This is a genomic window from Lysinibacillus sp. NPDC093210 (genome assembly GCF_044753985.1).
Classification (GTDB): domain Bacteria; phylum Bacillota; class Bacilli; order Bacillales_A; family Planococcaceae; genus Lysinibacillus.
The window spans coordinates 115,343-172,360 of the sequence record NZ_JBIVOE010000009.1 but is presented as its reverse complement, the minus strand read 5'-3'; the positions used below and the strand labels follow the sequence as shown (position 1 = coordinate 172,360).

General features: G+C 37.5%; 64 protein-coding genes and 2 other annotated features (1 of these 66 running past the window's edge). Of the genes, 49 read left to right on the top strand and 15 right to left on the bottom strand.

Features of this window, described 5'->3' with window-relative positions; all coding sequences use genetic code 11:
• Positions 1–96 precede the first annotated feature (96 nt).
• Positions 97–219: a hypothetical protein gene (locus tag ACIP9C_RS19365; RefSeq protein ID WP_401013313.1), complete on the bottom strand. Its 123-nt coding sequence runs from the start codon at positions 217–219 to the stop codon at positions 97–99.
• A gap of 434 nt (positions 220–653) precedes the next feature.
• Here ACIP9C_RS19365 and ACIP9C_RS19360 point away from each other — a divergent pair, with 434 nt between their 5' ends.
• On the top strand, positions 654–1,325 hold the full coding sequence (locus ACIP9C_RS19360; RefSeq protein ID WP_401013457.1) for a polysaccharide deacetylase family protein: 672 nt from the start codon (positions 654–656) through the stop codon (positions 1,323–1,325).
• A 72-nt stretch (positions 1,326–1,397) separates the two neighbouring features.
• On the opposite strand, the gene ACIP9C_RS19355 is transcribed toward ACIP9C_RS19360, so the two are convergent.
• On the bottom strand, positions 1,398–1,664 hold the full coding sequence (locus ACIP9C_RS19355) for a hypothetical protein (protein ID WP_401013311.1): 267 nt from the start codon (positions 1,662–1,664) through the stop codon (positions 1,398–1,400).
• A gap of 109 nt (positions 1,665–1,773) precedes the next feature.
• On the opposite strand from ACIP9C_RS19355, the gene ACIP9C_RS19350 reads away from it, so the two are divergent.
• Positions 1,774–2,565 (top strand): DUF2268 domain-containing putative Zn-dependent protease, encoded by a 792-nt coding sequence (locus tag ACIP9C_RS19350; RefSeq protein ID WP_401013308.1) that lies wholly within the window; start codon positions 1,774–1,776, stop codon positions 2,563–2,565.
• 49 nt (positions 2,566–2,614) lie between these two features.
• Here ACIP9C_RS19350 and ACIP9C_RS19345 read toward each other — a convergent pair whose 3' ends face one another.
• From ACIP9C_RS19345 to ACIP9C_RS19335, 3 genes are all read right to left on the bottom strand, one after another.
• Complete coding sequence (locus tag ACIP9C_RS19345; RefSeq protein ID WP_401013305.1) at positions 2,615–3,937, bottom strand: CitMHS family transporter; 1,323 nt, start codon at positions 3,935–3,937, stop codon at positions 2,615–2,617.
• Between the two features lie 100 nt (positions 3,938–4,037).
• Complete coding sequence (locus ACIP9C_RS19340; RefSeq protein WP_401013302.1) at positions 4,038–4,745, bottom strand: response regulator; 708 nt, start codon at positions 4,743–4,745, stop codon at positions 4,038–4,040.
• On the bottom strand, positions 4,742–6,334 hold the full coding sequence (locus ACIP9C_RS19335; RefSeq protein WP_401013300.1) for an ATP-binding protein: 1,593 nt from the start codon (positions 6,332–6,334) through the stop codon (positions 4,742–4,744). Before ACIP9C_RS19335 ends, ACIP9C_RS19340 begins: the two co-directional genes overlap by 4 nt.
• A gap of 184 nt (positions 6,335–6,518) precedes the next feature.
• Between ACIP9C_RS19335 and ACIP9C_RS19330 the strand changes: the two genes are divergently transcribed.
• From ACIP9C_RS19330 to ACIP9C_RS19315, 4 genes are all read left to right on the top strand, one after another.
• Complete coding sequence (locus tag ACIP9C_RS19330; protein WP_401013297.1) at positions 6,519–7,034, top strand: DNA-deoxyinosine glycosylase; 516 nt, start codon at positions 6,519–6,521, stop codon at positions 7,032–7,034.
• A gap of 140 nt (positions 7,035–7,174) precedes the next feature.
• Positions 7,175–7,750, top strand: a complete 576-nt coding sequence (locus ACIP9C_RS19325) for a transporter (RefSeq protein WP_401013295.1) — start codon at positions 7,175–7,177, stop codon at positions 7,748–7,750.
• A 485-nt stretch (positions 7,751–8,235) separates the two neighbouring features.
• Positions 8,236–9,867: a ribosomal protection-like ABC-F family protein gene (gene abc-f, locus ACIP9C_RS19320; protein WP_401013292.1), complete on the top strand. Its 1,632-nt coding sequence runs from the start codon at positions 8,236–8,238 to the stop codon at positions 9,865–9,867.
• A 134-nt stretch (positions 9,868–10,001) separates the two neighbouring features.
• Complete coding sequence (locus ACIP9C_RS19315; protein WP_401013290.1) at positions 10,002–10,808, top strand: hypothetical protein; 807 nt, start codon at positions 10,002–10,004, stop codon at positions 10,806–10,808.
• Between the two features lie 47 nt (positions 10,809–10,855).
• Here ACIP9C_RS19315 and ACIP9C_RS19310 read toward each other — a convergent pair whose 3' ends face one another.
• Complete coding sequence (locus ACIP9C_RS19310; RefSeq protein ID WP_401013287.1) at positions 10,856–11,344, bottom strand: SRPBCC family protein; 489 nt, start codon at positions 11,342–11,344, stop codon at positions 10,856–10,858.
• A 129-nt stretch (positions 11,345–11,473) separates the two neighbouring features.
• Between ACIP9C_RS19310 and ACIP9C_RS19305 the strand changes: the two genes are divergently transcribed.
• A complete protein-coding gene (locus tag ACIP9C_RS19305; protein ID WP_401013285.1) occupies positions 11,474–11,833 on the top strand; it encodes a YybH family protein in 360 nt (119 codons plus the stop codon).
• 25 nt (positions 11,834–11,858) lie between these two features.
• On the opposite strand, the gene ACIP9C_RS19300 is transcribed toward ACIP9C_RS19305, so the two are convergent.
• On the bottom strand, positions 11,859–12,314 hold the full coding sequence (locus tag ACIP9C_RS19300; RefSeq protein WP_401013283.1) for a GNAT family N-acetyltransferase: 456 nt from the start codon (positions 12,312–12,314) through the stop codon (positions 11,859–11,861).
• A gap of 290 nt (positions 12,315–12,604) precedes the next feature.
• On the opposite strand from ACIP9C_RS19300, the gene ACIP9C_RS19295 reads away from it, so the two are divergent.
• The 12 genes from ACIP9C_RS19295 (at position 12,605) to ACIP9C_RS19240 (ending at position 21,708) form a co-directional block, all read left to right on the top strand.
• Entirely contained in the window at positions 12,605–12,844 is a 240-nt protein-coding gene (locus ACIP9C_RS19295; protein WP_401013280.1) for a GNAT family N-acetyltransferase, read from the top strand.
• Positions 12,845–12,868: 24 nt separating this feature from the next.
• Complete coding sequence (locus tag ACIP9C_RS19290; RefSeq protein WP_401013277.1) at positions 12,869–13,441, top strand: nucleotidyltransferase family protein; 573 nt, start codon at positions 12,869–12,871, stop codon at positions 13,439–13,441.
• A gap of 18 nt (positions 13,442–13,459) precedes the next feature.
• Positions 13,460–13,936, top strand: a complete 477-nt coding sequence (locus ACIP9C_RS19285; protein ID WP_401013275.1) for a DinB family protein — start codon at positions 13,460–13,462, stop codon at positions 13,934–13,936.
• The gene (locus tag ACIP9C_RS19280; RefSeq protein WP_401013273.1) at positions 13,927–14,754 is read left to right on the top strand and encodes an AraC family transcriptional regulator; all 828 of its coding nucleotides are present in this window, start codon (positions 13,927–13,929) and stop codon (positions 14,752–14,754) included. The genes ACIP9C_RS19285 and ACIP9C_RS19280 overlap by 10 nt, the downstream gene beginning before the upstream one ends.
• Positions 14,755–15,124: 370 nt before the next feature.
• A complete protein-coding gene (locus tag ACIP9C_RS19275; protein WP_401013270.1) occupies positions 15,125–16,105 on the top strand; it encodes an ABC transporter substrate-binding protein in 981 nt (326 codons plus the stop codon).
• Positions 16,106–16,195: 90 nt separating this feature from the next.
• Complete coding sequence (locus tag ACIP9C_RS19270; RefSeq protein WP_401013267.1) at positions 16,196–17,203, top strand: FecCD family ABC transporter permease; 1,008 nt, start codon at positions 16,196–16,198, stop codon at positions 17,201–17,203.
• On the top strand, positions 17,196–18,227 hold the full coding sequence (locus ACIP9C_RS19265; protein ID WP_401013264.1) for a FecCD family ABC transporter permease: 1,032 nt from the start codon (positions 17,196–17,198) through the stop codon (positions 18,225–18,227). The genes ACIP9C_RS19270 and ACIP9C_RS19265 overlap by 8 nt, the downstream gene beginning before the upstream one ends.
• A gap of 29 nt (positions 18,228–18,256) precedes the next feature.
• A complete protein-coding gene (locus tag ACIP9C_RS19260) occupies positions 18,257–19,039 on the top strand; it encodes an ABC transporter ATP-binding protein (RefSeq protein ID WP_401013454.1) in 783 nt (260 codons plus the stop codon).
• 14 nt (positions 19,040–19,053) lie between these two features.
• Positions 19,054–19,815 (top strand): alpha/beta hydrolase, encoded by a 762-nt coding sequence (locus ACIP9C_RS19255; protein ID WP_401013451.1) that lies wholly within the window; start codon positions 19,054–19,056, stop codon positions 19,813–19,815.
• A 90-nt stretch (positions 19,816–19,905) separates the two neighbouring features.
• Positions 19,906–20,373 carry a GNAT family N-acetyltransferase gene (locus ACIP9C_RS19250; protein WP_401013262.1) on the top strand — a complete coding sequence of 156 codons (468 nt, stop codon included), beginning with the start codon at positions 19,906–19,908 and terminating at the stop codon, positions 20,371–20,373.
• A gap of 5 nt (positions 20,374–20,378) precedes the next feature.
• Complete coding sequence (locus tag ACIP9C_RS19245; RefSeq protein WP_401013259.1) at positions 20,379–21,020, top strand: hypothetical protein; 642 nt, start codon at positions 20,379–20,381, stop codon at positions 21,018–21,020.
• Positions 21,021–21,195: 175 nt separating this feature from the next.
• Positions 21,196–21,708: a YfiT family bacillithiol transferase gene (locus ACIP9C_RS19240; protein WP_401013256.1), complete on the top strand. Its 513-nt coding sequence runs from the start codon at positions 21,196–21,198 to the stop codon at positions 21,706–21,708.
• Positions 21,709–21,820: 112 nt separating this feature from the next.
• Here ACIP9C_RS19240 and ACIP9C_RS19235 read toward each other — a convergent pair whose 3' ends face one another.
• Both ACIP9C_RS19235 and ACIP9C_RS19230 read right to left on the bottom strand, forming a co-directional pair.
• Positions 21,821–22,456, bottom strand: coding sequence for an exosporium glycoprotein BclB-related protein (locus ACIP9C_RS19235; RefSeq protein ID WP_401013253.1), 636 nt, complete (start codon positions 22,454–22,456; stop codon positions 21,821–21,823).
• 333 nt (positions 22,457–22,789) lie between these two features.
• On the bottom strand, positions 22,790–24,043 hold the full coding sequence (locus ACIP9C_RS19230) for a hypothetical protein (protein ID WP_401013250.1): 1,254 nt from the start codon (positions 24,041–24,043) through the stop codon (positions 22,790–22,792).
• A 226-nt stretch (positions 24,044–24,269) separates the two neighbouring features.
• Between ACIP9C_RS19230 and ACIP9C_RS19225 the strand changes: the two genes are divergently transcribed.
• The 4 genes from ACIP9C_RS19225 (at position 24,270) to ACIP9C_RS19210 (ending at position 26,698) form a co-directional block, all read left to right on the top strand.
• Positions 24,270–24,908 (top strand): BMQ_0737 family morphogenetic spore coat protein, encoded by a 639-nt coding sequence (locus ACIP9C_RS19225; protein ID WP_401013247.1) that lies wholly within the window; start codon positions 24,270–24,272, stop codon positions 24,906–24,908.
• A 99-nt stretch (positions 24,909–25,007) separates the two neighbouring features.
• Positions 25,008–25,583 carry a hypothetical protein gene (locus ACIP9C_RS19220; RefSeq protein WP_401013245.1) on the top strand — a complete coding sequence of 192 codons (576 nt, stop codon included), beginning with the start codon at positions 25,008–25,010 and terminating at the stop codon, positions 25,581–25,583.
• A complete protein-coding gene (locus tag ACIP9C_RS19215) occupies positions 25,576–25,872 on the top strand; it encodes a hypothetical protein (RefSeq protein WP_401013242.1) in 297 nt (98 codons plus the stop codon). Before ACIP9C_RS19220 ends, ACIP9C_RS19215 begins: the two co-directional genes overlap by 8 nt.
• A gap of 19 nt (positions 25,873–25,891) precedes the next feature.
• Entirely contained in the window at positions 25,892–26,698 is an 807-nt protein-coding gene (locus tag ACIP9C_RS19210) for a coiled-coil domain-containing protein (RefSeq protein WP_401013239.1), read from the top strand.
• A gap of 309 nt (positions 26,699–27,007) precedes the next feature.
• On the opposite strand, the gene rpmG is transcribed toward ACIP9C_RS19210, so the two are convergent.
• Positions 27,008–27,157, bottom strand: a complete 150-nt coding sequence (gene rpmG, locus ACIP9C_RS19205; protein WP_193833306.1) for a 50S ribosomal protein L33 — start codon at positions 27,155–27,157, stop codon at positions 27,008–27,010.
• Between the two features lie 168 nt (positions 27,158–27,325).
• On the opposite strand from rpmG, the gene ACIP9C_RS19200 reads away from it, so the two are divergent.
• Positions 27,326–28,522: a GTP-binding protein gene (locus tag ACIP9C_RS19200; RefSeq protein ID WP_401013235.1), complete on the top strand. Its 1,197-nt coding sequence runs from the start codon at positions 27,326–27,328 to the stop codon at positions 28,520–28,522.
• A 106-nt stretch (positions 28,523–28,628) separates the two neighbouring features.
• Here the strand turns inward: ACIP9C_RS19200 and ACIP9C_RS19195 are convergent, their stop codons facing one another.
• Positions 28,629–29,171, bottom strand: a complete 543-nt coding sequence (locus ACIP9C_RS19195) for an isoprenylcysteine carboxyl methyltransferase family protein (protein ID WP_401013232.1) — start codon at positions 29,169–29,171, stop codon at positions 28,629–28,631.
• 1 nt (position 29,172) lies between these two features.
• A complete protein-coding gene (locus ACIP9C_RS19190) occupies positions 29,173–30,255 on the bottom strand; it encodes a type III polyketide synthase (protein WP_401013229.1) in 1,083 nt (360 codons plus the stop codon).
• A gap of 380 nt (positions 30,256–30,635) precedes the next feature.
• Here ACIP9C_RS19190 and rsgA point away from each other — a divergent pair, with 380 nt between their 5' ends.
• The 4 genes from rsgA (at position 30,636) to metG (ending at position 35,023) form a co-directional block, all read left to right on the top strand.
• The gene (gene rsgA, locus ACIP9C_RS19185) at positions 30,636–31,706 is read left to right on the top strand and encodes a ribosome small subunit-dependent GTPase A (RefSeq protein WP_401013226.1); all 1,071 of its coding nucleotides are present in this window, start codon (positions 30,636–30,638) and stop codon (positions 31,704–31,706) included.
• Positions 31,707–31,790: 84 nt separating this feature from the next.
• Positions 31,791–32,216, top strand: coding sequence for a FosM family fosfomycin resistance protein (gene fosM, locus ACIP9C_RS19180; RefSeq protein ID WP_401013223.1), 426 nt, complete (start codon positions 31,791–31,793; stop codon positions 32,214–32,216).
• 22 nt (positions 32,217–32,238) lie between these two features.
• Positions 32,239–32,898 carry an HAD hydrolase-like protein gene (locus ACIP9C_RS19175; RefSeq protein ID WP_401013220.1) on the top strand — a complete coding sequence of 220 codons (660 nt, stop codon included), beginning with the start codon at positions 32,239–32,241 and terminating at the stop codon, positions 32,896–32,898.
• A 67-nt stretch (positions 32,899–32,965) separates the two neighbouring features.
• Positions 32,966–33,227: a binding site (T-box leader), on the top strand.
• A 161-nt stretch (positions 33,228–33,388) separates the two neighbouring features.
• Complete coding sequence (gene metG / locus ACIP9C_RS19170; RefSeq protein WP_401013218.1) at positions 33,389–35,023, top strand: methionine--tRNA ligase; 1,635 nt, start codon at positions 33,389–33,391, stop codon at positions 35,021–35,023.
• Positions 35,024–35,208: 185 nt separating this feature from the next.
• On the opposite strand, the gene ACIP9C_RS19165 is transcribed toward metG, so the two are convergent.
• Entirely contained in the window at positions 35,209–36,780 is a 1,572-nt protein-coding gene (locus ACIP9C_RS19165; protein ID WP_401013215.1) for a 2-isopropylmalate synthase, read from the bottom strand.
• Between the two features lie 56 nt (positions 36,781–36,836).
• Positions 36,837–37,130: a binding site (T-box leader), on the bottom strand.
• Between the two features lie 199 nt (positions 37,131–37,329).
• Between ACIP9C_RS19165 and ACIP9C_RS19160 the strand changes: the two genes are divergently transcribed.
• Positions 37,330–38,094 (top strand): HAD-IIB family hydrolase, encoded by a 765-nt coding sequence (locus ACIP9C_RS19160; protein WP_401013213.1) that lies wholly within the window; start codon positions 37,330–37,332, stop codon positions 38,092–38,094.
• Between the two features lie 176 nt (positions 38,095–38,270).
• Here the strand turns inward: ACIP9C_RS19160 and ACIP9C_RS19155 are convergent, their stop codons facing one another.
• A complete protein-coding gene (locus ACIP9C_RS19155) occupies positions 38,271–39,965 on the bottom strand; it encodes a methyl-accepting chemotaxis protein (protein WP_401013210.1) in 1,695 nt (564 codons plus the stop codon).
• Positions 39,966–40,280: 315 nt separating this feature from the next.
• Here ACIP9C_RS19155 and ACIP9C_RS19150 point away from each other — a divergent pair, with 315 nt between their 5' ends.
• The 7 genes from ACIP9C_RS19150 to ACIP9C_RS19120 all read left to right on the top strand — a co-directional run bounded on the left by ACIP9C_RS19150 (position 40,281) and on the right by ACIP9C_RS19120 (position 44,569).
• Positions 40,281–40,775: an SdpI family protein gene (locus ACIP9C_RS19150; RefSeq protein ID WP_401013207.1), complete on the top strand. Its 495-nt coding sequence runs from the start codon at positions 40,281–40,283 to the stop codon at positions 40,773–40,775.
• 169 nt (positions 40,776–40,944) lie between these two features.
• Positions 40,945–41,352, top strand: coding sequence for a GNAT family N-acetyltransferase (locus tag ACIP9C_RS19145; protein WP_401013204.1), 408 nt, complete (start codon positions 40,945–40,947; stop codon positions 41,350–41,352).
• 118 nt (positions 41,353–41,470) lie between these two features.
• On the top strand, positions 41,471–42,130 hold the full coding sequence (locus tag ACIP9C_RS19140) for a YdeI/OmpD-associated family protein (protein ID WP_401013201.1): 660 nt from the start codon (positions 41,471–41,473) through the stop codon (positions 42,128–42,130).
• A 155-nt stretch (positions 42,131–42,285) separates the two neighbouring features.
• Positions 42,286–42,720 (top strand): DUF1801 domain-containing protein, encoded by a 435-nt coding sequence (locus ACIP9C_RS19135; RefSeq protein ID WP_401013199.1) that lies wholly within the window; start codon positions 42,286–42,288, stop codon positions 42,718–42,720.
• Positions 42,717–43,094 (top strand): VOC family protein, encoded by a 378-nt coding sequence (locus ACIP9C_RS19130; RefSeq protein WP_340821916.1) that lies wholly within the window; start codon positions 42,717–42,719, stop codon positions 43,092–43,094. Before ACIP9C_RS19135 ends, ACIP9C_RS19130 begins: the two co-directional genes overlap by 4 nt.
• Positions 43,095–43,112: 18 nt before the next feature.
• Complete coding sequence (locus ACIP9C_RS19125) at positions 43,113–43,565, top strand: nucleoside deaminase (RefSeq protein WP_401013195.1); 453 nt, start codon at positions 43,113–43,115, stop codon at positions 43,563–43,565.
• Between the two features lie 23 nt (positions 43,566–43,588).
• Positions 43,589–44,569 carry a GNAT family N-acetyltransferase gene (locus tag ACIP9C_RS19120; RefSeq protein WP_401013193.1) on the top strand — a complete coding sequence of 327 codons (981 nt, stop codon included), beginning with the start codon at positions 43,589–43,591 and terminating at the stop codon, positions 44,567–44,569.
• A 62-nt stretch (positions 44,570–44,631) separates the two neighbouring features.
• On the opposite strand, the gene ACIP9C_RS19115 is transcribed toward ACIP9C_RS19120, so the two are convergent.
• Positions 44,632–45,069 carry an RrF2 family transcriptional regulator gene (locus tag ACIP9C_RS19115; protein WP_069508058.1) on the bottom strand — a complete coding sequence of 146 codons (438 nt, stop codon included), beginning with the start codon at positions 45,067–45,069 and terminating at the stop codon, positions 44,632–44,634.
• 193 nt (positions 45,070–45,262) lie between these two features.
• On the opposite strand from ACIP9C_RS19115, the gene hmpA reads away from it, so the two are divergent.
• From hmpA to ACIP9C_RS19050, 13 genes are all read left to right on the top strand, one after another.
• On the top strand, positions 45,263–46,429 hold the full coding sequence (gene hmpA / locus ACIP9C_RS19110) for an NO-inducible flavohemoprotein (RefSeq protein WP_401013189.1): 1,167 nt from the start codon (positions 45,263–45,265) through the stop codon (positions 46,427–46,429).
• A 180-nt stretch (positions 46,430–46,609) separates the two neighbouring features.
• Positions 46,610–46,870 carry a metal-sensitive transcriptional regulator gene (locus ACIP9C_RS19105; RefSeq protein WP_401013186.1) on the top strand — a complete coding sequence of 87 codons (261 nt, stop codon included), beginning with the start codon at positions 46,610–46,612 and terminating at the stop codon, positions 46,868–46,870.
• A 43-nt stretch (positions 46,871–46,913) separates the two neighbouring features.
• Positions 46,914–47,255: a rhodanese-like domain-containing protein gene (locus tag ACIP9C_RS19100; RefSeq protein WP_401013183.1), complete on the top strand. Its 342-nt coding sequence runs from the start codon at positions 46,914–46,916 to the stop codon at positions 47,253–47,255.
• Between the two features lie 12 nt (positions 47,256–47,267).
• Positions 47,268–47,564 carry a rhodanese-like domain-containing protein gene (locus ACIP9C_RS19095; protein WP_401013180.1) on the top strand — a complete coding sequence of 99 codons (297 nt, stop codon included), beginning with the start codon at positions 47,268–47,270 and terminating at the stop codon, positions 47,562–47,564.
• An 83-nt stretch (positions 47,565–47,647) separates the two neighbouring features.
• The gene (locus ACIP9C_RS19090; RefSeq protein WP_401013178.1) at positions 47,648–48,202 is read left to right on the top strand and encodes a sulfurtransferase TusA family protein; all 555 of its coding nucleotides are present in this window, start codon (positions 47,648–47,650) and stop codon (positions 48,200–48,202) included.
• Between the two features lie 16 nt (positions 48,203–48,218).
• Positions 48,219–48,614: a DsrE/DsrF/DrsH-like family protein gene (locus tag ACIP9C_RS19085; RefSeq protein WP_401013175.1), complete on the top strand. Its 396-nt coding sequence runs from the start codon at positions 48,219–48,221 to the stop codon at positions 48,612–48,614.
• Positions 48,615–48,840: 226 nt separating this feature from the next.
• Positions 48,841–49,968 carry an MBL fold metallo-hydrolase gene (locus ACIP9C_RS19080; RefSeq protein WP_401013172.1) on the top strand — a complete coding sequence of 376 codons (1,128 nt, stop codon included), beginning with the start codon at positions 48,841–48,843 and terminating at the stop codon, positions 49,966–49,968.
• A 53-nt stretch (positions 49,969–50,021) separates the two neighbouring features.
• Positions 50,022–50,249: a sulfurtransferase TusA family protein gene (locus ACIP9C_RS19075; protein ID WP_401013169.1), complete on the top strand. Its 228-nt coding sequence runs from the start codon at positions 50,022–50,024 to the stop codon at positions 50,247–50,249.
• A 133-nt stretch (positions 50,250–50,382) separates the two neighbouring features.
• Positions 50,383–51,159, top strand: coding sequence for a sulfite exporter TauE/SafE family protein (locus ACIP9C_RS19070; RefSeq protein WP_401013166.1), 777 nt, complete (start codon positions 50,383–50,385; stop codon positions 51,157–51,159).
• A 10-nt stretch (positions 51,160–51,169) separates the two neighbouring features.
• On the top strand, positions 51,170–51,820 hold the full coding sequence (locus tag ACIP9C_RS19065) for a DsbA family oxidoreductase (RefSeq protein ID WP_401013163.1): 651 nt from the start codon (positions 51,170–51,172) through the stop codon (positions 51,818–51,820).
• 456 nt (positions 51,821–52,276) lie between these two features.
• Positions 52,277–53,227 carry a c-type cytochrome gene (locus tag ACIP9C_RS19060; RefSeq protein WP_401013160.1) on the top strand — a complete coding sequence of 317 codons (951 nt, stop codon included), beginning with the start codon at positions 52,277–52,279 and terminating at the stop codon, positions 53,225–53,227.
• A gap of 249 nt (positions 53,228–53,476) precedes the next feature.
• On the top strand, positions 53,477–55,462 hold the full coding sequence (locus ACIP9C_RS19055; protein ID WP_401013157.1) for an ABC1 kinase family protein: 1,986 nt from the start codon (positions 53,477–53,479) through the stop codon (positions 55,460–55,462).
• A 470-nt stretch (positions 55,463–55,932) separates the two neighbouring features.
• Positions 55,933–57,018, top strand: the 5' portion of a protein-coding gene (locus ACIP9C_RS19050) for a C40 family peptidase (RefSeq protein ID WP_401013154.1). 72 nt of this gene lie beyond the right edge of the window; 1,086 of the gene's 1,158 nt are visible here — the first part of the coding sequence; the start codon lies at positions 55,933–55,935; its stop codon lies off the right edge, out of view.

Here is a 57,018-nt window from a genome sequence, read left to right as displayed (position 1 = left end):
CTATACATATGGCAATAGATAAAAAGGTGTTCGGTATTTTCACTAAAAAAGTGTGTGTGACGTTAATTGTTTGAGAATTGTTTGAGTGCCTGGCACTTATTTTGTATAAGAAAGCAATGCAGTTTGTTGTATATTTTTTAACGCTAATTTAGCCTCATCTTGCGTAGTGTACTCGAACATACGATATGAATCTTGTTCAAAAACAGTAATAACCCACATTATTAAATCCCCTTTGTAAGTAAATTTGTAGTATAACAGAAATAGAATATATTGCTGTTGTTATATATCAGTTTATGCAACTAATTTTACACCGATTTTTCAAAAAATAAAGTGGTAAATGAAAGGTTTCACATTTCGTTCAAAATTGACGCTACGTTTGTGGGAATTATTTAAAAATAAGGATATTGCAAAAAAGTTTAATTAAACAAGTTATTAAAGTATAGAGAAACAGTTTGTTAAATAGTTTTTCAACATAATTTTATAGAGGGCATAAGTAAAATCAGGTAGTCTTTTTGAAGTATAATTCAACGTGTTTCGTAAATAGTAAGATGAGCTGTAATATGCAATAAAATGCGGGAGGTGATACTGTGATACGTAAAAATGTATTGTTTTTGACGGCTTGCTTTTTATTCATTTCTATATGTTTTACAGAAATGAATACCTCTGCAGAAAAAGGGCGTAGTGAATATGAGGAGACTGGTGAGGTTGTGTGGGATATTAACACAAAGGATAAAATCGTTGCCTTAACCTTTGATGATGGCCCAGATCCGAAGTATACCTCACAGGTGCTAGATATTTTAGCTAAGTATGAAGCAAAGGGGACCTTTTTTATTATTGGTCAAAATGCAGAAAAGTATCCAAATGTTGTTTCAAGAACTTATAAAGAGGGTCATGAGCTAGCCAACCATACTTACACACACCCATTCAAAGTTTCTGTATCTAAATTACAGGAGGAATTACAGCGGACAAACGAAATGATTAATAATATTACTGGTTTTTCACCTGTTTTATTTCGTCCTGTAGGTGGTAATTATAACGATAAAATAATTAATACTGCCGTAAAAAATGGTTATCAGGTCGTAATGTGGTCTTGGCATCAAGACACACAAGATTGGAAAGAACCAGGCGTAAATAAAATTGTCCAAAAGGTGCTCGGTGGGACAAAGCCTGGGGATGTTATTTTGTTTCATGACGGAGGCGGCAACCGCACACAAACAATTAAAGCCCTAGAAGAAATAGTACCTACATTAAAAAAACAGGGCTATACATTTGTAACAGTATCGGAACTAATTGAAAGAAAACAGCAACAAGAGAAAGTCCAATAAAAAAATAAGCCATTTCAATAATGAAATGGCTTATTTTTTTCCTTAAAACAACGGATATTCTACGTATTTAAACTAGAAAAATAATAAAGGCGCTAATGCAATACCGGCAATTGCACCAAATGCGATTCCAATGCCAAGTCCTGCTCCAAATCCTGGTCTAAATCCCCAACCCCAAAAACCTAAACCATATCCTCTGTTTTGTCTATCAGGTAGAATCCATACCTGTCTTCTATCCACTCTAGTTATTTCTCCAAAATGAACATTCCCAGATGTATCAGTAATTTTTACACGTTTACCGTGATATTTACAGCAAAGATTATAGCAATCAGCTGGATTCACAGAAATCTCCTCCTTTCTTAGTCCTTACAAGATAATATATGCCGTTGGATACAACCATCACTAGCCGAATGTCTATTGGAAACATAAGCTATAGCAAGGGGGTGAGCGTATGTCAGTCATATCAACTGATGATTGGCTTTACGAGTTAAAGACTAGTCAAAAGTTAAATGACAGTAGAGATTTTGAAGATTTACAACGTACCATTCTTTGTAGCCGATTAGTAGAACATTTTAATGGTGGAACACCACATGAAATACAGTTTGAATTACAGCAACAAGGGCTATTTCAAGCACATGAAAGCATTGATATTAAAAAGCTACAAAATCAAAATACTTGGGAAATTGTTCAGGAAGAGTATTTTTATTTAAAGAAGCGTTGGGGCGGGCCAGATATACCAATCTATATTTTTCCACTAACACAGGAGCAAAACATTACAAACAAAAATGGTGTTGCATATCCAGATGCTTTATTTTTATTTATAGGAGAGCTAGAAAAGGAAGAACTTAAAGCTTTATTTGCACATGAATACAATCATGTTTGCCGACTGCACTACTTAAACAAATCGTTACGGCAAGTAACGCTATTAGATTCATTAATTTTAGAAGGTTTAGCAGAATGTGCAGTAGAGGAAATTTACGGATCTAAATGGTTAGCACCTTGGCTGGGAGACTATTCTTTGGATAAGATGCTAGCCATTTGGCAGGCTGATTTTTTGCCCAATATTAATGTTCAAGGCTTAAATAATCATGTTGAATTTTTATATGGTGGAAAATTGCCATCGTGGATAGGGTATTGCATTGGTTATGAAATTGTAAGGACATATATTCAAAATTACTCAGCTAAAGAGCTTCTTAAAAAAAGTTCGAAAAATATACTTACGGGCTCTGCATTTCCGTTATAGCTACAAAAAACCAGTTGTCGATATTTGAAATGACAACTGGTTTTGGTCTTTAAATAGAGATTATATCTATTGCTATAGCAATGCCAAGTAAAACAATACTTAACCCCCACATCCAAAAGAAAGAGTACTTTAAGTGTCTCCCCATTTCTAATCCTGATAAGCCTAACGCTAACCAGACAGCTGGGGCAAGTGGCGATACAAAAGTACCTACAATATTACCAATAACCATTGCATAAGCAGTTGAAAGAGAATCAATATTGAAAGATAAGCCAATCTGTTCAACTACAGGGAATAAGGCGAAATAGTAGGCATCAGTACTTAACAACAAATCAAATGGTACGCCTAATAAGCCGATAATAATATGTAAATACGATGATAGGGCTGACGGTAAAATAGTTACGGCATTGTTGGCAATAGCTGTTAACATTCCAGAGCCATTGAGGATGCCTAAAAATAAGCCTGCAGCAATAATAATGGACGCCATCGTTAAAGCACTTGGGGCATGTGTTCGTATCCGCTCAATTTGTTCGTTAGGTGTACGATAGTTAATTGGCAGGGCGATGGCCACGCCGATTAAAAAGGCTAATCCTGCTGGTACAATACCTGCCACTAAAATCCCTATTACTAAAATAGTAATTAACGCATTAACCCACAATAGTTTTGGCCGACGTAAGGAAGTGTCTACTTCTGCTAATCCTACGCCTTGATTTAAAGTAGAATCATCGTGCGTAACATCAAGTGTGCCATACTGTTTCAGAATGCGGTTCTTTTCTCTAAAGCCTAGGTATAGTGCTAAAACTAGCATTAATCCGATACCAATAATTTGAATTGTAATTAACGGATACCATAGTTCAGTAACATCCACTTCCAATACTGAAGCAACACGCCCTAACGGACCGCCCCAAGGTACCATATTTACAACGGCTGCAGCTCCAGCAATTAATAAAAGTAATAAGTATGGATTCATCCGTAATCTTAAATATAAAGGTAACAATGCAGGGATCGTAATTAAAAATGTAGAAGCACCAGAACCATCTAATTGAGCTACTACAGCAATAAGTACTGTAATAACAGCAACGATAACAATATTCCCTTTTGAAAGCGCAATCATTTTGTTGATCAATGGTTCAAATAGTCCAACATCCTGCATAATACCAAAGAAAATAATTGCAAAGATAAACATAACAGCGACACTCATCACAGAGCTTAGTCCGGAATTAAAGAATTCGCCTAGTTCATCAAAATTAAAACCAGCGATTAATGCAGCTATTATCGGTGGAATAACCATTGCTACAAGTGGTGATACACGACCACTTATGAGTAGAGCAATAATAATCATAATGGTGAAAAAGCCAATTACACTTAAGCTCAAAAAAAGCCCCTCCCTTTTAATTGAGTATTCTGACTATTTAAAGTTAGCATGGCGCTGGTGGGAAGGGAATAATATGGCCATATGTTAAATAAGAAACAAACTATTCATTTTGTTCATAAGTTCCATGATAAATATATTTCCTTTCAGGTCTGCCAATCGTTCCGTAAATGGGCTTTATGTGCAAAAACTGTTCGCCAACTAAGTATTCTAAATAGCGGCGAGCTGTTGATCTACTAGAACCGATAAGCTCACTTAATTGTGAAGCAGTAAGCTCCTGAGCTTGAGGATTTTCAAATATACTTTTAACGGTTTGTAACGTATGTAAATCGATTCCTTTTACGACCTTATCTTCTGTAGTAGTTGATTCACGGTAGAGTAAGGAATCAAGCTCATATTGCGTGATGGTCATGCTATTTTGAAATAAATGATGTTCATTCAAATATTTTTTAAATGCTTGTTGAAGTCGTTGTTGTTCAAATGGTTTAATTAAATAATCTAAAATCCCCAAATCTACGACGTCTTTGATTAAACCTCTTTCTGTAGCAGCTGAAATAACAATTATTTTAATAGAAGGATAATGATGACGTATATGGCGTACTAATGAACTGCCTTCAACATCTGGGATATACAAATCCGTTAAAATAATTGCCGGCAAGCTAGAGGTTAGATTTAGTTTTTTTATCGCTTCTTGTCCTGTACGAAAACTTTCAGTTACACTAAAACCTCCTATTGTATTTACATAATCTGCGTGAATGCTTGCTACTCTAAAGTCATCTTCGATAATCCATACACTTTTGCATGCTGTCATACGAGAATACCTCCTTTAGGAACTATAATTAAAAAACATGCTCCTGATAAATCGCCAGAATCTAATAAAATATCTCCATTTATCTTTTCAAGGGCTTTTTTACTTATCGTCAAGCCATGTCCACGATCTAAGCCTTCTTTTGTGGAAACACCCTTTGTAAAAATTTTATCGTACAAATTGTTATCGATACCGGGTCCATTATCTTGAATTTCCAATAAGTAATGATTTTTAAAATCGTTGATGGAAAGTTGAATCATTTTATCGGAGGATGGCCAGTTTTTTAAAGATTCAATGGCATTTTGAAGGACATTACCAAGTGCAGTTAAGATAGCATCTTCCTGAGGTTTAGATAAATGAATAGATGGGGAAATTTCCTTCAGTTCAAGTTTAATGCCAAGCTCAGCTGCTTCTGCCATTTTCCCTTGAATTAATGCTAGTAGTATTGGAGCTGTTACATTACTGTTTAAAAAGGCCTGATTTTTAAGTTGTATGTTTCGCTCTTCTTTAATAAAATCGATTGCTTGATCGTAGTGTTTATGAACAAGCAAACCTAAAATTATATGAAGTTTATTTGCAAATTCGTGTGTATAGGCACGTTGCATATTGGCATATTGCTTTACCTGTTTTAGTTCATCGATAATTTTTTGAATGTCCGTTTTTTTTCTAAATGTATACAATGAACCAATTTTTCTTTTCTTTTCAACTAATGGCGCTTTATTTAAAATGATAATATGTTCAGCTAGTGATAGTTCTAAATTGTGAATGTGTTCTTGTGCAACAATTTTAGGGGTGAAAAGATGCTCAATTTTTGTCCCCATCCATGTGGAAATGGGTTGATTATGAGTAGAATCTAGCATCTCGTATGCACTTTTATTAATAGTAGTGATTTGATTTAAATGATTGACCGCCAGTATACCTTCTTCTGTTGTCTCTAAAATTACTTTGTTTTGCTGATACAACTTGGCGATGTGAATGGGCTCCATATTGAACAATAACGTTTTTATATAAATGGATATAGCGATTGCTCCAAGTATGCCTATGAAGAGAATTATGATTGTATATTGTAGCCATTTGTAAATATGTTCCCTGATAGTTGTATCGATATGAGCCGTTAAAAAACCGACAGAAACAACACCGATAATGTTATCGTCTAAAATAATAGGAGCATTCCCTCGAATTGTTTCACCTAATGACCCTATCGTTTTAGAAGTATAGGCTTGTATATTTTGTAATGCGGCATCATTTTCTCCACCAACCATTTTATGTCCAATTTTATCTTCTGAAGGATGTGAATAACGAACACCTTCAGCATTACCAACGACAATAAACGCTGCATCAATCTCCTGTCTTAACGGTTCAACAATTAGCTGAATCGTTTCACTTGGATGTTCTTCATCGAAGGCTGTAATAATTTCCTCCATTGAAGCAATGGTTTTTGCAATATTTAAAGCTTCTTCGCCTACTTGTTTTTCTGTTGTTTCTTGAATATGTTCTTGCAAAAAATAAATAAACAGCCCACATATGACAAGAATTAGAATAGTCATTAAAAAAATCATTTTAACTGTTAGAGACTGGAACAAATTTTTCATATTTCACCTCTATGTAGTTAGTTTATTTTTTTCGATTGTTTCTAAATTCAAGTGATAAAAACCTCGTGAAAGAGCGTATTTGAAATAGTCTATCATAAATCTTCAACAAAATGAGAGTAGATAAACAAGCTCATCATTATGGGAAACATTCTAAAACTTTACGCTACAATAAAAGAAAGGAGTGATGGCTGTGTCAGATGAAGTGAAAAATGTACTGCCACCTGTTATTGATGTGACAACAAAGGTGCTCATTGTTGGTTCAATGCCAGGAAAGCTATCATTAGAGAAGCAACAATATTATGGCAATCCACGCAATCACTTTTGGGCTATTATTGGGGAAATATTAAAGAGAGAGATACCTGTAGATTATGGTCAGCGAATAGAGTTATTAAAGGAAAACCGCATCGGGCTGTGGGATACAATCGAATCTTGTGAACGGAAGGGCAGTTTAGATGCAGCCATTCGAAATGAAAAACCAAATGACTTTAAAACACTTTTTATACATTACCCAAATATTGAACTTGTGCTTTTTAATGGTGGTAAGGCATTTGAAGTGTTTAAAAAACATATTGGCTTTGATGTTTTAGATGGGCGAACCTATCAAAAGATGCCATCGACTAGCCCGATACCAGGTAGAAATATTAAATCCTTCAATGAAAAGCTGGAGGATTGGCGAGTGATGCAATCGTATTTAGCGTAATAAGACGCAACATTAATGAACTGTACTTTTGTGCGAAACAGTAGTGGACAAGTGAAGATTAAATTGATGAGTAGGCTAATGGCTCAATCAGCTTTCGCCCCCTTTACATATATTGAATTATGTAAAAGGGGGATTTATTATTGAATTTATTTCCAAATGATGACTTAGGAGAAAGACGTCTACCACCTAACTTTGGCCCACCAAACATGGGTCCGCCTAACTTTGGCCCACCAAACATGGGTCCACCTAACTTCGGCCCACCAAACATGGGTCCGCCTAACTTTGGCCCACCAAACATGGGTCCACCTAACTTCGGCCCACCAAACATGGGTCCACCTAACTTCGGCCCACCAAACATGGGTCCGCCTAACTTCGGCCCACCAAACATGGGTCCGCCTAACTTTGGTCCACCTAACTTTGGCCCACCAAACATGGGTCCACCTAATTTCGGTCCGCCATCAACTGGCCAAATGCCGACCAGTGCTCCGCCAAGTTTTTCGCCAGCTATGCCTGCTTGGCATGGAGGATCTAGTGGTATTCAAAGATGTTTATTTAGGAATACATTTATATGGACGACGAACGGAAGAAGTTTTTGGTTTTTCCCGACGGTTATTGGTAGGGACGTTATTGCAGGATTCCGCTGGAGCAGTAGATCTGGCTGGCGTTTCAGTACAATTTTGCGAGATAACATACTCGCATTCGAATGTTTTAGATAAGGGACCATTATTGCGAGGGATTCGTCGATTTACTGCGATGAATCCCCTTTTTATTTTAGTGGACATAGCTCCTTTTCGAAAATATAGAGAGAAATTTATTATAAATATTCTGTTTTCGAGCAATTGATGTTACAATTATTGTAACTAAAGATGAAGGGACGATGGGTGGCTAATGATTAACTAATCTTATTTTTTGCACATGAAATGTATATTTCAATGAACCAAAAATAGGATTAGTCTGCCCATTTTCCATAAGTGCAACGATATAGGTTTAACCGCCGACAATCGTTAAACGCATACTTAAAACGCATATTGCCCCGCTAGAAGTTCTTTAGTGGGATTTAATATAGCATTTTTTAGTATTGGATCATCGTATAATTAAAGCTCTACGTTTGAGCTTTTTTATGTATGATATTTCGCGACTAATCCTTCCAAAATAATTGGAGGGATTTTTTTGTCCCTCTAAACGGAGAGGAACGGATGTAATGAAAGAATTTTTAAAAATACAAAATGTACAGTATGAAGTGAGTGACACACTTATTTTTGATAATGCCACCGCTACAGTAAAACAGGGTGAAGTCATTGGCATAATAGGTAAAAATGGAGCTGGAAAATCGACATTGTTACAGCTAATTCAAGGCATACTAACTCCTACAAAAGGGCAGCTATTGTGGTTACAGCAAATCAAAATTGCTTATGTAGAACAAGAGCAAGCAGCTATTGAAAATTGGGAAGTAAGTGCAGAGGAAGCAGATTTACTAGCTAAATGGCATGTGCCAAACACAGAGTTTGTAGCTTTAAGTGGTGGTGAAAAGCTGAAGAGACGACTAGCACGAGGCTTTTCACAACATGCGCAATTACTATTATTGGATGAACCGACAAATCACTTAGATGAAACAAGTACAGCACTACTAATCGCCCAAGTAAAAAAATATGGCGGTACAATTATTGTAGTGTCCCATGACCGTTATTTTTTAGACGAAGTGGCTACGAAAATATGGTCACTGGAAGACGGAAAACTGATAGAGCATAGTGGTCATTATACAAGTTATATAGCGGCACGAGAGCAACAAAGGTTAGCGCAGCAACGTGCATATGATAAACAGCAAAAAAATATTGAACGTATTGAAGCACAGATGAATGAGCTTTCGTCTTGGTCGCATAAGGCACACGCGCAATCGACCAAGCAAGAGAGTTTTAAAGAGTTTTATCGAGTAAAGGCTAAACGAATGGATGCGCAAGTGAAATCAAAGAAAAAACGCTTGGAAAAGGAGCTAGCAAAAACTAAAGTTGAACAACTTAAGCAAGAAGATGAAGTGCGATTTTCAGTAGAGACAAACCAACGGGTAGGAAAACGATTTTTAGAGTGTAAGCATGTAACAAAATCTTTCCAGCATCGTCTTATATTTAAAGATATAAATATGGTAATCAAGTATGGTGAAAAGATTGCTATTACTGGCCCAAATGGTAGCGGGAAAACGACATTATTGAAAGTGCTGACAGGACAAGAAAAAGCGGATGGTGATATATGGATTTCACCTGCTGCCAACATCGGCTATTTAACGCAGGATGTATTTGATTTGCCGCTTGAACTTACACCAGAGCAATACTTTTACAAGGAGACTTTCGAGGAAAGAGGTAAAGTCCGCAATGTTATGAAACATTTAGGATTTACAGCGAGTCATTGGACAGCACCTATTGGCAATATGAGTATGGGTGAGCGTGTAAAGTGTAAGCTTATGGCATATATACTAGAGGAAAAAAATGTTCTCATTTTAGATGAGCCAACGAACCATTTAGACTTGCCTTCAAGAGAGCAATTGGAGAAAACATTGGAGTTGTATACAGGTACATTGCTCGTTGTATCACATGATCGTTATTTTTTAGAAAAAACGACGAATATTGTTTGGGAGCTTAAAAATAATGGCATTGAGAAAAAATGGAGAGAGAGCGCACCACCACAAGTAAATGATACGAGTGCACTACGACTAAAGCTTGAAAATGAAAGACAAGAAATACTCGGCAAACTTAGCTTCCTAACTGCAAAGGATAAGGAATATGCAGTGCTTGATCGAAAGTTTAATGACTTGACTAAGCAAATTAATAATCTTCGCTAGTTTCACGTTTAAGAGAGAAAAGAGTGGGGAAAATAAACTTGATTCAGCAGAAGTTCTCCACTTTTATAGTGTGGGGAAACTTTTAGAGCAGGATTGAAAAAACGCCAAAGCAAGGCCAAAAGAGGGGTGTCTAAATGAAAAAAATACTTTTTACAAGCTTACTCACGATTAGTATGCTAAGCGCATGTACTACAAATGAAGAGAAAGTGAGCGAGCAAGACCATACACAACAAGACCATACGCAAGAAGAGCAGCAATCGAATGAAAATGAGAATGCTACAACTGAAACAAAATCTGAAGACACTGTCTCTTCTATAACGCAGGCAGAAGCATTGAAAACGATAAAAGAGCAGCTTGGAACAGAATTAGCGGTTGTTATGCCAAATAATCTTCCGCTAACAAAGGGGAATTTTTTAACGGCTACAACAACAGGTTCAGACAAACAAGCTGAAGTTCTTTTTCTAGAAAGTAAAGAGTATATTCCTGTAAATGATGTGAAGCTAAAAAATGCTTCTAATGCGACAGCGATTGCCAAGCTTACTGTAAAGCTATTTGACAGTATAGATGAGGCGAGCAAACAGATTTCTTATGAAGACTTTAGTAAAAATGGCGGGCAACAAGTACCGCTCGGATACAATATTAATGGCTATCAGGATGCAGGAGCTGGCTCATTATGGACTGGATGGAATGAGGGGAGATGGGCATTAGCAACCCATACCCGAACAGAAAATCCAGCTGCTGGAGTAGACCTAGCGAAACAAGCTGTAGAATATTTAGAATCCCATACGCTTCCGATTCCACATGAAAACGGCCTGGTGCATTTAGATGTTTACGAATCAGGAAACTTAATCGTATGGCAAGATGGAAAGCTTGTTTATACACTTGATTCGATAAAGGACCCAATGAAGGCACTAGCAATTGCTTCGGCTTTTAATCAATAAATAAAATTCCCTGAGTGGCAATCCGCTCAGGGAATTTTTTTGCCTGTTTATTTTTCAGCTTCATGTATTAGTAGCGTATACTCTGCCAACCATTTTTGCCATGCTTTCATTGGAAATTCTTCATGCACAGTGCCGTTTAATAAATCAGACAGGAGCTCTAAGCAAATATGCCATCCAGCTATATCTTTAGGCGTATGATCAGTCAGCTGACCGATTTTTTCATGCAACACTAATATTGAACCATCACTAGTTGGTGATAGCTCAAAGCGTACACTATCCTTGCCCCATTCAAACTCCAGTACCTCCTGCTCAATATAATCCGTAATAGCGATGTCTATAAAGGTATCAGTTCCGTCATTCATATTGAAACGCATTTTACCCTTTTTCTTAGGCTCAATCATTTCTAAATTGCTCATCCATTTTTGAAGTTTGCCATTCTCTGTTAGTACCGCCCAAACAGCGCTAATTGAATGTGCAAGTGGGCATTCAATTAGCGCAATATAGCCGGTTTGGTGTTTGTGAATTGTAGCGAGCATAGGAAAGCCTCCTCGAATTTAAGTTACTTCAAAATTAGTAGTACTATATAATCTTCCCAGACTAATTAAGTTTTAGATAAAATTGTGATAACACTGTTCTAATATTAGATGAAAAGAGGAGAAATGGAAATGGATTATCAACAAGCTTTAACACGTTACATTGAAGCAACAAATACTCATGATTTTAACAACGTCAAAGCGCTATTACACCCACAAGCAGTTTATTGGTTTACTGATCAAACATGCACAACGCTGGAAGAAATAGGAGCTTATTTCAATCATGCATGGCATGTCATAAAAGATGAAGTTTATCGTGCGACAAATGTTCAGTGGCTTACTGCGGATGCAACTACCGCTACATGTATTTATACATACCATTACGAAGGATATCATAATGGCACATTTGTAACAGGGAGTGGGAGAGCGACAAATGTTTTTACTGTAGTAAATAATGAATGGAAGCTTATTCACGAACATTTAAGTAGCTAACGCAGTTGGCATAGGCGCACCCTTATTATTCTATCCTTGCCGCATAAATGCGTGAACTTGCCCCCCAAGGATGGTAGCCAGTACCGATATATGAAAAGCCATAGCGTTCATATAAGCCAATATGATCTGTACAAAGATAAAGATGTGGAAATCCGTGTCGCTGGGCATCCTTTTTAGCTTGCTCTAATAGCAATGCTCCGTATGCATGCCCGCGATGGCTTTCTTCAATATACACCGCACATACCCAAGGATATAAATCCATACGACTAATAAAATCATTAGTTATTAAACCTGCACAGCCAATAATTTCATCATTGTCCATTAATAAATACCACTGCGGAAGTGGTGCCTGCGCGTTGATGCAATGTGAAATGCAATCCTCATAGAGCATCATACTTTCCTTACTTGCCCATTTGCTTTGTATATAGCGGGTCGCCAATTCAGCATAGCTAGGCTCCTCACGTATAGAAATAATTTTCATCCTTACACCCCTTTGAAAAATAAATGCATACAGTTATTATTGTAATAAATGGAAATGGAAATAAGCAATAATAAACCTATAGGAGGGGCAACAATGGTGCAAATTAGACTACTGATATAGATGATATTAAAGCTTTAACGGTGTTAATGGTGCAGCTTGGGTTTCAACGACAGAGGAGAAAATGTTGTTAAGATTTTAAGCTTTAGCAGCAAATCCAAGTTATCATACATTAGTTGCTGAAACGGATGGCCACGTAGTTGGGATGGTAGGATTGTGCCATAGCATATTTTATGAGCATGATGGATGGATGCTATGTACGGATTCAAGCCTTTGTTGTAGATCATAATTATCGTAGAAAGGGCATTGGACATAAGCTGCTCGAAGCGATAGAATACTGGGCAGTGGAACAGGGTGCTTCTGAACTTGTGATGAATAGCGATAAACGTGAAGAACGAATTGCTGCGCACCAGTTCTACAAACAGCAAGGCTTTGAAGGAAAAAGTAACGGTTTTAGTAAGCAATTAAAATAGGGATATATCAAGGGGTTTGATTGAATGGAGCGGTTACTTACAGAAAGAGATTTAATAACTTTAATTAAGTCAGATCCGTGGATGATGGAAATATTACGCTGTGTAGAGCAACTCCAATTATCGGACAGTTGGGTATGTGCTGGATTTATTCGTTCAAAGGTGTGGGATTATTTGCATGATTATCAAGAGAGAACGCCATTAGGTGATATTGATGTCATTTATTTCGATAATCAGCATATTTCAGAACAACTAGAGAAGCAATATGAGCAGCGATTATTAGAGCTCTTACCTAAAGAACCATGGTCTGTGAAAAACCAAGCTAGAATGCATGTCGTAAACGATTGTAATCCGTATCAATCCTCTGTTGATGGAATTGCACACTTTCCTGAAATACCTACAGCGATTGGCGTAAGGCTTACACAAGGTGCACTGGAAATTGCAGCGCCTTATGGCATACAACAATTGCTGTCGGGTATTGTGGCGCCTACACCTTATTTTGATGAAAATACACAATTGCATGACATTTATCAAAAGAGGATACATAACAAACGATGGCAAAATATCTGGCCAAAACTCGTATTTGTAACATCAGTATAGCTAAAGGAGCTGACAGAATTGCATCCAGAAAAAAAGCAAATACTTAAGCATTATGAAAAATCTATACTGTGGCTAGAGCAACTTTCGCATGTTGCGGACAAGCAGTGGCGTTCACCAATACAACAGGGGAAGTGGACAGTTGCTGAAGTGATTGGGCATTTAATTCCGTGGGATGAATTTGTATTGCATGAGCGCATTCCATTTCTATTTTCAAAAGAGCAGTTACCTAAGGGGCCCAATGTGGAACAGATGAATGCTGAAGCAGCGAGTAGTAGTCGTTTACAAAGCATGGAGCAAACATTGCAAGCGTTACTTATTATTAGGCGTTTACTGTTAGATGCCCTTGCTCGTTTACCAGATGAATTGTGGCAGCAGAGCTTTAAAATCGGGCACTCTGAGCTTACACTTTACAGTTATTTTTCTGGCTTAGTAGAACATGATTTGCATCATTTTTCACAAGTCCAAAATGTTATAGGTGAGATAGAATGGAGATAAACATAAATCAAATCATTGATTATTATGCACAGGCAACGGTGAATTTTGTTGATATTTTTACGAATAAAATGGAGCCAGATCGAAAGGATATCGGGCGTACAACAGCGCCAGGGAAATGTGGTTTAGTCTTTCCACTGGCAGGCAGTGCGTGTTTTAGCTTTAATGGTACTCCCTATATCATGGAGCCAGGAATGGTTGTTCATGCGGGGCCACAAATGCCAATAGAGATACATACGATCGGTGATAAAGTGTGGGAGTATGCGGTAGTCCATTATCATATACCTGCAGAAGAGGCGGCTATTAATTCATTAGCAACACAACATTTCTTAATCAATACAGGAGAAAACTCAAAAATTATTAATCTCGTACAACAGCTAATAGAAAGTTATGCAATGCCAGGTAGTATGGCAACATTTAAATCAAAGTCGATATTTATGAATTTAGTGGAAACAATTTTAATTTCGGCAAAAATGAAGGTTCTTGATACAGCAAATGAAATGATGGAGCAGGTTATACAATACATTCACGAGCATTATTCGAAACCACTATCAGTGTCTAAAATTGCACAGGAATTCGGTATGGAGCGTCGGAGATTTGCCTATCTTTTTGAACAGCATACAGGTATGAATCCTAGTAGCTATTTAACAGAATATCGCATGCGACGGGCAAAGGACTTGCTACGATATTGCGATTCTACAGTAACTGAAATTGCAGAATGTGTAGGCTATGTTGATAGCTTTTACTTTAGCAGGGTATTTAAAAAAAGCACCGGAATGTCTCCAACAGCCTATCGAAAAATAATGATGGAAGAAGCTTGATGTATTTATAGGTAACGAGAGAAATCGCCGATAAAAACTCGTAAATCGCCAGTAAGCCGTGAGAAATCGCCGATAAACCTGAGGAAAGCATCCTCTATAGCTGACGACACTGGTTTAGCCAAAAAGTGTTAGATTGATTGCGGTCAATCTAACACTTTTTCTCTTATGAATCAGCTTCTTTTTTTATAATAATTTCGGCAAAAGTCCATATAGAAAATAAAATTGTCCATTCACAACTATTTTTCTCTTTGGTAGGATAGTATTCGTAAATGATAATGACTATCAATTAAATAGCTAATTACTATTGACTTATAAATGAAAATGATTATCATTATCATAAGTAGATAAAAATAATGAGGAGAGATTCATTGTGAATAAATATATCAAAATGTGTGCACCCGCACTTTTAGCACTATCCCTTGCGGCGTGTGGTACTGATAAAGAGGAGTCCACACCTGTCAAAAATGAAGCAGCAGAAACAAGTACAACTGAAACACAAACAGACCAAGCAAAAACACAGAGTATTACATATTTAGGTGAAACGTATGAACTACCTGCAAAGGTGGAAAACATTGTAGCTGCAAGCTTAGAATCAATGGAAGATGCTGCAATGCTTGGTATCAAGCCAATTGGTGTACTTGATATTGGTGGCAAAATTCCATCATATCTTTCAAAAGATTTAGAAGGTGCAACGCTTGTCGGAAATAAAATGGAGCCGAATGCGGAGGCAATTTTAGCACTTGATCCAGATGTTATTATCGGTACTTCGAAATTCCCTGAAGAAACTGCTGAAAAATTAAATAAAATTCAAACAATGATTCCTTATTCACATATTTCAACAAATTGGAAAGAAAACTTAACACTTCTTGCGCAGCTTACTGGTAAAGAAGATGATGCTAAAAAAATTATTGCCGACTATGAAGCCAAAGTAGCGGATGCTCAGGTTAAATCAAAAGAGCAACTAGCGGACAAGGAAGTATTAATTATTCGCCTACGTGGCGGTGTTATGTATATCTATCCTGCAGGCGTTTACTTAAATCCAGTTCTTTATGAAGATCTAGGTGCACCAGTACCTGAAATTTTAACAACGACAAAAGCGCAAGCAGAACTTTCACTTGAAACGTTAGCACAGGTCGACCCAGATGCGATTTTCTTACAGTTTGAGGAATCTGAAAATACAGATGCCCCGAAAGCATTAGAAGATCTACAAAAGAACCCGATTTTTGCAAGCTTGAAAGCAGCTAAAAATGAACAGATTTTCGTCAATGCAATTGATCCACTCGCTCAAGGTGGTACTGCTTGGTCTAAGGTGAAATTCCTAGATGTTGCAGCGGAAAAATTACTTAAATAGAAGCAGTAGGCTGGTAGTAGATTTGGTGCAAGCACCGGGCTATTACCAGCCTTTTATAAGATAAAGATTAAATAGAAAAAGGTGTGGCAGTTGAAAAAAACAAACATAGTATCATTTTCTATATTAGTAGCTTCACCTATCTTAATTGCGATTGTAGCTTTAATTTCTGTCATGTACGGAACAAAGGATATTAGTTCCTTAACTGTATGGCAAGCACTTACGGCATTTGACGCTGGGAATATTGATCATCAAATTGTAAGGACTAGTCGGATTCCTAGAATTTGCGCCGTATTACTAGTAGGTGCGTTTTTGGCAGTAGCTGGTGCGGTTATGCAAGGTATTACTCGAAATTATTTAGCTTCTCCGTCATTGATGGGCGTTAATGATGGTTCAGCATTTGTTATTACATTAGCAATTGTATTTTTCCCAGGGCTTCCAAATTATCAAATGATATTGCTATCTATGCTTGGCTCTGCATTGGGTGCTGGCATCGTTTTCGGTTTTGGCTCTCTAATCCGAAATGGGCTATCCCCAGTTCGATTAGCCATTATTGGAACAGTAATAGGGACATTTTTGAGTAGTATAGCGACCGCAATAGCAATGTATTTCCAAGTGTCGCAAACGGTTAGCGCTTGGTATAACACTAAGGTACATACGGTAGACAATGATATGCTCCTACTTTCAATACCTTTTGGATTAATTGGCCTTATTCTTGCATTATTATCGGCAAGAGCTATTACAATCACTGCATTAGGCGATGATATTGCCTTAGGTCTTGGACAAAAAACAAAAGCAGTAAAAATTGTTAGTATGCTTGCAGTTGTATGTTTAACAGGTACGGCGGTTGCACTTGTCGGAAAAATAGCTTTTGTCGGGCTAGTTATTCCACATATTACGCGTTTCCTTGTCGGTGTGGATTATCGTTTTATTATTCCATGTGCAGCGGTAATAGGAGCATTTTTCTTAGCACTTTGTGATGTGCTCAGTCGTTATGTAAATTATCCATACGAAACGCCAATTGGTGTATTAACAGCGCTAGTTGGAGTACCGTTCTTCTTATACTTAGTTCGTAAGCACGGAGGTGAAAAGCATGCATAAAAAAACTTCCCGTGTAGTCATGACGACTGTTGCTATACTTCTATTATTTATTTTAGGGGCAAGCTACCTCCATATTACGAATGGCGTTTTTGATATGTCAGTATTAGATGTACTAAAAACACTCTTGCGTATTGAACCAAACCCAAAATATGATCTTGTCATTTTTGAATTTCGTTTACCTCGAATTGTAATAGCAGCTCTTGTTGGTGTGGGGCTAGGCATGGCAGGGGTTGTACTACAGGGCATTACACGAAATGGCTTAGCAGACCCAGGGATTTTAGGTATTAATGCTGGAGCAGGTGCAGCAGTAGTCATTTTTATGTTTTTCTTTCAATTCCGTGTAGTGACGGCTGATGTCAGTAGCTGGTTATCTATTTTAATCATGCCGATTTTCGGTTTTGTAGGCGGTACGATGGCCGCAGCTTTAATTTTTTCGTTTGCCATGAAAAATGGCCACCTAGATATGCAGCGACTAATCTTAACAGGGATTGCTATTAATAGTGGATTTAGTGCATTATCGCTGTTTCTATCGTTGAAAATGAATGCGCAAGATTATGAATCGGCAGCAGTTTGGATGGCTGGTTCTATTTACAATGCCAATTGGATTTTTGTTGTGTCGATGTTGCCATGGCTCCTATTACTAGGTTTTTATGTGTATCGTAAATCGTATTTACTTGATTATTTTCAGCTGGAAGAAGACAGTATTACAAGCTTAGGCATAGCGCTAGAAAAAGAGAAAATTAAATTATTATTGGCGAGTGTAGGCTTAGTGAGCGCCTGTGTATCAGTCTCCGGTAGTATTGGTTTTATTGGATTAATGGCGCCACATATTGCTAAACAGCTTGTCGGTATTCAACATCGTTATGTAATGCCGGTGAGTGCCCTAATAGGTGCATGCCTGCTTGTATTCGCTGACTTTATCGGTAAAACTGTCTTTGCACCTTCAGAGCTAGCAGTTGGTATTGTTGTTTCAATTATTGGTATTCCGTACTTCTTGTATTTACTAGTGAAGTCAAAAGCATAGGAGGAAGTAGTGTGCAAACTGCATTTAGAATGGAAAATTTGTCCTCGGGTTATGAGCATGTTCGTGTATTTGAAGGATTGAATTTAACGATAGAAGAGGGAAAAGTGACAACTATTATAGGTCCCAATGGTTGTGGAAAATCGACTTTATTAAAGACAATAGGACGTATTTTAAAGAAACAACAGGGAACGGTTTATTTACAGGAACAAAATATGCAGAATTTGTCGACGAAAGAAATTGCGAAAAAGTTAGCAATCTTATCACAGACGCCCATTGCACCAGGACAGTTAAAGGTAGAGGAGCTGATTGCATACGGTCGTTATCCACATCGTAATAATGTCAATCGCTTAACGAAGAAGGATGAAGAAATGATTGAATGGGCCTTAACGGTCACAAATACATTGGAGTATCGCAACCGAGAGCTTGCACAGCTTTCTGGAGGTCAACGTCAGCGTGTTTGGCTAGCAATGGCATTAGCACAAGAAACGAGCATTTTGTTGTTAGACGAGCCAACGACTTATTTAGATATGGCGCATCAGTTAGAGGTTTTAGATATCGTAAAAAATTTAAATGAACAACATGGCTGTACGATTGTCATGGTTTTGCATGATATTAACCATGCAGCAAGATATTCAGATCATTTAATTGCAATGCGTCAAGGTGTTGTGATGGAAACGGGAACACCACGGGAAATATTATGTGCGGACGTCATGCGTAAAGTGTTTAATATTACGGCAAGAATTATGGAAGATCCAGCAACAAATACCCCGGTATGTTATGGCTATGATGTTTTAAAGGAGGAAGATAAATGACTGTAGAACAAGCAATTAACGTAACAGATTTTATATCTTATGAAATGACTTCGAAGTTTACTGATTATACGTATACGATAAATATTTATGTACCTCAAGGGGAAATACCTCAAGGTGGCTTTCCTGTTTTATATGTATTAGATGGATCGTCATACTTCAATTTAGTGAAGGAAGCAATTCGCCTGCAAAGTCGAAATGCGCCCAAAACAGGCATAGTACCTGCCATTGTCGTCGGTGTAGGACATAGGGCTGATATGCATGAACGACGTTTTTATGATTTTACAGCACCAGCCGAAACGTATAGCTATCCTGCAAGATTTAAAGGAAATGGATATGATAAGCATGGAGGTGCGGTGAGCTTTAGTCGCTTTTTACAAGAGGAATTAAAGCCACAAATTCAGCAACAATTCCATGTAAATGAACAGCATCAAACTTTATTTGGCCATTCTTTAGCAGGCTATTTTGTGTTGTGGCAATTATTTAATGAAAAACATAGTTTCCAACGTTATATAGCCATTAGCCCTTCTATCTGGTGGAATGAACATGAATTGTTACAGAAGGCAAGCGTATTTATGGAAGAGTACAAGCAAGTGAACGAACAATTATTTATCGGTGTAGGGGAACTTGAAACCTTTATGGTAGATGACGGAAGAAAAATGGCTAATGAGCTAATGCAAGTAATGGGTATTGAATTTTATGAAGCGTTGCACGAAAATCATGCGTCTGTCGTACCCACTGTAATGAGTAGAGCAATACGTTTTGTGAATAAATATTAATTCAGTAACCGCATTATCCTTGATAATGCGGTTTACTTATGGATATAAATACAATATTATGTATTTATAATCGTAAAGGATGTGACTTAGATGGGAATTATTTTGGCAAATAGTAAGGATGCGCAAGTAGTGCATAAATTAATGCTTCAGGCTTTTAAAGAATATGAACATGCAACGCCACCATCCAGTGCATTAAGTGAAACAGTTGAATCAATTGAACAGGCACTAAATAATGGCCAGCAAGCGTTTATTAGTTATATGGAAGATCAACATGTAGCAATGGTTCGATTTACGTTGAGTAATCAAGGCATTTATTTCTTTCGATTATCTGTAATTCCTGAAAAGCAGGGGCAAGGTTTGGCAAAGGCATTAATAGTTGAACTTGAAAATTATGCACGTGCACAAGGGAAAAGGATTAGTGAATGTAAAGTTCGTATGAATGTACCACGTAATATTGAGTTATACCGCTCGTTAGGATATGTTATCACTAAAGAAACGATAGGAGAAAATCGTAATGGCTTTTCTCTTCCGATTGTAACAATGGAAAAGAAACTTTAGGGGGAGTGCATTTGAAGAAAAGAATAGGCTGTTTGCACGCACATTATTCAAATATAGACTACATAGAGCAGGCATTTAATAGTTTTTATGAAATAGAGCTTGAGCATTTTGTTGATCCAGGACTTATTCAGCATGTGGCAAAGGGTACTGGCGGGTTGTCATTAAAGGTGAAGGAGCAAGTGGAATGGATAGCAAGCTGTAATGTCGATGCAATTTTAATTACATGTACAAATTATATTGCGTTGTTAAAGGAAGAAGAATTGTCATTATCCTTACCAATTATTAGAATAGATGAACCTTTTTTTCAATCACTTTGCGAAGTGACGCAACCACAAATAATACTTTTTACAAACCCTGCAACTGTGGAGGGAACGATGGAGCGACTCTACAAATATGCTACGCTCCATGATAAAGCGATAAACGTTCGGGCGAAGGTAATAGACAATACTTTTGAGCTTATTATGCAGGGGAAAAAGCAAGCGTACAACAATGCAATTATGCAATATTTCCAGGAAATAATGGGTGAAGGTCGGTTGATTTCTGTTGGCCAGCTTTCGATGGTCGAAGCGGCACAACAATTTGAAAAGGAGTTCGACATTGCGATTACACATCCATTGCAATCATTAGTTGGATTTGTTATGAAATAGGGCAATCGCCGGTAAAAGTGCCAGAATCGCCCGCAAAAGTCGAGTAATCACCGATAGAAATGCCAAAACGCCGATAAAACTCACACAATCGCCGATAGAATTTTATATTTAAATGAAATGAAACTTCTAAATTGGTAGTATAATGAAATTAGAAAGAGAAACGGGGGCGAGCTAAATGAACGATTTACGATATCCGATTGGACAATTTCAATTTCCAGAAGTAGTGACCGCACAGCAAGTACAGAAATGGATTGATGATATCCGTCTATTGCCAAGGCAATTAGCGGAGGCATTAAGTGGAGCAAGTGAACAATCATTAGCGAAATCCTACCGAGAGAATGGTTGGACTGTAACGCAACTGGTACATCACCTGGCGGATAGTCACATGAATAGTGTTATTCGCTTTAAATTAGCTTTAACCGAAGATACACCAACTATTAAGCCATACAATGAAGAGGATTGGGCAGTGCTTCCGGATTCTGATATGCCAGTTGCCACTTCCTATAAGTTACTTGAAAGTTTACATGAACGTTGGGTTTATTTGCTGACAAGTTTAAAGGATGAGCAATTACAACGGGCTTTTCAGCATCCAGACAACGGGCTAATGACGCTTGAAAAAGCACTTGCACTGTATGCATGGCATGGAAAGCATCATCTTGCTCATATACAGAATGCTCTTGCAAAATAAATAAAAAAGGTGACTTATCCTCACTTCTGAGGAAAGTCGCCTTTTTTTAATTTTGACTATTCAAATGTGTGTGGATTTTTTAGCCGAATAAACTGGGATGTTAAAAAATGATTTATTGAATTGTAATGCCAGCACTTGCTGTACCAGTAAGTACTTGAGCAACAGCTACACCAGCTGTAGTAATAGAGTACACCATTACTAGTTTGTCACCAGCAGTCACTGGAACTGGTGCAAAACTGCCTGAACCAAATGCTGTAGTACCTAGTGCTATTACGCCTGTAAATGGCGGAGCTAAATTAACAGTAGCAGTTGTAGCTGTATAAACCGTGCTTCCAGCAGGTGCACGATAGATTGTTGCAGTAACTGTAGTACTACCAATTAGAGTAACGGCAAGCGTAGTAGAGAATGATGCAGAAAGACCTGTAATATTACCTGCGCGTGGTACCGTAAATGCTTCCGTTACTACGCCAGATAAATCAAGTGTTTCTCCAAGGAGCGTAACACCAGGAACTGCAGTGCCGAAGCCGATAAGGGATGGTGTAGCGATTAAACCAGTTACTAAAGAAGTTAACACAACAGGGGTAATCCCTGAAGAGAACGGAATAATAGAACCTTCAGTAGTTGGTTGTAGTGGTGGAAGACATGCAGCATCAATCGCTAAAAATGGACCAAAATTTTGGCATTCCATATTACCAGATCTAGAGGAGCAACCACATCCACTATTAGACATAGAATTATTTAAGAACATATTTACACCTCCTTTCTTCATTATTCTATTCATAGAAGAATAAAGAAAAAGGGCTATTAACTACATACATAAAGCTATTTTTACAATACAAGAAAAAGAGAAAAATGCCTGTAAGTGATACAGATTAGTCTATTGTCTACTTTAAAAATTTTTAAAGCCACTATTACACGTTCATCATGTGTAAATGTTCTTAAAGGCACTTGAGAGCAGAATTCAAAGATTGGACGTAAAAAAGTCCAATATGTATTTTTGAATACCTATTGGACATTTATCTATAGGAATAATGATGATTGATTTTATACCGTTGAATTGTTTTTCCTCCGAGGTTTCAAGCTAATTCCGTCTGCGAAATAGATTGAAAAATAAAGAATTTTTTTCTTTCTTCACTTCTTCCTCCACTACTTCTTTTATATCTATATCTTCATTTTGGTTATTGAACTCCATTTGTGCAATGCTTTCTTCCCTTACTAGTTCTATGTTTTCATTCGATACACTTAAAGGAGAAGGATTAGTCTGAACAATTGAAGATGTATGAACTATAGAAGTAGAGGTTTGTGAGGTTTCTGTTATGTCCAATTCATTTGCGTTAGGAGCAAAGACTTCTGTTATCTCTAATTCATTTGCGTTAGGAGCAGATGCTTCTGTTATCTCTAATTCATTTGTGATAGGCGCAGAGGCTTCTATAATCACCAAATCATTTGCGTTAGGAGTAGATGCTTCTGTTATCTCTAATTCATTTGTAGTAGGAGCAGAAGCTTCTGTTATGTCGAAGTCATTTGTGATAGGAGCGGACACTTCTGTTATGTTCAAATCATTAGCAGTAGGAGCAATAGCTTCCGTTTTCTCCTCATTTGCTATAGGAGCTGTTAAACTATTTGCTTCTACAACGCTTACTGTGATTCCTTGCGTGTCGGCTGCATTTTTAAAATGAAAAGTTGATTCTGCTGTGGTGTTTCTATATAAACCGTTATAAATCTGACTTGGATGTGTATTAATGGATTGAAAATAGTGCTGGTTAAAATGGCGTTCTTCTTGTTTTTGTACAGGATTATCATTAGGAGTAAAAGGTATTCCATTGTTCATATTAAAAGCTTTACCAGCCAAATCTTGAAGGAATTTATAACTTGGTTCAGTAGTAGGTAATGGTGGTTGTACAGTAGTTTGCTCTATTTTTTCTAAAAGTTTTCTTGAGGGAAGGGCTATACTTTTTACTGAGCTTTCATCAACATTCGTTGGGGAATTGTCTTTTGGTATATTGTTTTCAACGGTTATTAATTTATTTAATACGGCTAAAATTTCTTGATTCATTTCCTCAATTGCTTGATTGAGGGATTCAATATGAATCGAAAGCTGCTTGACTTGCTCTTCATATTCTTTAATTTGCATACTGTGCTTGCCATCAATTGTTTCTGTGAGTCCTTCTAAATGTACAATTTGTTTTTTTAGATCCTCAAACTCATTTTTCATAAATAAGTAATCTTCGATTGAAGTACCCATCTTTAATGTTGTTAGTGTTTCTTTATAGCTATCGATTTTTTCTTTTAATTTTTCAATGTCTTGAGTGGAGTACAACTTTGAATCTTCCATTGCATTTCACCCCTTTCAGTCCATTAGTATTTTATTAAAAACCCCCACTTTCTGTTACAAATCATTTAATCCTAATCGAAAGGGGAGAGAAGTGTTCTTTAATAGTAAATAGCAATAACACTTGTTGAATAATTATCATGGTAAATTATTTGTTAGCCCATGCACTTAACGCTAAAAATCATATGCTACAAACGAAAGATAAAAAACTTATGGAGGTGTCAAAAGGATGCAAGATAATATGCCATCCCAGGCGCGCGAACTGATTTGTATAAACGTCGATAAAGTATATGACTGGATTGTAAAGGAAATGTCATTTGATATTTCTCCAACTGGTGCAATTACCTTCCCAGGCATAACACCGGCGACGGTTTTAACAGGTGCAACTGTCACATGTAGAGTAACTCCAGCTGCGACAAACCCAATCGTAATTTTAAATCGTGAGAACCGTCAATTCTCTATTGATGGAGCAACAGTTTGTCTACAGCACTTAAATATTCAGAAGAACTTCATTCTTACGATTGTTGTTACTTTACCAACTGGAGCTGTATTAACAAGTAGTGAAATTCCAGTATCACGTTGTGAACAAGTTACATTATGCGCACCTCAAGGAACAGATGTAGAAATTCTTTATACTGATTTAGATTGCTTCGTGTGTACAACAGGAACGCTTACTGCTGGTACTGGAACAATTACGTTTTCTGCGTTGACAATAACAGTAGCAGTTTGTCAAAGTATTCAGTCCACATTCCCAGTTACTGTGGAATTCTTAGCAAATTACTGCGAGCCAAGAGCAGATTTACCATTCTCATGCCCGTCAACGGTTCGTCCAAAGCAATGCTCTGTTATTTTCCCAACTATGGGTTAAGAGTGCTAACACATAAACATATGTCATACCTTAAAGAGAGGATTATCCTCTCTTTTTTTTATTTTTGTTACATATTATATAGGCAAGGGGGCACTTATTATGAGTATTCATAAAGATTCAATAGAAGAAAAAATAAAGAATCTTAAAGAGCAAACGACGTTTTATGTTCGTGAAATAAAAAAGCTAGTGGTGGAACAAAATTTTCAAAAAAATGTAAGTGTGATTAGTTATTTTACGACATCTCTTAATATTTCTTATGATTCAGAACAGGAGAGTCTATGTCTTGGTTCTTATCATATTCGCAATATAGGTAATCAGCCAATCACAAATCCTTATTTGTGCATAAAGCTACCTGAAGATTCCCCGTTTTCTTTCTCAGGTAGATATGTATATGAGCATTTTAGTCAAAATTTAAAAACTTCGGGTAGCTGGGAACGAATAAATGATAGCTCTAACAATACAGAATTTTGGCTTAAACCAATTGGCAAAACAACAATTGAGCCGAATGAGACGATTTCATTTACAAATTTCCAAATTAAATGGTCCCATAATTTATCCTATGCTGGTACAATATCGGGCTTTACATATTGTGATGAGCTACAAGACGGTGTCTTCGTGCTAAATCCTATTAATCTCAATGGAATTAACGTTGTACAGGAGGGTCAAGATGAGTGAGATAGAAGAACAAAAACTAGAGGCGGGTTTAGAACAAATCGTTCGTCATTTTATGAAGGATCAACTAAGTAATGTCACGGATTTTAGAAAGGAGGGAGATAATAGTTTTGCATTTCTTGAAAAAAGTACGTTGCATTTACTGCTTACCTATTTATTATCTGGCGACAAGAGAGCCTCAGAAGAGAATATAACTGGGCAGTTTGAATTGCGTCTCATACAAGAACTTGATGATTTAATAGCTGATAATAAAGTGCAATTTGAGGAAATAATAGATTATTTGAAAAGCTAACGTGATAGGAGGTACTAACGTGGATAATCAAAGCGTTAAAAATAACGATCCTATTCAGCTCCAGCAAATGATTATTTTTTTAAGATCGGAACTTGCTAAATATAAAAATGAAATAAATAGACTTAGAGATAGCGATTATTATTCACTCGTACTTAGACTAGAGCGGGAAAATGTTCAATTGACGAAACGAAATAAAGAGCTAGCGATGGATCGGATGAAATTAAAAAGAACGAATGAAAGGGAATTAAAGGCTTATCATGAGGATATACAGAGAAGGGAAAATCAACGAAAAAAACACATTTCCTCGATAGATACATTATTAAGAGAGATTGAGCATTTACGTTCTGAGAATAAAGAATTACGGCAAACAATAAAGGCTAACAATAATGAACTGCTCACTATTAAAAGAGATTATGGAGCGGAAGAAAAGCAGGCAATTGAAAGTCTCGAAATACAGCTAAGTACATTTACAAAAGCAGCAAATGAAAAAATGAATGCTATCATTGAAGCCATACAGAGAAATGACGAAAATAATGTGCATGACTATTTAGTTAAGGAGTTAGCAGAAAGAGACAATGAAATAAATAGATTGTCCTTTGAGTTAATGGATATTAAAAACAAAAACACAAGTGCTGTAGCCTTAAATGGAGAAAATACGTCTGTAAACCCGAAGGTGCTTTTAAATCTAGATGCTAAGATACAAAAAATAATAGCGCAATCCAATGATTTTGAGGAGCAACTAGAGAAGAAAGTTCGTATCCTTGATGATTTAGAGCACCAATTAACTCAGCTCGCTACAGAGATTAATGTGAATAGATCTATGTAAAAAAAACAGGTTGTTTATAAGGATGGTATAAAGAGAAAAAGTGTTAAATTGACTACAATCAATCTAGCGCTTTTTTTTGCTGTGACTGTTGCATCGCTACTGCGGGCGCTTTCCGCTCAGCACAACGTAAGTCGCAACACTCGAAAGTTTGCGGTTTGTTGCGTCTTACGTTCCTGAGCAGGTCTGCTCCCAACAACTAGTATTCACTTCTAAACTTTATTAATTGCAAAATACCGAAGCTTTCTTTTATCTTACATAGCGGAACTTTTAAAAGCTTTGTTAGGATTGTTTGGTTGACTAAAAACTTTTTTATTTTGTTTCTCGGTGTAACGTTACGCGCTTTAAACGAGGAGAATATTTTTTTAACTCCAGTCTTTCTGGATTATTTCGTTTGTTTTTTGTAGTGATGTAGTTTTTATCTCCAGTTTCTGTACAGGCTAATATAATTTGAACACGCATCCTATCAACTCCTTTTAAATAGTAATCATTACGCTTTATACAATATTATTTTTATATTCTATTGTCAATATGTCGCTACACAAAAAGTTAAGTATTGCATTTTCAACTTTTCTATGATTAAATTACAAACTGTAAATAGTAATCATTACGATTTGAGGAGGTTGGAATATGACGACAAAGAAAATTCCAGTGACAGTTTTAAGTGGTTATTTAGGTTCAGGTAAAACAACGATGATGAATCATGTTTTACAAAATGAGAACAATATGCGGGTGGCTGTTATTGTCAATGATATGAGTGAAATTAATATTGATGCAGAACTGATTGCGAGTGGAAGTGGTATTTCTCGAACGGAGGAAAAATTCGTAGAGCTTTCCAATGGCTGTATATGTTGTACGTTACGTGAGGATTTATTACAAGAGGTTAAACGCCTCGCGGAACTTGGAAATATTGATTATATTTTAATTGAGTCGACGGGGATTAGTGAACCTATTCCAGTTGCGCAAACGTTCAGTTATTTGGATGAGGAGCTTGGCATTGATTTAACAAAGTTTTGCCAACTCGATACGATGGTGACTGTAGTGGATGCTCATCGTTTTTGGCATGATTTTCAGTCAGGCGAAAGCTTGTTAGAGCGTAAGGAAGCAGTTGGTGATTTAGATGAACGAGATGTGGCTGACTTATTGATTGATCAGATTGAATTTTGTGATGTTTTAGTATTGAACAAGTGTGACCTCGTGACAGAAGATGAACTTGAACGATTAGAACGTATTTTGCGTGCATTACAACCTGAGGCAACGCTAATACGTACAATTAATGGTGTAATCGAGCCAAGTGAAATTTTAAATACAGGGCGTTTTGATTTTGAGAGAGTATCAGAATCTGCTGGCTGGTTAAAAGAGTTAGAACTCGGGCATGAAAATCATACGCCAGAGACAGAGGAGTATGGCATAACTTCATTCACTTACAAGCGTAAAATGCCCTTCCATCCGATGCGTTTTGTTGAGTGGTGTGATAATATGCCTCAATCTATTGTGCGTGCAAAGGGTATTATTTGGAGCGCAAAACATCAGGAAGTAGCGTTATTATTGTCACAGGCAGGTTCTTCTGCAAAAATTGAACCTGTTTCCTATTGGGTAGCGGCATTACCAACAGCGCAGCAAAAGGATGTTTTTTTACAAAGCCCAGAGGTTTTGGAGGATTGGGATGAGGAATTCGGTGATCGTATGACGCAACTAGTCATTATAGGCATCGATATAGACAAAGACGCAATAATAAAGGAGCTAGATGCATGCCTGTTGACGACTGATGAATATACAGAGCCATGGGGCAAGCTAGAGGATCCCTTTCATTGGGAGTGGAGTTAAAGTAGTGCCGCGATTGTGAGTTAAGCCACGCTAGCGAAATGTAGTCAATTTAAATTTATAATGAAAATCGATCTTATTTACGATTTACGTAAAAAAATCTACCACATTACTTTTGTGGTAGATCCTTTTTAAATACATGATTATAGTTTGTCGCATCACGTAATGCTTTTTCCTCAATGGGAATCCGTACTGAGAGCATTGTAATGTTTAAGAGCGTAAAGCAAAATGCTGTGAAATAAGCTTGAAACATAATTGGTAGTAGAAGAATCTCCAAGCTAACAACGGCATAATTTGGGTGGCGCATAAATGTATATGGGCCTTTCCGTACAACTTCTGCACCTGGCAAAATCAATATTTTCGTATTCCAAAATGGCCCTAGTGACTGGATACACCAAATACGCAAAGCTTGCACCAAAAGAAATAATAAGAAAAATAATGGGAATAAGGCCGATGGACCATTTTTATTGGAAACTACTTCAACTATTAAAAATAGAAAAAAGCTAACATGCATAGCAACCATATATGAATAATGGGAGGCACCGACTTCATAGGCTCCTTTTGCGAGCATCCATTTTTCATGACGTTTTGCTATTAAAACCTCTGTTATTCTTTGTAGAATAACAAGAATTAAAATAATGTAAAAAAGCATATTACTCCCTCCATTTAAGTAATACAGCCTCTGCACAGAAGCCTGGGCCGAGGGCGACAAGCAACCCAATATCATCTTTTTGCCCTTCGTTTAACATAAACTGCTCTAGTACATACAAAACAGTAGGAGAAGACATATTACCGTGTTGACGTAATATTTCCCGAGAAATGTCGGTTTTTTGTTCAGCAAGATATAACGTATCCTCATACGCTTTTAACACTTTTTTTCCCCCAGGATGCGCAATAAAATGATCAAGTTGCTCACTGTAAAGATGTTGTTCAACTAAGAATTGTTCAATGAAAGGACCAAGCCAATTTGTAATAATGGATGGAATACTTTTCTGGAAAACGACATGCAGACCATTGTTTTTTATATTCCAGCCCATTACATTTTCTGAATCGGGCATCCATTTAGAACCAGTTGAAACAATCGAGGGGATTGCTTTTTTTGTCGGTATTGCAACATCGTCCCCACAAACGAGTATGCATGCTGCGCCGTCAGCAAATAGGGAGGCGCCAATTAAATTACTTTTAGAAAGATCGTTTTGCTGAAAGGTTAGGCTACAAAGTTCGACACATACAACAAGTACCTTTTCTTGAGGATGCGCTTTGCAATAATCATAAGCACGACTAACTCCAGCAGCTCCCCCTGCACAACCTAACCCCCACAATGGTATACGCTTTAGTCTGTCAGAAAATGGTAGCTTATTCATAATACGAGCATCTATGCTTGGTGTAGATATGCCCGTACTACTCACGAAAATAATAGCATCAATATCTTTAGGGGAAATAGGTGCTTCTAAAAAAGATTCATTTTGTAAACAGGCTTGAATGACTTCAACGCTATATTGTGTTGCTAGCTCTATATACAGATTGTTACGTTCTTCGAAAGTATGCTCACTGCGGTGCCACTCAGCGGGTACACAGAAATGGCGAGTATCGATGCCACCATTATCAAATACTTTTAAATAACGCTCTAATTTTGGGATTTTTTCATAAAAGAGCTCCTTCGTTAACGCCTCTGCGTTCGCCTGTTGCAATGTGTAAGGTGGTTGATATGTGCTGATAGAAATAATTTTTGACAATTCAACATCTCCTTCGCAAATAGTGGTCTCGTACATTGTATGCAGATGGGAAGGGCGTACATGCTTCAATAAATTTATTTGACAATTTTGAACAATTTAGATATATTGGTAACATCTAATTTGGAAGTAGGTGATGTGACATGATGAATAGATCCGTTTTTAACGAACTGCAATTCGGTTTGTTCAATTTCACACGCCTAAAATATGCAATTTGACCTTGCCCGTAGAGTTAACGACTACTATGTGACAATGGCTATTTGTGTATTCCCTTAAATGTGCCTGTGAAACCTTGAAACTGCCGAATTGCAGTTGCAAGGTTTTTTTATGCTTGTTACGCACTTAGAGGCGTAATCGATAGACACATTTAGGAGGAATAACAATTGAAATTAACAACATTAGGGTTTTCAACATATTTTGAAGAGCAAGAAACTGCGTTTAAAAAGGAATCAAAGCTAGCGAACTGTGTTCCTGCACGAGTTACTTTGGAGCATAAGCATTCATACCGTGTGATAGCTGAAGAAGGAGAGTGGCTAGCTACAGTCGCTGGACATTTTGCATATACATCGGTAGCAAGAGAGGATTATCCAGCAGTTGGAGATTGGGTATTAGTCGAGAAGATGGCGGGGGAAGATAAGGCGATAATTCATAAATTATTTAACCGGAAGTCCGTTTTTTCTCGTAAGGTTGCAGGACAGGAAATAAAGGAACAAATTGTAGCATCGAATGTTGATATTGTGCTACTTGTAATGAGTTTAAATGCAGATTTTAATATTCGTCGTTTAGAACGCTATTTAGTGGCCGCTTGGGATTCAGGTGCGAAGCCAGTAATTGTACTGACAAAGGCTGATTTATGTGATGATATTACGAGCATGGTACGGGAGGTTGAGCTTGTAGCTTTTGGTGTGGATATTTTTGTAACTAGCGCACGATCAGGTGAAGGCATAGCAGCTATTCAGAGCCTCTTTACAGAAGGGGTGACAGGTGCACTGCTCGGCTCATCGGGAGCAGGGAAATCCACTTTAATGAATGCATTAAGTGGAGAAGAGCTTATGAAAGTTTCAGGTATTCGGGAGGATGATGCCAAAGGGCGCCATACGACAACACACCGAGAATTAATTGTATTGTCAAGTGGTGGCTGCTTAATCGATACCCCAGGAATGCGTGAGTTGCAATTATGGGATCAAAGTGAAAGTCTATCTTCTAGTTTCCGTGATATTGAAGAATTTGCAGCAGCATGTCGTTACAGAGATTGTACGCATCATATGGAGCCACACTGTGCGGTGCAACAAGCTATAACAGATGGAGCACTTGAACAATCACGGTTGCAAAGCTATTTTAAGTTGCAAAAGGAGCTGGCTTTTATTGAGCGAAAAACGAATATGCAAGCAAAGCTGAATGAGCAACGCAAATGGAAGCAAATTGCGAAAGGTATGAAGAAGGGCAAAAAATAGGTAAAACGCTTTTAAGGGCAACTTCGCCATCGTGTTGCGAAGTTGCTATCTGTTATGCGAGTTAATCGTTTAAGGAGATGTACTATGACTATACAAAATATTAACCATTTTTTATTTTCAGTGTCCAATCTAGAGCAATCAATAGCATTTTACCAAAATGTTTTTGATGCCAAGCTTTTAGTAAAGGGGAGAAGCACTGCATATTTCGATTTAAATGGGCTGTGGCTTGCACTAAATGAAGAAGTAGGTATTCCACGTAACGAGATACATCTCTCTTATACACATATTGCTTTTTCTATCGATGAAGACGATTTTGAGAAAATCTATGACAAGCTTATGCATTATAAGGTCAATATTTTAGAGGGCAGGCAAAGAGATGAACGAGATAAACAGTCCGTCTATTTTACCGATCCAGATGGTCATAAATTTGAGTTCCATACAGGTACGTTACAGGATCGCCTAGCGTATTATAAAAACGAAAAAACGCATATGGAATTTTTCAATGATTAACAATGACAAAGGGAGTTATATTATGAAAAAAGCAATTATTTTTGATATGGACGGTACTTTATTTCAAACGAATCTAATATTGGAGCCGGCGCTGACGGCGACTTTCGATGTACTACGTACAAAGGGGTTATGGCAAGGGGACACACCGCTTGAACAATACCGTGAAATTATGGGTGTTTCACTGCCTGTTGTATGGGAAACTTTATGTCCTATGCATACTTTAGAGGTGCGTGAAGCAAGTAATGCCCTATTTCATGACAAGCTTATTGAGCTGATAATAAATGGCAAAGGCGCATTATATCCGAATGCAGAGGAAGCACTTGCTACGTTAGCAAACGACTATCATTTATATATTGCGAGCAATGGCCAAAAAGAGTATTTGCAAGCAATCGTAGATACATATAAGCTGAATCGTTATATAGAAGGGACATATAGTATTCAATCTATCCGAAGTGGTCATAAATCCGATTTAGTAAAAAGTGTAATCGAAGAAAATAACATTCAAGCCGGAGCTGTTGTCGGAGATCGTGCATCTGATATCCAAGCAGCACAGGATAATCATCTGTTTTCCATAGGTGTACGCTTTGATTTTGCGCAGGACTCTGAATTACAAAAGGCACATGTCGTGATAGATAATCTACATGATATTTCAAAGCATCTAACTACTATTTCTCACTTATAATACGAAGCGAATATAAATGTTTACATTGCATTTCATATGGGGAAAGAGTAAAATAGTGCCAAACTATAACAAAGCGTTGAAAAGGAAAAGTAAATTGGACAAGCATTTAATAGAGAGCCTCTGTTGGTGGAAATGAGGTAAATGAACCCTTTTGAAAATGACCTTTGAGCTTCGTACCGAAAGCATTTTTGTGAGTAGATTACGACGAGATGGGCACTCGTTACAACAGCGGCAGTATCTCTTAAATGAATGCAAGACGTACTGATTGAGGCAAATAGTGTGAGCTATTTGTAAATATAGGTGGTAACACGGGTATACTCGTCCTAATCAGTCATGATTAGGGCGATTTTTTTTATCTTCAAAAACGATGGATGCTAGGAAATATTTCTATTGTCCACTGAATGAAGAGAATGCCACTGACAGCTGTCCGATTTATTTGCGTGACAGCTTAACAGAGTAGAATTTTATTAATTGAGGGGAGCAACTTAGGATGACAATTGTAATTGGAGGAGCATGGCCTTATGCCAATGGCTCATTGCATTTAGGGCATATTGCCGCATTATTACCAGGTGATATTTTGGCTAGATATTACCGACAAAAAGGTGACAAAGTATTGTATGTTTCAGGAAGCGATTGTAATGGGACACCAATATCGATTCGAGCTGCACAGGAAAATACGACGACAGGTGCAATAGCAGATCGGTATCATCAAGAATTTGCGAAATGTTTTCATGATTTAGGATTTACTTACGATTTATATACGAGAACGGATGCTCAGCATCACCATGAAGCTGTACAGGCAATTTTTCTACAGCTGATGGCAAATAATTATTTATACAAAAGGAAAATTGAGCAGGCTTATTGTGAAACGGACAAACAGTTTTTACCTGACCGCTTTGTGGAAGGTATTTGTCCGAATTGCGGGGCAAAGGCACGAGGAGATCAGTGCGATAATTGTTCGAAAATTTTAGATCCACTTGAATTAATCGACAAGTGTTGTAAAATCTGTGGCAATGAGCCTATTATTCGAGAAACTGAGCATTTTTATTTTACCTTTAGTCAGTTTCAAGGAAGGCTAGAAACATTTGTAGCTGAAGCAAAGGCGGATAAGCGTTGGCGAGATAATGCAATAAGCTTGACCGAACGTTACTTAGCGGAGGGCGTTCCTGACCGTGCTGTTACGCGAGATTTGCCAAACGGTATTGATGTACCAGTACCGGGCTTTGAAGGGAAGAAAATTTATGTGTGGATTGAAGCCGTGGCAGGTTATTTAACAGCAAGTATGGAATGGGCAAAGCACCATCATATGGCGATTGAGGACTTATGGAATGAAGAAACAGTCTCCTATTATGTGCATGGCAAGGATAACATACCTTTCCATACAGTTATTTGGCCAGCGATATTGATGGGTATTGGTGCGAAAGCATTACCAACACATATTGTCTCCAATGAATATTTGACTTTGGAAAAACGAAAATTATCAACAAGCCAAAATTGGGCGGTTTGGGTGCCGTATATTTTAAGTCGTTATGACGCAGATTCTATTCGTTATTTTTTAACAATGAATGCACCTGAAAATCGTGATACTGATTTTTCTTGGCGAGAATTTATTTATAGTCATAATGGAGAATTGCTAGGAGCTTACGGCAATTTTGTCAATCGGACGTTGAAATTTATAGAAAAGTCATTTGATAGTCAAGTACCACAGGTCGATGTAGATGGGGCTGTAAGGAAACAGACGATACAGTTGTTTAGTGATGTTGGTGTGGCGATTGAAGCGGGACATTTTAAGCAAGCATTAGAGGGGATTTTTGCTTACATTCGTGCGGCCAATCGATATTTTGACGAGCAACAACCGTGGTTACAGGTAAAGGAGAATATGGAGGATTGTCATCAAACGCTTGCAACGTGTGTCTACATGATAGCAAATTTAGGACAAGTGTTACAGCCGTTTTTACCGTTCTCTACAGAGAAAATTCGAGGCATGTTAGGCATAACAGAATTGATGTGGTATGAGCAAGTTGAGCTACCGAAAAGCATTGGCGAAGTGACACCGCTATTTGAACGACTTGATGTGGGACTAATTGAAGAAGAATATCAGAAGTTAGTTAATGACAGTCACTAGAGCCTACAGGCTTTGATTTGCGCTGCGTGCGGGCACCTTTAAATTGTTTGAGTGCCTGTCACTAAAAAGCGTACACACAGAAAGCCGCAACCACCGCTAACATGCGGTGTGTTGCGGCTTACGTGCTGTGTAACCATAGCAACTGTTTATTTAGAAAATTCAGAATAGTATCGGTGCCTGGCACTTTAGTTCATAACTGGGGTTAAGTTTGCCACAACAATGCTGTTGATTGCATTAATGTATGCAAGCGCACTTGCTTTTAAAATATCTGTATCTGCAGCTTTTGCGATATATTTTTCGCCCTCATGCTCAATTGTTATTTTAACTTTACCAAGAGCTTCCTTACCACGCGATACGCTGTTAATATTATACTCTACTAGCTTTACATCGATTTTTACAATATCTGCAATGGCAGAATACAATGCATCAATCGGGCCTGAGCCAACAGCACTTGCCTTCAATACTTCTTCACCTTTGCGAATTTTTACACTAGCAGAAGGGAAGCTCGCGTTGCTGACGACTTGTAAATCTTCAATGTCAAAAAATTGCTCACTATAATGAGTAGCATTGGCATGATTTGCGTCATGCTTTTCATAATAACTTTCCACAATGACATATAAGTCATGATCATAAACTTCTTTTTTCGCATCAGCTAATTTTAGGAAACCATCGAAAATGCCTTCAAATTCCTCAGTAGAAAGATTAGAAAAGCCTAACTTTTCAAGTGCATTTTTTACGGCATGGCGCCCTGAACGAGCTGTTAAGACAAGTTCCATATCATCTAGACCTACATCTTCTGGATGAACGATTTCGTAGGCATCGCGAGATTTAAGTAGACCATCTTGATGAATTCCTGAAGAGTGTGCAAATGCATTGTCTCCAGTAATGGCTTTGTTTACTTGTACATCTAAGCCCATAAAGCTGGAAACAAGGCGTGAAGTGTTCATGATTTCTCTTGTATTAATGCGTGTCTCTGCATTGTATACAGAACTACGTGTTTTTAGTGCCATCACGACCTCTTCTAGTGCAGCATTTCCGGCACGTTCCCCAATACCGTTGATTGTACATTCCACTTTGTCTGCACCGTTTTTAATGGCTGCAAGTGTGTTAGCCGTTGCCATACCAAGGTCATTATGACAGTGTACACTCAATAAAACACTATCGTTTAAGTTTTTCATACGGTCATTAAGCTTATAGATCATAGCGCCAAATTCCTCTGGTTCAGCAAAACCTACAGTGTCAGGCACATTTATCATTGTTGCGCCAGCCTTCATAACGGCTTCAATCGTTTTCCATAGGTACTCAAAATCTGAACGGGATGCATCTTCTGTTGAATATTGCACTTGTGGTAAAAGAGTTTTTGCATACTTCACAGCATCTACACCAATTTGTAGTATTTGGTCTTTAGATTTACTAAATTTCTTTTCAACATGTATATCAGAAGTGCCAAGCACCATATGAATCATGGGGTTTTCTGCATATTTTACAGCGTTATATACGGAATCAATATCAGCCTTTACTGCTCGTGCTAAAGCAGTAATCATAATGTCGTTCGTATTACCAACCTTTTGTGCGACAGCTTTTACCGCATCAAAGTCACCTTGTGAAGAAGCCGGGAAACCAGCTTCGATAATATCGACGCCTAATTTTTTGAGTTGCTGTGCAATCTCTACTTTTTCATATAAGTTCAATTTTGCTCCCGGCACTTGCTCGCCATCACGTAAAGTTGTATCAAACACCCAAATTTTTCTTCCCATTTTCAAACACTCCTTTTGTTGTAATAAAATAAAAAAAACCCGCCTCTATATAAAAATATAGAGACGAGTTATTTGCTCGCGGTACCACTCTAATTGACCTTCTCTTTAAAGAAAAAGCCCCCTTATCGACAGCTATCACTGTCTATCCCAATAACGGTGGAAACCGACATCCCTTACTTTTTAAACGGCATTCAGCTCACTGCTTTAGGACCAGGAGAAGTATGCTGATTCAATTTGGTTCAGGGAGTAGCTCATGGATGAGTTCAAAATGTGTGCCTACCGATTTACACCAACCATCGGCTCTCTACAAGTACACGAGCATTTTTACTATTTCCAATCTTTGCTTAACAATGTGTTGTTGAAAGCTATAATACGTTTATATTGTCAGTATGTCAATAATATTCTAAAAATTATTTGTTTTCAGTTTTAATCATTGTGGTTTTAAAAGTAGTTAGTAAGATGGAAAGTTAAAATGTATATTTCACAAATAAAGGCATTTACTTATGAGATAATGAGAAGTGATTTTATACATAGAAAGTAGGTAGAACGGTGAAATTTGTATTTGATTTAGATGGTACGATTTGTTTTAAAGGTCAGCCTTTAAGTGCAGGAATAACGGCTGCATTAGAGGATTGCCTAAAGAATGGACATGAAGTTATTTTTGCTTCAGCTCGCCCGATTCGAGATATGTTACCGGTATTGCCAGAGTCAATGCACAAGTTTCCAATGGTTGGGGGAAACGGAGCGTTTATAGCCAACAATGGTGATATAAAAGAAATCGCGGCATTTGATGGAGAAGTTGTAGAAGCAATCAAACAAATTATAACAACCTATCAATTAGCGTATTTAGTAGATGGTGACTGGGATTACGCCTACACGGGTAGTGAATCACATCCAATTTATCAAAATTTAGATCCTTTACAGCTTGCAAAACGAGTGGTACTGGAGGAACTAAAAGGCATTGTCAAAATTGTATTATTCCCTGGTGAGCATCATCAAAATATTTTGGCACAGCTACGAAAGCTACCCATTTCGTTATATGAACATGCGTCTGAAAACATTTTAGATATGAGTCCCATTGGGATTGATAAATGGACAGGCTTAACGAAATTAGGGGTATTACAAAATCAGTTTATCGCGTTTGGCAATGATGCAAATGACGCTTCGATGTTTGAAAAAGCATTAGAGAGTGTTTGTGTTGGTGAGCACCAGGTAGGTCAGCATGCTACCGTACAGGTGCCATCTGAAGAAACAGCAGTGATTGAAATGCTAAAGTGCCAAATGCTAAAGTGCCAGGCACTCAAACAATTTTGAACATTTTAACCAAGTAAAAACCCACGTAGATTCCTGCAGGAACGTACATGAAGTAAGCCGCAACAAGTCGCATGTTAGCGATTGCTGCGGCTTACGATGTGCCCGCGGAAAGCGAAGTGGGTTTTACGCCTTAAAAGTTATATGAAGTGCCAGAACCAGCCAATGCAGTCACATAGCTATTGCACCTTAAAGCGAGAAACTTGTGTTTGCAATTCTTCAGCCATTGTCGATAAAGTTGCTGCAGAAGCTGCAACCTCTTCAATTGTCGCAAGTTGCTCTTCAGAAGCAGAAGCTACATTTTGAAGGTTAGAAGATGACGTTTGTGCAATTGTAGCTATTTCATCGAAGGATGCATAGATTTGTTCAGCACTAGAAGACATTTCCTCAGAAACAGTTGTTGCTTCTTGTATTTGTTTTGACACTTGCTCAATAAGGTCAACGATTTTTGAAAAACCTTCCTCAGCTACTTTAACAACCTGCATACCAACTTGAACCTCTTGTGTACCAGTATCCATCACTGTAACAGCACGGTTTGTTTCCTGTTGGATTTCTGAAATTAACCCTGAAATTTGTTCAGCAGACTTTTTAGATTGCTCAGCTAATTTTTTCACTTCGTTAGCTACGACTGCAAAGCCTCGACCATGATCACCAGCTCGAGCAGCTTCAATAGCAGCGTTCAATGCTAGTAAATTGGTTTGCTCAGCGATGTCAGTAATAATACTAATAATATTTCCAATTTCAACAGAATGGTTACCTAAATTTTTAACAACGTTAGCAGATTCCAAAACTGCTGTATTAATAGTATCCATCTGCGAAATGACGCGATGTAGCGACTCATTCCCTTTGTTTGCCTCAGTATTCGTTTCAATGGCAAGTTCAGAAACAGCGGCAGTTGTTGATGCTAATTGTTGAATGCCGTTAGTCATATTTTTCATAGCTTGTGAGCTTTCTGTAGCATTTTTCCCTTGTGCCTCTGAGCCACTCGCGACTTCCTGCATAGCGGATGTAATTTGTTCAGTCGCTTGGATTGTTTGATCTGCACTAGCAGTTAATTCGGCAGCTGAAGCACTTACTTGTGTTGTGTTTTGACTAACATTGGTAATTAAGCTTTTTAGATTTTGTGCCATTTGATTGAAGGCAAGGGCTAAATCACCAACTTCATCGCGATTTCTAATGCGAATTTGTTCAGCTGTTAAATCACCCTCAGCAATTTTTTGCGCTGCTTTTGCCATCCCTTTAATAGGTCGAGAAATAATAGTTCCCATAATCATAGCAATTATCAGACTAATGATGACAGCAAACACACCAAGCGAAATCATGTTTAATTTAATAGCATCAATATCTTTTGAGGTAGCAGCTATTTTTGCTTCTACAGCTTCACTTTGATAGTTGGCTAGGTTTTCAACACGCTCGTCGAATTGTTTAAGAATAAGTCGACCTTGAGAGCTGTCTAATTTCTCATATTGTTCTGTTTCGCCAGCATCCTTTAAAGCAAACATACGATCAGCAAATTGCTGAACATTTTGCTCACTTTTATTGACAGATTCTAATAATTCAATTGATTTTTTTGATTCTAATGTTGCCATTAGATTTTCGGATTTTTCTTTAAATTCTTCACGAGCGGATTTATTACCATCACGATTTTGTTTATCTCCAAGTAAAAGATATCCACGCATACTTACAATTTCCTGTTTTGCAATTACTCTTAGCTCTTGAATGCTAATAGATTTTTTTGTCTGTTCTTCGAGTAACTCTTGATAAGTCCCGTTTACTGAATTAAGTTGCTTAAAGTTTAAAGCTATAGTGCCAATTAAAACTAAAATAACAATAAAAAAACCGAGAATTAATTTTTTGTAAATCGTAAATCGCATGTATTGTAAGTCCCTTCCTAGTAATTTAGTAGAAATGTTACAAAAAAGTGAAATATGTATATATACTTATTTATAGCAGATTATATGTATTTTAAAAAGCATTATGAGTTTATTCATAGTGAAAAATATGAAATAAGAGGGAATTTAGTTATAGTATGGGTTCATGTAGGTGGCATTTTATGCACTATGTGCTAGGTGTTTACTTATGAAGAAGAAACTAAATGGTATCACGGAAAACGCAATTTATATAATGTTTGAAACCTAATTGCTGGAAGTAACGTAAATACAATTAACGATAAACAAGGATGTGGAGCAATGTATAGACCGGTCTTGAAATTACCGAAAACGAAGTATGAAAAATTTTTGGACATAATTGGTGGCGGATTATTTATTGTATCTATCATATTTATTATTTCTCAGTGGAGCACCTTACCTGAAGAAATTCCAGCACATTTTAATGGTGCGGGAGAGGTGGATCGATGGGGTTCGAAAATAGAAGTATTCATTTTACCAGGTATCGGAATTGTTTTATGGATATTTTTAGGTCTTATTGAGAAAGTACCATATATGCATAACTATCCATCTCGTTTAAATGAGAGCAACGTTGAGGCCTTTTATTTAAATAGTCGTAAATTATGTAATGAAATGAAAAACTTTTGCTTAATTTTATTTGCAGTCATCTCTTGTGAAATTGTACTTGTTGCATTAGGAAAGGTAAATGGATTAGGTTGGTGGTTCTTACCAGTCGTACTAATTGGCATAGGTATTCCAATTGCTAAAGGCTTAATTGCTGCATCGAAGATTAAGTAAACCGTATCTAAAGTTGGTATTTAAAAAAAGTAACGAATTGAGCAGGAGAATGAAGACGTAAGTAGAATAACTTTATATAATTACAAATACTGGAGGTCACATTTTGTTACTATTCTTTTGATTTCTAGCAGCTATCTGATAGTTATATAATATTAGGAGTTGATAGAAAATGATTTATAAGAATTCACTCGAAGGTATTTCTTCAAATATGTTAAACGGTTTTTTTGTAGACTGGCCGAGTCCACCTAATCCACAAACGCATTTACGTTTGCTGGAGAAAAGCAGCAAAATAGTTTTGGCGATTGATGATAATACAAACGAAGTAATAGGGTTTATTACCGCTATAAGTGATGGCGTTCTGTCTGCCTATATCCCATTGCTAGAAGTATTACCACAATACAAAAATAAAGGTATAGGCAAGGAGTTAGTAAGACGAATGCTTCAAGAACTCGATAATATTTATATGATCGATTTATGCTGTGATGATGACCTCGTACCTTACTATGAAAAATTCGGAATGACAAAAACAAATGGTATGATTTATAGAAACTATAAAATGCAATCAGGAAGTGAATGAAAGACTAAAACGCTTGAGAATGTTCAAGCGTTTTTTGTATATATTGTGGACAATTTGAGTTAAATTAAATTTTTTATGATAAATTTAGTGTAAATAAATGCAGAAGGGTGCTGAAACTATGCAGAAGAAGTTCAAATTAAAGGATGGACTCTCTATTACAATTCACAATTTGCCAGACAAAGTGCTTTTAGAGGGGATTTTGGATGCAGGACATGCACCTTACGATCGCGTCATTTCTTTTGTGTTTACAATTGATGAAATGATAACGTATTTAAAAAGCACGCTTAAACAGAACATGTTAGCAGAGCAAGGCTATTTATTTTTTATTTATCCGAAAAAAAATAATAAAAAATACAAAGAATATATTCACCGAGATGACATTTTCCCAGCAATTCAGGTGGATGAGGAGAAATATATTGCTGGTAGCGATTATAAATTTTCAAGTCTTATGTCATTGGATGATACGTTTTCCATTGTATGCATTAAACGGGATGCAAAGGGAAGAGGGAAGAAAAGAACAGCAAGTAGTCAATGTGTAAGTGACTATGAAAGTATGGTCCCCTTATTGCGAGATGAACTTGCAGAAACTCCAATTGATTTAGCCTTTTATGATGCATTAACGCCAGGATATCAAAAGGATTGGGCTCGCTACGTTTATAGTGCGAAAAAGCAAGAAACGCAGCTAGCACGTTTAGAGGAGATGCGTGAAATTACAAGGGCTGGCTTTAAGACGAAGGAGCACCATCGAAAAGCGAAAGCAGAAGGCCAACAAGTATAAGAATATTTTAAGATGTAGTAGTTATCTGTTAAAACTTTTGTCGATTGTTGTAACAAAGAAGCTTACGCTATTGCTAATAAATAAGCTTCATACTACTATTAAGGAATATTTTTAAATCGTTTAATGATACATTTTTAATAAGTGGGGTGGAAGTTATGGAAACATATATTGAACAGGTAGATGAAAAATGGCGTGATAGTTTTGCTAAGCTTGCGGATGTTATAGCAACGAATATTCCTGCTGGATTTGAACAAACAATGAATTACGACATGATAAGCTATGTAGTTCCATTAGCGTCATATCCAAAAGGATATCATGTAACACCTAATACTCCCTTACCATTTATTAGCTTGGCAGCGCAGAAGCGACATATAGCTGTTTATCATATGGGCATTTATGCAGACAATGCTTTATTGTCTTGGTTTCAAGAGGAATACGCAAAGCGAGTGCCAACAAAGTTAAATATGGGCAAAAGTTGTATTCGTTTTACTAGTACGAAAAACATTCCTTATGATTTGATAGGAGAGCTCGTTTCGAAAATGACTCCTGGGGAATGGATTAATAGATATGAAGGAGAATTGAACAAATGAAAAGTGCCACTACATTTTTAATGTTTCAAGGACAAGCTCATGATGCCTTGGAGCAATACAAGCAATGGTTTCCAGAATTAGCGGTTGAAACTTTGACATACGTGGAAAACACACAACAGGTTGCTATGGCAGAAGTCGATTTAAAAGGTTTGAAAATTAAGTTGAATGACAGTCCAATCAAACATAACTTTTCATTTACTCCAGCGATATCAATCTTTTTAGAATGTGAGACAAAGGAAGAGATTGAAAGCCTTGTTGAGCAAATATTGGATGGTGGACAAGCGTTAATGCCATTGGATAATTACGGTTTCTCTAAGCAGTTTGCTTGGATTCAGGATCGCTTCGGTGTATCGTGGCAACTTACGTATAATTAATTATTAGGGGGAGTATATATGAACCTATGGATGGAGCGAGCAGTGGAGCTAGCTCTTCAAAATATAGAGCAAGGTGGTCAACCATTTGGAGCTGTCTTGGTAAAGGATAATGAAATCATTGGAGAAGGTGTAAATGAACTACACCTTCGACCAGATAGTACGGGTCATGCCGAGCTGCTTGCTTTAAGACGAGCGCAAGAAAAGCTAGGCTCTACAGATTTACGCGGAACAGTGATGTATGCAAGTGGGGCACCTTGTCCGATGTGCTTTGGCGCGATGGCGATGGCCGGAGTGGATAAGGCTTATTTTGCAAATTCATTAGCTGATGCCATTGCAGTAGGATTAAGCCGCTCAAGCGAGGTCTATGCAGATTTGCAGAAAATTGATGAAGAACGCGAGTTTCGAATGATTCATATGCCAGTAGAGGATGAAGGTAAAAATCCTATGCATGTTTGGTATAGTAAAACTTAATTACGTAAAAAGGAGAAAAGAGTATGGCAGTAACTTTAGTGAAGCATGACATTAAATATGCTGAAGCAATGCATGCATTGTCTTCAATGCCACAGGTTCGGGATGCTCTTGGGTTACCTGCTGGGAAAGTAGAAGATACGATTAACTTTATAAAACGTGAATGTGTTGACGAGGAAGAGGGGAAAACTGTTCCTCGCGTTGTGCTAAATGAGGAAGGACGACTCATAGGTGTAACAGCATTAATGTATATAGATCATGAAAATAAAAACTGTCATATTGGGTCTTGGTTAGGTCATGAGTTTTGGGGACAAGGCTACAATGAGGACGCGAAAAAGGCAATTTTAGAAATCGCTTTTTTTGACTTAGGACTTGAACGTGTTTTCGCAGGAGCTAGAAAGATCAATATTCGCTCACAAAAGGCACAAGAAAAGTTGCCTTTTATTCGTATTGGGGTAGAAAAGGATTTTCCGCAGGAACATTCTTGGTTAGAACTGAAGGAAAAGCAACCATGTGTATTAAATGTTTTTGAACGCAAGGATTTTGTTCGATACCATACATCTATTGAAAAGGTGCAGGGTGATCGTGAAAGCTATATGCCCTATCTATTACTAGCAGATGAAAGTGAAGTTGCCGTTCGCCAATATATGAATGACGGTGATTTATACGCAATTAAATGTGGTGAGAAATTAGCAGGTGTCGCATTACTTATTGCACAGTCTGATACGACAGTAGAATTAAAAAATATAGCTGTTGTGCCCGCTTTTCAAGGTAAAGGTATCGGTAAGGAAGTTTTGAACAAAATTTATGCTGTATGTGAAGCGCAAGGTTTTAAAAATATTTTAGTAGGCACAGCCAATTCTAGTATCGATAACATTGCTTTTTATCAAAAATCCGGTTTTCGTATGGAAGCCATAGAGAAAGATTTTTTCAGTAATTATCCGCAGCCGATTTATGAAAATGGTATACGCGCATTGGACATGATTATATTTTCAAAGGCATTATAAAAGATATTGTAACGTATTAATTATAAAGAAATACCCGACCAACAATTGTTGAGCGGGTATTTTTATTTGCCAAATAATAAAGCCATTAATTTCTCCTTTGAATGTAAAAAATCATCAAGGGAGTAACGATCTAGGACAGCCATATATGCTTGTAAGGCTTCATAAAGAACACCTTTCAATTGACATTCTGGTGCAATTTTACACAAGTTATTTTCTTTGTCGAAGCATTCAACAAGGTGAAAATCTTCTTCTGTATGGCGTACAATTTCCCCAATAGTAATTGATTTAGGGTCAATTGCTAAACGGATACCGCCACCTCTTCCTCGAATTGTTTCGATATAACCAAGTAGCCCCAATTGGTGTGTCACTTTCATTAGATGGTTTTTTGATATATTATAGGCATCTGAAATTTCTTGAATGGTTGAGAGCTGACCCTCTTCTTTTGCTCCTAGATAAATGAGTGTCCGAAGGGAGTAATCTGTGTATAAAGTTAATCGCATTGGAACACCCTACTTTCTATATTGTCACTATAATAATTATATCATTTCTACAATAATTTATAGTAATACATTACTTTTTAAAAGATGTATTTAAAATACATCAAATATGTCCATTTTGTTAAAGATGTATTTCAAATATTGCTTTAAGGAAATGAAAGCGTTATATTGTAATCACGAAAGGATGGTATGCGATATGTTAAAACAAGAAACAGTACAAATTATTAAAGCGACAGTACCCGTATTAGAAGTTCATGGGGTAGAAATTACGAAGACGTTCTATAAAAATTTGTTTCAAGCTCATCCAGAATTATTAAATATTTTTAACCACACAAACCAAGAAAAAGGTCGTCAACAAACTGCGCTAGCTAATACAGTTTATGTAGCGGCAGTTCATATTGAAAATTTAGAAGCAATTTTACCGGCAGTTATGTTAATAGCTCATAAACACCGTAGTTTAGGTATCTTACCAGAGCATTACCCAATCGTGGGTGAGTTCTTATTAAAAGCGATTAAAGAAGTTCTAGGTGATGCAGCTACAGATGACATTATCAATGCATGGGCTGAAGCTTATGGTGTTATTGCTGATGTTTTCATTCAAGTAGAAGAAGAGCTATATCAAAAGGCTGAAAATAATGGTGGATGGCGTTTATTTAAACCATTAAAAGTAGCGAAAAAAGAAGTTGAGAGCGACCTTGTTACTTCCATTTACTTTGTAAATGAAGATGGCTCACCACTTCCAGAATACGAACCTGGCCAATATATTAGCATTCGTGTGAAAGTACCAGGTGAAGAATATTTATTGAACCGCCAATATACTCTTTCACAGGCTAGTGCAGAGGACGGCTACCGTATTTCAGTAAAGCGTGAAAGTGAGCATACTCCGAATGGTAAAGTATCTAACTTTATTCATAATGTGTTACAAGTTGGAGATTTAGTAGATGTAAGCGTACCTGCAGGATTATTTGTTCTACAAGAAAGTGCAGCGCCAATTACATTCGTTAGTGGAGGTATTGGTGTAACACCATTAAACAGTATGCTGCAATCATTAAAAGATAATGCAGCAAATGAAGTTAATTTCATTCAATGTGCTCGTAATGAAAATGTAGTAGCTTTCAGTGATGATATTAAAGACAAAGTAAATACGCTTCCTAATGCATCATATACTGCGCTTTATTCTGATGAGGACAAGTTATTAACAAAAGAATTATTAGCTGAGCAAGTAACGAACAATACGGACGTTTATATTTGTGGTCCGATCGGCTTTATGGAAGCAGTAATTAAAAATCTCCATGAAATCGGCGTAAAAGATGATAAAATTCACTATGAATTCTTCGGTCCAGCTATGCAATTAGCAAACTAAAAAATAATAGCTAACTCTGTTATAAGTCGCATTTTGTGCACTTGTAACAGAGTTTTTTTCATGTAATGAAGTTAGAAATTCAATAATTAGATCTTTCGTGTTGACAATATACCTATAGGGGTATATTATAAAGCACGTAAGCAAGATGGATTATTAAATTGGAAGGGAGACGTGCACATAATGGCGTACGATGCTAAAACAGCCAATCGTATAAAGCGAATGGAAGGCCAATTGCGTGGAATTTTACGCATGATGGAAGAAGGTCAAAACTGTAAAGATGTGATTACACAGCTATCCGCCGTGCGTTCTGCAGTTGATCGGGCGATAGGGGTTATCGTCAGCGAAAACCTGTTAGATTGTGTAACGACTGCTGATGGAGATTCAGAGAAAGTGAATACTGCCATCCAAGAAGCGATGGATTTAGTTGTAAAAAGTAGATAATTTCATTATACCCTTTATAGTATATGAGTAGGAGGTAGTGTTCTTGGAAACATGGATTATTATTGCTATTGTTATCGGGTTTTTAATTTGGCGTATGAAGCCGGTAAAAGGGGTGCAGTCAATTTCAACATCACAATTAAAAGATATGCTGAATGATAAGGATAAAGTATTTATTGATGTGCGAACACCGGCTGAGTACAAAGGTAGAAACATTCCGCAATTTAAAAATATCCCACTTGGTTCTGGATTCGATAAATTACCAAAGGACAAAGAAGTTGTTGTTATTTGTCAAAGTGGTATGCGTAGTAGTCAGGCGTGCAAGCAATTGAAAAAACTAGGATATGAGCGTGTAACAAATGTCCGTGGTGGCATGAGCGCTTATTAGGAGGCAATAATCGTGAAAGAAATAGCAGCAAAAGAAGTTCAAGAGGCTTTGGCACAAGGCCAAATTTTAAAATTAATTGACGTACGGGAAGTAGATGAAGTGCAGGAGGGTCATATACCTGGTGTTATTCACATTCCACTAGGCTTGCTGGAGTTTCGTACGCATGAGTTAAATAAAAATGAATCATATATTATGATTTGCCGATCAGGTGCTCGTAGTGGTCGAGCTACTCAATTTTTAGAAAGCCAAGGCTTCGATGTGACAAATATGGTTGGTGGTATGCTTGCGTGGGAAGGGGAAGTTCGGTGAAAAAATGTAGTGAGGGTTATGCAATGGCTTGCTCTATATTTTTTTATTAAAAATAATACCCCTATAAGTATAAGGAGGAAGTTATGACGATTAAAGCAGATTTTCAGCTAGATGCTAAAGGGCTATCTTGTCCAATGCCAATCGTAAAAACGAAAAAGGCAATGGCGGAATTAGGGGATGGCCAAATTTTAGAAGTATCCGCAACTGATAAAGGCTCGAAGGCAGATGTTGCTGCTTGGGCTGACTCTGTCGGGCATCAGTATATTGGCACAATAGATGAGGATGCGGTGCTAAAGCATTATATTCGTAAATGTGCACAGGATGCAGTGGGGGAAAAAGTATTTGAGTCCACAATTGCATTGGAGCAAGTTTTAGGAAGAAGTGGGTTAATTCTTGATGTACGCGAGGAAGCGGAGTTTGCTTTCGGCCATATAGAAGGAGCGAAATCGATTCCGATGGGTGAGCTTGAAGCACGCCTTTCTGAGCTAGATAGAGATCAAGAAATTTATGTGATTTGTCGTACAGGTGCGCGCAGTGATTTAGCGGCACAAAAGCTTGTGGCAAACGGGTTTACAAAAGTATTTAACGTCCTACCAGGCATGACATCTTGGACAGGCGAATTAATTAAAACTATTTAAATTGGAGGAATTTATTATGTCAAACAAAGTAGCAATTATTGCAAGTAACGGTGGTCTTTTCGATGCGTATAAGGTGTTCAATATTGCAACAGCAGCGGCGGCTTCTGACAAGGAAGTAGCAATCTTTTTCACATTTGAAGGATTAAATTTAATTCATAAGCTAGGGATGCATGCTTTACCGATGCCTGCTGGAACAGAGCATTTTGCTGAAGGATTTGCAAAAGCGAATGTACCTGCAATTCCTCAATTAGTGGAAATGGCACAAGAATTAGGCGTTAAATTTATTGCGTGTCAAATGACGATGGACGTCATGGGCTTAACGATTGAGGATTTCGTAGATGGAATTGAGGTTGGAGGGGCTGTTACATTTTTAGAATTTGCTAAAGATGCAGCGCCATCATTAACGTTTTAACTTGCTAGAATACTATTGACGCACGAAAATTTAGTAGGGCTCAAATCTAGGCTGAAGCAAGTTAAAGGGACGGATTGTAAGAGTAGTTTTTCAAGCACGCTAGGGAAATGAATGAATGCAATTATATCGATACGTAATTGATTTTACTCAATGAAGCAAGTGAGCGGAGGGGCATGTCCTTTCCGCTTCAAAAATAAGCAATATAATACCTTGGGGGGTAATAGTGGTGTCAGTATTAAAATGGAACGCTGCTGATGTAGCGAAAAAAGTTATCGAAAATGATGATTTATTTATTTTAGATGTACGTAATGCAGATGCATTTGCAGATTGGAAAATTGATGGGCATAAATTTGAGTACCTAAATATTCCGTATTTTGCGCTTTTAGATGGTGTTGAAGAAATTTTACCTAAAATCCCAACGGATAAAGATGTATTAGTCGTTTGTGCAAAGGAAGGTTCTTCGATAATGGTAGCTGAGATGCTATCAGAAGCTGGACGTTCGGTTGCTTATTTAGAGGGTGGTATGAAGACGTGGAGCGAATATTTAGAACCAATTAAAGTAGGCGATTTAACTGGTGGAGGCGCGTTATACCAGTTCGTCCGTTTAGGTAAAGGCTGTCTATCATATATGGTTATTTCGGAAGGTGAAGCAGCAATTATTGATGCTGTTCGTTTCACAGATGTATTTACAAACTTTGCAAAAGAGAAAAACGTAAACATTAAACATGTCTTTGATACTCACTTACACGCTGATCATATTTCAGGTGGTCGTCATATTGCAGCTGCAACAGGCGCTGCCTATTACTTACCGCCGAAGGATGCAGAAGAGGTCGTATTTGATTATACGCCATTATTAGATGGTACTACTGTGCAAATTGGTGCATCGAAAATTGATGTAGGTGCACTGTATTCACCAGGTCATACGATTGGCTCGACATCGTTTGTTGTAGATAGCAAATATTTATTAACTGGTGACATTTTATTTATCGATTCGATTGGTCGCCCTGATTTGGCAGGACTTGCAGAAGACTGGGTTGGTGATTTACGAGAAACGCTTTATAAGCGCTACCGTGAATTATCAGAGGATTTAGTTGTGTTACCTGCCCATTTTATGATTATTGATGAATTAAATGAGGATGGTACTGTTGCCAAGCGTCTCGGGGAATTATTTGTAGAAAATCACGGCTTAAATATTGAGGATGATGAGACATTCCGCAACATTGTAACAAATAATTTACCGCCACAACCAAATGCATATCAGGAAATTCGCCAAGTGAATATGGGGAAAGTAACACCAGCATTAGAGGAACAAACAGAAATGGAAATCGGGCCGAATCGCTGCGCAGTTAGATAGAGTGCCAGGCACCCACACAATTCTCACACAATTTAAAAGGAGATTAATATAACATGAACGCGAACTTACAATTAGATGCAAAGGGCTTATCTTGCCCAATGCCTATCGTGAAAACGAAAAAGGCTATTGATACACTGAATTCAGGTGAGGTTTTAGAAGTACAAGTAACGGATAAAGGAGCTTTAGCGGATATTCCTGCATGGGCTAATGCGGGAGGTCACACGATCTTAGATAAATCGGAAGACGCTGGCGTCATTACATTCTTTATTCAAAAAGCGTAATGCGAGGGGTGAGTGTTCAAATGAGGACACTCACCTTTCATCTTCATTCTAAAATTCATTAGAAATTTTGCCTTGATATGCCTCGTTATGAATAGAGGACAAGGTGTAAAAGACTTGAAAGAAGGAAAACTGAATGGCTATATCATGGGTAATTGCAATATTTATAATTGGCTTTGTAGGTTCTTTTGTATCAGGTATGCTAGGTATTGGAGGAGCCATTATTAAATACCCTATGCTTCTGTATATTCCCTCCTTACTCGGATTTACGGCTTTTACAGCGCATGAGGTATCGGGTATTAGTGCTGTAGAAGTTTTGTTTGCTTCGATGGCGGGTGTATGGGCATATCGTAAAGGTGGCTATTTAAATAAATCACTTATTATTTATATGGGCGGAGCCATTTTGGCAGGTAGCTTTATAGGTAGCTTTGGCTCGCGATATTTATCGGAGGCGGGAGTCAACATTGTATATGGAATATTGGCACTCATTGCTGCAATTATGATGTTTATTCCTAAAAAACAAATTGATGAGAAACCGATGGATGAGGTTACATTTAATAAATCAGTAGCTGCTATTTTAGCATTTATAGTCGGTATTGGTTCTGGCATTGTGGGGGCAGCTGGTGGATTCCTTCTAGTACCGATAATGCTTGTTGTACTAAGAATTCCAACACGTATGACAATTGCAACAAGTTTAGCCATTACGTTGATTTCCTCCGTTGGGGGGACAACAGGAAAACTAATAACGGGTCAAGTCGATTATTACCCAGCGGTCATAATGATTGTAGCTAGTTTAATAGCAGCACCATTGGGGGCAAAGGCAGGTAAAAGTTTGAATACGAAAGTATTACAAGGAATATTAGCTGTCCTGATTTTAGCCACTGCAGTGAAAATTTGGATGGATATTTTATAGGAGGGGTACTATGAAAATTGAAGTGTTTTCAGATTTCTCATGTCCATTTTGTTATATCGGGAAAAAGGAATTAGAGCGCGCAATAAAAGAGGCAGGATATACAGATCAAGTAGAAATAGAATTTAAATCTTACCAAATTGATCCGGGCGCATCCAAAGAGGTTGGTCAAAATTATTATGAATATTTCATGGCACACCAAAAAGTGACGTTTGAAGAAGCCCAACGAATGACAGCGGGGATGATAGAACGAGCTAAAGAAGTTGATCTTGCATATAATTTTGCTGAGATGAAAAAAGTGCATACTGAAAACGCTCATCGACTAGCAAAATGGACGAAACAATTTGGTAAAGAAGCGGCTTATACGGAAGCTTTAATGGCTGCTCATTTAATAGAAGGTAAAGATTTAAATGATGAGGCTGTTTTACTAGCGGTTATTAAAGAACTAAACTTGAATGTAGCTACAGCAAAAGAAGTGCTGACTAATCCAGACGATTTTATGGAAGAGTTGGATAAAGATCGCTATGATGCCCAACAGATTGGCGTACAAAGCGTACCGTTCTTCGTCTTTGAAAATCGTTACGGCATTAAAGGTGCTGAACCAAATGAAGTATTCGTTCGTACATTGCTTCAAGCAGCAGAAATTGCAGGACTAAGTAAGTGACAGGCACCGGAACAATTTTGAATTTTGGGAATATTAAATTGTAAGTATCTTAGTAAAATCCCACATAGACTTCAGCAGGAACAACACAAGATGTAGGGCGCAATAGACCGGGCGGAACGAGCGTTGCGACTTACACTGTGCCCGCCAGAAAGTGAAGTGGGTTTTTGCAATTTAAGAGTCTATAGTATACCAAGTGTTTCTGGCATACTATTTTTGTTGTTTTTTTACCGAAAACAGTGGATTTTGCAATGTAGACAGCACGGTTTTAGCAGAAAAAATAAGGTACTTCAAGAGGTATTAAGAATTGTTTCTATTGTTATAGAACAAAATAAACTGTATAATAATTCCATTTTTATCGTCTTTATGGTTCTATTACTGTGAAGTGTGAGAAAAGTCACATCGTACCATATATTATCTTGCTAGAATAAAATTAACATTCAAAAGGGGGTATTGGTAATGAAGAAAATTGCTACTGGTATAGCGGGAACAGTCTTATTAGCCGCTACACTTTTTGTTGGGGCAGTGATCAGTGACAAAATTTTAGGTGATGCAAATGGTGAGACGCAAGAAGCGGCGGTACAGACACAAATTCCAACAACGGCAGCTTCTCAACAGTTAGTCTACGCTCCACCGAGTATCGAAGAAGTACCTGATGGACCGATGAAAGAAGCTATTTTATATGGTTATGAGCTTGTAAATAATACGCACGTTGCTGCGGATGAATATGTAGGAAATCAGTTATCTTGCACAAGCTGTCATGCAGGTGCAGGCTATGATGAACAAGCCTCTTCTTTAGTTGGCGTTATGGCTAACTATCCACAATATATCGCTCGTTCTGGAGGAATAGTGACGATTGAGGAACGTATTAATGGCTGTATGGTAAGAAGTATGAACGGCAAAAAGTTTGAAATGAACAGTGACGAGCTTGAAGCTATGGTTGCCTATTTTGCTTATATTTCACAAGGAGTACCGATTGGGGCAGAGCGTGAATGGGCAGGTACAAGTAATATGAAAAACATACCTGTACCAGATGTAGCGAACGGCGAAGAAGTATACGCGCAATCTTGTATTGCTTGTCATGCTGCAGATGGCTCTGGTACCGGCGCTAACACAGGTCCAGCATTATGGGGCGATAATTCCTTTAATGATGGTGCGGGTATGGCACGTATGTCCAAAATGGCAGGCTACATTAAAAATAATATGCCAGTTGGAGCGGGTGGTACATTATCTGATCAAGATGCTGCTGACTTAGCTGCCTACATTTTATCGCAGGATCGTCCTGAATGGGCTAACCATGATAAAGACTGGCCAAAAGGTGGTCGTCCGAACGATTTAATGGATAAAGAGAAGCGAGATCAAGTAAAAAATGGCACGATTGATTGGGCGCAAGTGCTTTCTACGAATTAAAAATAAGTGCCAGGCACCGAAACAATTCTGAATATTGTCAGTGAAAATCCATGGAGATTCCTGCGGCTTACGAAAAGCCCGCGGGAAGCGAAGTGGATTTTTACGTTATAAGAAGTACTATTATGCATAAGAGAAAATAATGGAACTGCCCCAATTTATATTGCTGTCCATAGTAGTTCGGAAAAGAAAGTTAGTACATGAATTTGGTATACTAGCAGTAATAGGAAAAACAACGGGAGGTGGCGCTTGTTGGTTTACTTGAAGTTACTTATTCAAATTATAATTGTTGCAGGAATTATTTATTTTGTTAGTGGTCGTTTAATAGGCTCAAATATTAACTTTGTACGAAGAGTACTATCTGTTGTTATTAGTGTTACGCTTACGTCCTTTGTTTATTGGTACTCCTATTTGCGTCATCGAGATTTTTTATCGGAGTCGATGATGCAAACCGTTACCGAGGTAAGTACGCTTATTTGGATAGGTAGTATGTTGCTTATCTCCATGCTACTCTATCTGGTATTCGAACTGTTTGATCCAATAGGGATTAAAGGTGGAGAGCGACGTAATGGGCAAAAATCAATATTGTTGAGATTACGTAGCTACTGGCGTCAACAGAAGAGATTGCGTCAGGTGCTAAAAATAGCAGTGACAAATGGTATAGTACAAACGATTAAATATGCAAGGCAGCGGGAAAATGAGAAGGAGCTTGCTGTAGCATTACGTACAACTTTGGAGCAATGCGGCGGGATATTCATTAAATTCGGGCAAGTACTTTCAACGCGCAAAGAATTATTTTCTCCTATTATTATTGATGAGTTAAAGCATTTACAGCAAAGTGTAAAGCCTCTACCGCACGAGCAAGTTACAAAGATTTTAGAAGAATCCCTACCAATGCCTGTAGATGATGTATTTACAAACTTTCATATGGAACCATTGGCAGCAGCTTCTATTGGACAAGTACATAAGGCACGACTGAAAAATTATGAAGAAGTCGTAGTCAAGCTATTACGTCCAGAAGTAAAAGGAATTATGCGTGATGATCTTGATATTTTGGAAGAATTTGCAAATTGGTTCGCAAACAAGTCTACTTGGGCAGAGTCGTTAGGCTTCCGAGAATTAGCGGGAGCATTTGCAGATGGCTTACGAGAAGAGATTCATTTGGATATTGAAGTACGAAATACTTTACAGGTAACGAATGCACTTGCCAAAAGTGAATATAAAGTACGTATCCCTAAAATATATACAGAGTTTTGTGATGAAGACATCATTGTAATGGAATACGTTCGTGGGAAAAGTGTGGCCGAGGGGTCCTCCGAATTTAGACGATTGAATATTGATCGCAGACAATTTGCTCGAACAATTTTGTATTCCTTTTTTGAACAAATGTTATTTTCAGGAATATTTCATGCGGATCCGCACCCGGGAAATATTTATATTGATGAGTCAGATGGGGGACCAATTCTCCTCGATTTCGGAGCCGTGGGACGCCTAGGAGCTACTCAACAGGAAGGCTTAAAGTTATTTTTATTAGGTATTCAACAAAATGATTCCAGTATTTTATACGATGGCTTAATGCTGCTAGTAGAAAATAAGGACCATGCAGATCGTGGTAAAGTAGAACAGGCAATGGACCAAATATTACTCAAAATTTCCTATGTAGATCGAATTCCAACTGAAGAATTGATACATTCGTTGTTTACTGTCGTACGGGATTTTGGCCTTGCGTTTTATCCTTCTGTTGGTTTAGCGCTTCGATCATTAGTAACATTAGATGGGACTTTACGTGTAATTGATTCGCAATTTGATATTTTTACAGAAGCTAAAGATTTTTCTGCATCTTATATGAGAGCTGCGTTTTTAAGACCATTTAAAGAACCGATGGCGACAAAAGATCGTGTGCAGGAAGAACTGTCGATGCTGATTCCTACTTTGCGAAAAATGCCAAGACGTATCGATCAGCTTATTCAAAGAGTAGAAAGTGGAAAAATTATATTGCATCATGATATTTTTTCAGATGACCATAACTCACGTTTCATTACCCAGCTATTTGCACGTTTTGTTTTATTACTTGTAGGTATTACATTTGGTATTATCTCGGTTGCACTACTAGCAATTTCTCAATTTATTCATCAGCCGTATGCAGTGTATTTGAATACTGCCGCTTATCTAGGGTTGTTCTTATGTGCAATTTTATTAGTACGACTATCTATTCAAGCGCTACGCTCCATGAGGTAGGAGAAGTCAATGCTATTTTAAATCGCTTGTAAAGCAACTAAAAGTCGTCAATCGCATATATTCTAGTGGTCTTCACAATTTACATTATTCAGTTGTTTCGAGCGAAAATAATGGAAGTAGTTTAATTCTATGAGTTTGGATACAGTTTGAGGTAGGGGATGATTCTCCTACCTTTTTATATTACAAAAAGATTACAAATAACCAATATGGAAGGTGCTAATTAGAGAAATTTGCAGTAATTTGTAGCGTTATATTAACGTTTTGTAGAAAAATGTCGTATTTATTACAATGTTACAGTTATATTTCGAGTTTTACTAAACTATTAAAACGGCGGGAAATAGTATAAAAGTTAGGGCAATAATGCTAAACTTTAAAAGGCTAATAAAAACATAAGAATTTAAATTGATCGTTCAAGTATTTACATAGGAAAATAAAGAGCGAAATTGATAGATGAAGGGAAATGAAGACCCATGGGTAAGCGTAATAAATGGCGTAAGTCGATGGTGCTAGCATTAGCACTTGCAGGCGGCCTATTATTTAATACAGTTCAACCGATCGAAGCACACGCTGAAGAAACGTCTCAGCAAATGATAGATAAAAAAGCGAAAATTGATGCAGAAGTTAAAAATTTAGAAAAAGAGTTAGACCAGCTTCAACAAGAAATTGATCAAAAAGTTAAAGTATTTAACCAAGTACAAGCAGATATAAAAGAAGTAGATGCAGGTATTGTTGAAACTGAAAAACGTATTGAGCAACGTTCAACTATTTTAAGTGAGCGTATGGCTGCATACCAAGCTCAAGATAACACAGTGGGTGTATACTTAAGCGTTGTTCTAGAAGCGAAGAGCTTTGCAGATTTAATGGACCGTGTCGTAGCGGTAAAAACATTAATGGATGCTGACCAAGAGCTAGTAAATCAACAAGAAGCAGACAAGGCGAAATTAGAAGAACAAAAAGCAACATTAGACGAGAAACAAAAAGAGCTTCAAAAACAATTCCAAGAGCTTCAACAAAAGGAAAGCGAAATGGAAGTGAAAAAAGCTGAAAACCAAGCAAAATCACTTGCATTAAAGGCACAAATTGCAACGAAACAAGAAGAAGAACGTCTTGAAGCAGAGCGTAAGGCAGCTGAGGAAGAAGCAGCTCGTTTACGTGCACTTCAAGCAGCTACACCTGTAGCTCATGTCAACAACAATAATAACAACAATAGCGGTAAAAATAACGGTGGTAGCAAACCTCAACCCATCATAGTTGGATCTGGTGCAGGTACTGCATCTTCAGGTGATGCTATTTCTACAGCGAAGCAATTCCTAGGTCGTTCATATGTTTGGGGTGGCAGTAATCCTACAACAGGCTTTGACTGCTCAGGTCTTGTACAATGGTCTTACAAGCAAGCGGGCGTATCATTACCTCGTACAGCATCACAACAATATTTATCAACAAAACGAATTTCAGCAAGTGAAGCTCGTGTTGGTGACTTAGTATTCTTCAGCTATGGCTCAGGCGTAGCGCATGTTGGTATTTATCTTGGTAATAACACAATGATTGATGCTCAA

Excerpts from the sequence above, each read along its gene's own strand:
- ACIP9C_RS19070 (WP_401013166.1), top strand. The coding sequence starts at position 50,383 with ATGGCTATATCATGGGTAATTGCAATATTTATAATTGGCTTTGTAGGT.
- ACIP9C_RS19240 (WP_401013256.1), top strand. The coding sequence starts at position 21,196 with ATGAACGATTTACGATATCCGATTGGACAATTTCAATTTCCAGAAGTA.
- ACIP9C_RS19340 (WP_401013302.1), bottom strand. The coding sequence starts at position 4,745 with ATGACAGCATGCAAAAGTGTATGGATTATCGAAGATGACTTTAGAGTA.
- ACIP9C_RS19265 (WP_401013264.1), top strand. The coding sequence starts at position 17,196 with ATGCATAAAAAAACTTCCCGTGTAGTCATGACGACTGTTGCTATACTT.
- ACIP9C_RS19300 (WP_401013283.1), bottom strand. The coding sequence starts at position 12,314 with ATGAAAATTATTTCTATACGTGAGGAGCCTAGCTATGCTGAATTGGCG.
- ACIP9C_RS19105 (WP_401013186.1), top strand. The coding sequence starts at position 46,610 with ATGGCGTACGATGCTAAAACAGCCAATCGTATAAAGCGAATGGAAGGC.
- ACIP9C_RS19145 (WP_401013204.1), top strand. The coding sequence starts at position 40,945 with ATGATTTATAAGAATTCACTCGAAGGTATTTCTTCAAATATGTTAAAC.
- ACIP9C_RS19155 (WP_401013210.1), bottom strand. The coding sequence starts at position 39,965 with ATGCGATTTACGATTTACAAAAAATTAATTCTCGGTTTTTTTATTGTT.
- ACIP9C_RS19260 (WP_401013454.1), top strand. The coding sequence starts at position 18,257 with ATGGAAAATTTGTCCTCGGGTTATGAGCATGTTCGTGTATTTGAAGGA.
- ACIP9C_RS19150 (WP_401013207.1), top strand. The coding sequence starts at position 40,281 with ATGTATAGACCGGTCTTGAAATTACCGAAAACGAAGTATGAAAAATTT.
- ACIP9C_RS19125 (WP_401013195.1), top strand. The coding sequence starts at position 43,113 with ATGAACCTATGGATGGAGCGAGCAGTGGAGCTAGCTCTTCAAAATATA.
- ACIP9C_RS19310 (WP_401013287.1), bottom strand. The coding sequence starts at position 11,344 with ATGCTCGCTACAATTCACAAACACCAAACCGGCTATATTGCGCTAATT.
- ACIP9C_RS19090 (WP_401013178.1), top strand. The coding sequence starts at position 47,648 with ATGACGATTAAAGCAGATTTTCAGCTAGATGCTAAAGGGCTATCTTGT.
- ACIP9C_RS19220 (WP_401013245.1), top strand. The coding sequence starts at position 25,008 with ATGAGTATTCATAAAGATTCAATAGAAGAAAAAATAAAGAATCTTAAA.
- ACIP9C_RS19230 (WP_401013250.1), bottom strand. The coding sequence starts at position 24,043 with ATGGAAGATTCAAAGTTGTACTCCACTCAAGACATTGAAAAATTAAAA.
- ACIP9C_RS19330 (WP_401013297.1), top strand. The coding sequence starts at position 6,519 with ATGGCTGTGTCAGATGAAGTGAAAAATGTACTGCCACCTGTTATTGAT.
- ACIP9C_RS19075 (WP_401013169.1), top strand. The coding sequence starts at position 50,022 with ATGAACGCGAACTTACAATTAGATGCAAAGGGCTTATCTTGCCCAATG.
- ACIP9C_RS19280 (WP_401013273.1), top strand. The coding sequence starts at position 13,927 with ATGGAGATAAACATAAATCAAATCATTGATTATTATGCACAGGCAACG.
- fosM (WP_401013223.1), top strand. The coding sequence starts at position 31,791 with ATGACTATACAAAATATTAACCATTTTTTATTTTCAGTGTCCAATCTA.
- ACIP9C_RS19225 (WP_401013247.1), top strand. The coding sequence starts at position 24,270 with ATGCAAGATAATATGCCATCCCAGGCGCGCGAACTGATTTGTATAAAC.
- ACIP9C_RS19365 (WP_401013313.1), bottom strand. The coding sequence starts at position 219 with ATGTGGGTTATTACTGTTTTTGAACAAGATTCATATCGTATGTTCGAG.
- rpmG (WP_193833306.1), bottom strand. The coding sequence starts at position 27,157 with ATGCGTGTTCAAATTATATTAGCCTGTACAGAAACTGGAGATAAAAAC.
- metG (WP_401013218.1), top strand. The coding sequence starts at position 33,389 with ATGACAATTGTAATTGGAGGAGCATGGCCTTATGCCAATGGCTCATTG.
- ACIP9C_RS19235 (WP_401013253.1), bottom strand. The coding sequence starts at position 22,456 with ATGTTCTTAAATAATTCTATGTCTAATAGTGGATGTGGTTGCTCCTCT.
- ACIP9C_RS19115 (WP_069508058.1), bottom strand. The coding sequence starts at position 45,069 with ATGCGATTAACTTTATACACAGATTACTCCCTTCGGACACTCATTTAT.
- ACIP9C_RS19295 (WP_401013280.1), top strand. The coding sequence starts at position 12,605 with ATGAGCATGATGGATGGATGCTATGTACGGATTCAAGCCTTTGTTGTA.
- ACIP9C_RS19215 (WP_401013242.1), top strand. The coding sequence starts at position 25,576 with ATGAGTGAGATAGAAGAACAAAAACTAGAGGCGGGTTTAGAACAAATC.
- ACIP9C_RS19175 (WP_401013220.1), top strand. The coding sequence starts at position 32,239 with ATGAAAAAAGCAATTATTTTTGATATGGACGGTACTTTATTTCAAACG.
- ACIP9C_RS19165 (WP_401013215.1), bottom strand. The coding sequence starts at position 36,780 with ATGGGAAGAAAAATTTGGGTGTTTGATACAACTTTACGTGATGGCGAG.
- ACIP9C_RS19290 (WP_401013277.1), top strand. The coding sequence starts at position 12,869 with ATGGAGCGGTTACTTACAGAAAGAGATTTAATAACTTTAATTAAGTCA.
- ACIP9C_RS19060 (WP_401013160.1), top strand. The coding sequence starts at position 52,277 with ATGAAGAAAATTGCTACTGGTATAGCGGGAACAGTCTTATTAGCCGCT.
- ACIP9C_RS19065 (WP_401013163.1), top strand. The coding sequence starts at position 51,170 with ATGAAAATTGAAGTGTTTTCAGATTTCTCATGTCCATTTTGTTATATC.
- hmpA (WP_401013189.1), top strand. The coding sequence starts at position 45,263 with ATGTTAAAACAAGAAACAGTACAAATTATTAAAGCGACAGTACCCGTA.
- ACIP9C_RS19135 (WP_401013199.1), top strand. The coding sequence starts at position 42,286 with ATGGAAACATATATTGAACAGGTAGATGAAAAATGGCGTGATAGTTTT.
- ACIP9C_RS19120 (WP_401013193.1), top strand. The coding sequence starts at position 43,589 with ATGGCAGTAACTTTAGTGAAGCATGACATTAAATATGCTGAAGCAATG.
- ACIP9C_RS19250 (WP_401013262.1), top strand. The coding sequence starts at position 19,906 with ATGGGAATTATTTTGGCAAATAGTAAGGATGCGCAAGTAGTGCATAAA.
- ACIP9C_RS19360 (WP_401013457.1), top strand. The coding sequence starts at position 654 with ATGAATACCTCTGCAGAAAAAGGGCGTAGTGAATATGAGGAGACTGGT.
- abc-f (WP_401013292.1), top strand. The coding sequence starts at position 8,236 with ATGAAAGAATTTTTAAAAATACAAAATGTACAGTATGAAGTGAGTGAC.
- ACIP9C_RS19130 (WP_340821916.1), top strand. The coding sequence starts at position 42,717 with ATGAAAAGTGCCACTACATTTTTAATGTTTCAAGGACAAGCTCATGAT.
- ACIP9C_RS19140 (WP_401013201.1), top strand. The coding sequence starts at position 41,471 with ATGCAGAAGAAGTTCAAATTAAAGGATGGACTCTCTATTACAATTCAC.
- ACIP9C_RS19200 (WP_401013235.1), top strand. The coding sequence starts at position 27,326 with ATGACGACAAAGAAAATTCCAGTGACAGTTTTAAGTGGTTATTTAGGT.
- ACIP9C_RS19195 (WP_401013232.1), bottom strand. The coding sequence starts at position 29,171 with ATGCTTTTTTACATTATTTTAATTCTTGTTATTCTACAAAGAATAACA.
- ACIP9C_RS19315 (WP_401013290.1), top strand. The coding sequence starts at position 10,002 with ATGAAAAAAATACTTTTTACAAGCTTACTCACGATTAGTATGCTAAGC.
- ACIP9C_RS19350 (WP_401013308.1), top strand. The coding sequence starts at position 1,774 with ATGTCAGTCATATCAACTGATGATTGGCTTTACGAGTTAAAGACTAGT.
- ACIP9C_RS19085 (WP_401013175.1), top strand. The coding sequence starts at position 48,219 with ATGTCAAACAAAGTAGCAATTATTGCAAGTAACGGTGGTCTTTTCGAT.
- ACIP9C_RS19335 (WP_401013300.1), bottom strand. The coding sequence starts at position 6,334 with ATGAAAAATTTGTTCCAGTCTCTAACAGTTAAAATGATTTTTTTAATG.
- ACIP9C_RS19305 (WP_401013285.1), top strand. The coding sequence starts at position 11,474 with ATGGATTATCAACAAGCTTTAACACGTTACATTGAAGCAACAAATACT.